Here is a 55,026-nt window from a genome sequence, read left to right on the forward strand (position 1 = left end):
CGCGTTGAAATAGACAATTTATAGATCCAGACTGAGTCTCTATGAAACACGTAATGGCGTAATGGTGCACCACAGGCTGCATCGCTTCACTCAGGTGGACACCGGACGGTTCAGCATGTAGATTCTTTAATGGCATTTCGCCACAACCAAGGACTGTATGATGGCAAACTACACCGATGAGTCTGTATTGAGGAAAGTAGATGGCACCGAGGCACGGTGGACCACTAAGTATTCCCCTAACGACAAAGTTCCAGTTTCAGGCATCTATCGTTGCGTAAACTGCAAGCGTGAAGTCACATGCAACGAAGGGGATGGTTTTCCGCCTCAAAACCACGATCAACATACTCCGGGCAAACCCATTTTATGGAAGCTCAACATCCGGACCAATACGACCGGAGAGCTGTGAAAGCTTGATGTAGCAACACCGAGTTAAATGTGAGGCCTTTCAGTAGGCCCTCACATCCAATCAAGTAAATGAGTTATGAGTTTTTCCGACTTCACGTAGAAAAGCTTTAGATCTTCTACATCTCAGGTCACTTGAAAGGCGGACATCAATGCGTCAGCCATACGTCCTGCCTCAACGGCACTCCCAGCCCCATACAGGTCGTAACTGATAGACCCTGAAGCGTGCCCCAAGATGGACTCAGCGGTCCCCACAGGCACCTCAGCGGCCTTCAAGGCACCGGCCAGAGAGTGACGCAATGAGTGGAAGGTCTGGGTCCGATCAGCGTTCAAGCTTAGGACATCTCGTAGCGCACCATTAAGCACGTTTGAGAACTGACCAGCGCCCAATTTGAACAGCCGGGAGTCGGAGCTATCGACAAACTCCCGGAAGGCCTGAAGGTCGAAGCCATAGGCTCCGTCAGTTAGCGGTATGACACGCAGAGCATTCTTGGTCTTGGCTGTCTTGCCATCGTTCCTATTGATGTCGATGACCCACACGCCCCCAACCTGCTTAACGTCAGCCTTGGTCAACTGCCTCAGTTCCTCAATACGGGTCCCAGTGATCACCCCAAGGGACAATGCCCAGCGCTGCCATGCGTCCACTGGTAGCGAATTGACGTGAGCCATCAGGGCCTTTACTTGATCCTGAGAGAACGCCTCACGCGAGCTGTCAGCATCCTTGGATAGCTTCAGTCCCTTATCGAAGCCCTTGGTGAGGTCGCCGTTATTCACAGCCCAATCCATCACCGTTGATAGCCGGGTCATTAGCTTATTCACAGTGGAACCTTTGCGGTCCTCAAGGAGCTTGTCCCGAAGGTTCTTCATGTCCTCCCGAGTGTGACCCCGCATGTCCAAGTCGCCCAGGATCACGCTGATAGCCTCACACGATGACTTCACGTCACGCATGGTGCTGGCCTCAATGCTGTCTTTGCGTTCCTCCATGTACAGCGCAGAAAGGGACTTGAAGGTCAAAGCTGGGGAAGCGTTTACAGATATAGGCAGGGAGAGGGCCAAAGGCGTGCCACAAGGTTCACCATTGAGGTCCTTCACGATCTCGACCAGCTTCCCTGAACGCCCCCGCATACGTTCCTGTGAGGCCTCAAGGATCTCAAGTGCCTTACTCACTGCCCGTTGCTGATTGATGCTCAGGGGCAGCTTTGCGGATGCCTTACGCAACGCCAAGTGATGCTCATCGTTGATCATCTCGTAAGCGACCAGTGAGCTGTCACCGTGTGCCATCGTCAGGTTGTACTCAGCGAACTCAATCAAGCGCTCACGGAGTTCGTCCCATGACGCCTCGGGGTTGTCCAAGTGGTAAGCCTTGAGGGTCGAGAGGATGTCGTCGGAGATGGTCATTGCGGTGGCCTTGTCGGTAGTCCTGAGTGACAGCGTGAAGAAGCCCTTAACGGTTCCTTGAGGGCGAAGGCGAAGGTAATAGCGACCAGACCGGCGATAGTGGTACGGCTTGGCGAGCGCAGTTTGTAACAGGTTTGTCCCACTTGGGGAGCGGTGGTTGACGGTCATCGGCTGAAACCCCTGTATCCATTGGGTTTAGCCTCATAGGGTCGAGTTCTACAGCAACTATAAAGTCAGCCGCGACCTGATCGAGTTGCGCAACCTGGCCCAGGTTGCCGAATTGATGATCCGCTCAGCCATGGCGCGCAAGGAAAGCCGCGGCCTGCATTACACCCTCGACTACCCGCAAATGCTGCCCGAAGCCCGCGACACTATTCTGGTGCCAGCCACCTACGGCGACTGAACTTCAGGCGTACCCGCAGGCGCCGGTGCACATCGGCGACCTGCGAGTCCATCGGTACGCAAACAGAACGCACCCACCACTCGCCCCGCGCCCGGTAGCGCAGCACCACGATCAGCGGCAAGGCCAGGCTGTCCGGGCGCAACTGCACGCTGTGCCAGCCGCGCTCGGCACTGAACAACTGCCAGCCATCTTCATCGCGGCGCAGGCCACTAATCGACGAACGGTGAGTCAGCAGGATATGACGCGGCAATACCCAGGCGGCATGGGCCAGGCATAACAGAGTGCCAAGGCTTGCGAAGGGCAAATCGATAAACAACAAGGCACCCAGCGCGAACAACTGGGCAAGCAGGTACGCCGCCAGCAACAGCCGAGAGGCCTGCCAGCGGCATTCGAAGCGATTACTTGGGCTGGACACGATCCAGAATCTTGCGAACCATGCGCTGCAGCTCCGGATCGTCAGATTCGGCGCGCTCCATGAACCAGCCGAACATGTCCTGATCTTCGCACGTCAGCAGCCGCTCATAGAGGTCGCGATCCACCTTATCGAGTGTCGAGTACACCTCTCTGGTGAACGGCACCAGCAACACATCCAGCTCCAGCATGCCACGGCGGCTGTGCCAGTAGAGGCGGTTGATTTCTACTTCTTCTACCATGGACTGCTCCTCAAATAGCGCGCAAGTATACAGGGCCGACGGCAGCGGGACACTCGGCTTTGGTCGCCCCATACGGAAACTATCCATTTGCCGGGCGCCCCTCTATGATGCACCCATGACTTTTTGACCTGCGAAGACCCATGGCCGACTCTGCATTTTTCTGCCCCCTGACACACGAAGGCGTCCTCGCCGTCCGCGGCTCTGACGCTGCCAAGTTCCTGCAAGGGCAACTGACCTGCAACCTCAATTACCTGAGCGACACCCAGGCCAGCCTCGGCGCGCGTTGTACGCAAAAAGGCCGCATGCAGTCGAGTTTTCGCATCCTGCTGCAAGGTGATGGCGTATTGCTGGCGATGGCCACCGAGCTGCTCGAACCGCAACTGGCGGACCTGAAGAAATACGCGGTGTTCTCCAAATCCAAACTCACCGACGAAAGCGCCGCCTGGGCACGCTTTGGCCTGTCGAATGCGGATCAAACCCTGGCCACCTTCGGCCTTGAGCTGCCGGCCGACACTGACAGCGTGGTGCGCACCGACACATTGATTGCCATTCGTGTCTCTGCGAACCGCGCCGAACTCTGGGTGCCTGTCCATCACGCCGAAACAGTAGGCCAACAATTGGCCAGCCAACTGCAACAAGCTGACTTGAATGCCTGGCTGCTGGGCCAGATCCGCGCCGGAATCGGGCAGGTCATGCCACAGACCCGCGAGCTGTTCATCCCGCAGATGCTCAACCTGCAAGCCGTTGGCGGCGTCAGCTTCAAAAAAGGCTGCTACACCGGCCAGGAAATCGTCGCGCGCATGCAGTACCTGGGCAAACTCAAGCGCCGCCTGTATCGCCTGAGCCTGAATGCGGCGCAGTTGCCCGAGCCAGGCACCCCGCTGTTCTCGCCCAACCATAACAGCGCGATCGGCGAAGTCGTGATCGCGGCAAAAGCTGACCAATCAATTGAACTTCTGGCCGTGCTGCAAGCCGAAGCTGCCGACAGCGGCGATGTGCACGTAGGCAGCCTGGAAGGCCCGGGCCTTAACCTGCTCGACTTGCCGTACCAACTGGATCGCGATAAAGAGATCCAGCGTTAATCGCCGTACCTTTTTGCAACACCCTAGAGAGCATGAATGAACAAGCTGGCGGAAAAAGTCCAACAGGCTTTGGTGACGGCCATCGACAACGATGACCTGGTTCTGCCGACATTACCGGAAGTGGCCTTGAACATTCGTCAGGCCGCCGAAGACCCGGATATCAGCATCAGCCACTTGAGCAAAGTGATCGGTCGCGATACCGCCCTGTCGGCGCGCCTGATCAAAGTGGTCAACAGCCCGCTGCTGCGCGCCACCCAGGAAGTCACCGACCTGCACACCGCCATCACGCGGCTGGGCACCAACTACAGCAGCAACCTGGCCATCGGCCTGGTCATGGAACAGATCTTCCACGCCCGCTCCGAAGTCGTCGAACTTAAAATGCGCGAAGTGTGGCGCCGCAGCCTGGAAGTGGCGGGCGTGAGTTATGCGCTGTGCCGCAACCATAGCCAACTCAAGCCAGACCAGGCGGCCCTCGGTGGGCTGGTGCATCAGATTGGCGTGTTGCCGATCCTCACCTACGCCGAAGACCATTACGAGCTGCTGGCCGACCCGGTCAGCCTCAACCATGTGATCGACAGCATCCACCCGTTACTGGGCGACAAACTCTTGGGTGTGTGGGATTTCCCGGAAATGCTGGCCAGGCTGCCGGGGCAGTACCTGGACCTGGAGCGCGACTCGCCACGCCTGGATTACATCGACGTGGTGCAAATCGCCGCACTATATTGCCACCGCGGCACCGCGCATCCATTGGCCAACGTAGACGTTACCAGCCTGCCGGCGCTCAAGAAACTGCGCATCGACGCCTACAGCGAGACGCTGCGTGCGGAGCTGGATGAAGCGCGCTCGATGTTCTATTGACTACCCCGCGATAAAACTCACCCGCACCTTCAACCCCGCCAATTCACCATCGTGCAGGCTGATCTGGGCCAAGTGCGCGCGGCAGATCTCGCCGACAATCGCCAGCCCCAGGCCTGAACCCATGCCCTGCTGGCTGCGGCGGTAGAAACGTTCGAAGACCCGGTCCCGCTCATCCAGCGGGATGCCTGGGCCGTCATCTTCAACTTCCAGGATCGCCGGCGCGGTCACCCGCAGAATCACGTTGCCGCCCGATGGGGTGTGGGCCAGAGCGTTATCCACCAGATTGCTCAACAGCTCATTCAACAAGGTCGGCTCACCGCGCAGCCACACCGGCTCGTCCGCTTCCAACGCCAGGGCCACGCCCCGCGCGTGGGCCAGCGGCGCCATGGCCATGCCGAGTTCCCGCGCCAGCTGGCTGAGGTCAAGCAATTGCGCACCGCCCTCGGCAATCGCCCGGGCGCCGTTTTCGATGCGTGCCAGCGACAGTAATTGGTTGGCCAAGTGGGTCAGCCGGTCAGTGCCTTGGGCCGCGGTTTCCAAGGTGCTGCGCCAGGTCGCCGGGTCGCTGCTGCGCAAGCCCAGCTCAAGCCGGGCCTTGAGCGCCGCCAGCGGAGTGCGCAGTTCGTGGGCGGCGTCGGCAATAAACTGCGCCTGGCGCTCGAACTGGCCGCGCAGGCGCTCGGTGAAGTGATTGAGCGAGCGCACCAACGGGCCGAACTCGTGTTGCACCTCCACCAGCGGCAGCGGGCGCAAATCGTCGGGCTGGCGCTCTTCCACGGCGGTGCGCAGGCGCTCCAGCGGGCGCAGCGCCGCACTCACGGCAAACCACACCAGCAACAACGCACCGACCGCCAGCATGCCCAGGCGCAGCAAAGTGTCGGCCATCAGGCTGCGGGCCATGCTTTCGCGTGCTTCGTCGGTTTCGGCCACGCGAATTTCCGCCATGCCGTTCATGTTCGGCTCCGACACCGCCTTGAGCAGGCTGACCACCCGCACATGCTGGCCCTGATACATGGCGTTGTAGAAGCGCGCCAACGCCGGGTAATCATCGGTGCGCGGCGTACCCGGCGGCGGACCAGGGAGGTTTTCGTAGCCGGAGATCAGCTTGCGATCGATGTCATTGACCTGATAGTAAATCCGCCCGGCACTGTCGTAGGCGAACGTGTCCAGCGCCACATACGGCACATTGGCGCTCAGGGTGCCATCCACCTGGGTCAACCCGGCGGCGATGGTGCGCGCCGAGGCGAGCAAGGTGCGGTCATAGGCGGTGTCGGCGGCTTCGCGGCCATTCCAGTAAGCACTCATGCCGCTGGCGAGCATCAGCACCACCAGCAACAGCGCCAGGTTCCACAATAGCCGCCAGCGCAGGCTGCTGGGCTTATGCATCGCGGGCTTCCAGCAGGTAGCCAAGGCCACGGAAGGTCACGATGGCGATGGGCTGGCCGTCGAGCTTCTTGCGCAGGCGGTGCACGTAGATTTCAATCGCGTCGGGGCTGGCTTCCTCGTCCAGGCCGAACACCTGGGAGGCCAGTTGCTCCTTGCTCATCACGCGGCCGGGCCGCGCGATCAGCGCTTCAAGCACCGCCTGCTCGCGGGACGTCAGTGTCATCAGCTCGCCACCCACGGTGAAACGCCGGGTATCCAGGTCGTAGACCAGCACGCCACACGCCTGTTGACGCTCGCCGCCCAGCACACTGCGGCGCAGCAACGCCTTGACCCGCGCTTCCAGCTCGGTCAACTCAAAAGGCTTGGCCAGGTAGTCGTCAGCGCCCAGGTTCAGGCCATGCACACGGTCTTTAACATCACTGCGCGCCGTCAACATCAACACGGGCAGATTTTTCCCACGCGCCCGCAGACGCGCCAGCACCTCAAAACCGTCCATGCGCGGCAGCCCTACATCGAGGATCACCACCGCATATTCCTCGCTGCTCAGGGCCAGGTCCGCGGCCACGCCGTCGTGCAACACGTCGACGGTCAAACCCGTGCTCTTGAGCGCTTGGGCAACACTTTCGGCGAGTTGCAGATGGTCTTCAACCAAGAGGACGCGCATGGATTTTCACCTCGTTCGGGCATGGTCGACGCCACGCTTTGGCGGGCAGTTTACAGGCGCCGCCTGCCCTGTGAAGCCCGAAAACATTGAAAGACAACTGAAAGGTTAGTGAAAGCTTCGCCCTTTAGCATCCAGCCACGGTGGGTAATGCCCGCCGAGCTACCTGATCCGTAGCGCTCGAAAAACGCCTCGAAGCGTTTTCGCCAAAATAAGAACAATAACGGAGTACATAACGATGCTGTCGACCCAGCCCCAGGCTTGCCCGCCTGTGCGTTTTTCCCGTCTTGCCAAGACCGCCCTTGCCAGTGCCACCGCCCTTGCCGGCTTTTCGCCGCTCAGCCAGGCTGCCTTCTTCGAAGACAGTAGCGCTACGCTGGAAACTCGCAACATGTACTTCAACCGCGACTTTCGCGACGGCACCAGCGCACAACAATCCAAGCGCGACGAATGGGCCCAGGGCTTCATGCTCAATCTGCAATCGGGCTACACCGACGGCACCGTCGGCTTTGGCGTGGACGCGCTGGGCATGCTTGGGGTCAAGCTCGACTCCAGCCCCGACCGCACAGGTTCTGGCTTGCTGCCCACCGATAACGGCCGCGCTGTCGACGACTACTCCAAACTCGGCCTGACCGGCAAAGTAAAGATCTCCGCCACCGAACTCAAGATCGGCGCGCTGATCCCCGAACTGCCGATCCTCAAGCCCAACGACGGCCGCATCCTGCCGCAGACCTTCAACGGTGGCCTGCTGACCTCCAAAGAATTCAAAAACCTGGTGTTTACCGGCGGCCGCCTGGATAAAGCCAAAGACCGCGATTCCACCGACTACGAAGAAATCGCCCTCAACAACAAGAACAGCCGTTTCGTCAGCGGCGCTACCGGCAAGCACTTCAACTTCGGCGGCGTGGACTACAAGTTCGCCGACAAGATCACCGGCAGCTACCACTTCGCCCAACTCGATGACGTGTACCGCCAGCACTTCCTCGGCCTGGTCGCCTCGCGCCCACTCGGCCCCGGCACCTTCGGCACCGACCTGCGCCTGGCCATCAGTGATGACACGGGCGCGGCCCATGGCGGCAAGATCGACAACACGTCCCTCAACGGCCTGTTCAGCTATGCCCTCAATGGCCATAAGCTCAGCGCCGGTTACCAGCACATGTCCGGCGACAGCGCCTTTCCCTATGTGGATGGCGCCGACCCGTACCTGGTCAACTTCGTACAGATCAACGATTTTGCCGGCGCCGAAGAACGCTCCTGGCAAGCGCGCTACGACTACGACTTCGCCAAACTGGGCATTCCCGGCCTGAGCTTCATGAGCCGTTACCTGTCGGGTGACAACATCAAGCTCAAGAACGGCGAGACCGGCAAGGAGTGGGAACGCAACAGCGAGATCCGCTACATCGTGCAAAGTGGCACGTTCAAGGATGTCGCGTTTCGCCTGCGTAACGCCACGTACCGCTCCAACTACTCGGCCCGTGATGCGGATGAAGTGCGCGTGCTGGTGAGTTACAGCCTGGCTCTTTGGTAGTCGTACCCCATAACAACAAAGACGGAGTTAAAAATGACCTATTCACTGCGTAAATTGGCCCTCGCCGCCGGCTGCATGCTGTTCGCCGGCCAACTGCTGGCCGCTGATGAGCCCAAGCGCCCGGAATGCATCGCCCCGGCCTCGCCCGGCGGTGGTTTTGACCTGACCTGCAAACTGGCGCAAAGCGCGCTGGTCAACGAGAAGCTGCTGAGCAAACCGATGCGCGTCACCTACATGCCCGGGGGCGTGGGCGCGGTGGCCTATAACGCGGTGGTAGCACAGCGCCCAGCGGACGGCGGCACATTGGTGGCCTGGTCCAGCGGTTCGCTGTTGAACCTGGCCCAGGGCAAGTTCGGCCGTTTTGATGAAAGCGCTGTGCGTTGGTTGGCAGCGGTCGGCACCAGCTACGGTGCCATCGCGGTTAAAAGCGATTCGCCCTACAAGACCCTCGACGATCTCGTCAAAGCCCTGAAGAAAGATCCGGGCAGCGTGGTGATCGGTTCCGGCGGCACCGTCGGCAGCCAGGACTGGATGCAAACCGCCCTGATTGCCAAGGCCGCCGGCATCAACCCGCGCGAGCTGCGTTATGTCGCCCTCGAAGGCGGCGGTGAAATCGCCACTGCCCTGCTCGGTGGCCACATCCAGGTGGGCAGTACCGACATCTCCGACTCCATGCCGCACATCCTCAGCGGTGACATGCGCCTGCTCGCCGTGTTCGCCGAAGAGCGCCTGGACGAGCCGGAAATGAAGAATATTCCGACCGCCAAAGAGCAAGGCTACGACATCGTCTGGCCAGTGGTCCGCGGTTTCTACCTCGGGCCAAAAGTCAGCGATGCCGACTACGCCTGGTGGAAAGAAGCGTTCGACAAACTGCTGGCCTCCGAAGAGTTCGCCAAGCTGCGTGACCAGCGTGAGCTGTTCCCGTTCGCCATGACCGGCCCGGAGCTGGACACCTACGTGAAGAAACAGGTGGCTGACTACAAAGTGCTGGCCAAAGAGTTCGGCCTGATCCAGTAATCGCCCCTCTTTTGCACGGCCGCGCCCGCTTTAACGGGCGGCGCGGCCCAGGAGTTCCACATGCTCTTACAACGCATTTTCGCCTCGGTGATGCTGCTGGTCTGCGCCGGCCTGGCACTGATGGCCTGGCCGTATCAGGCGGCGTTTTCCTACGAGCCGGTCGGCCCACGCGCCTACCCGCTGCTGATGCTTGGCCTGATGAGCCTGGGGCTGATCTACATGATCTTTCGCCCACAGCCAACCAAGCACACTGAAGAAGAACCGGCGCTGGACCGCGAAACCCTGATCAAGATCAGTATCTGCGTCGCGCTGCTGATCGTGTTCGCCGGCACTTTCGAGCCCTTGGGTTTCATCCTCAGCAGCATGCTGATCGGCATTCCGATGGCACGCCTGTATGGCGGCCGCTGGTTGCCCAGCGTGGTGATCGTCACCCTCATGGCTATCGGCCTGTACCTGCTGTTCGACAAGGCCATGGATGTACCGCTGCCCCTCGGCCTGCTTGAAGTTCTGGAGAACTGATATGGATACGTTCAGCTATTTGGGCCAGGGCTTCGGCGTTGCACTGACCCCTTACAACCTGGTGACCGCGCTGTGCGGCACCTTGATCGGCACCGTGGTCGGCCTGTTGCCAGGCCTGGGCCCGATCAACGGCGTGGCCTTGTTGATCCCCATCGCGTTCGCCTTGGGCCTGCCGCCGGAATCGGCGCTGATCCTGCTCGCGGCCGTGTACCTGGGCTGCGAATATGGCGGCCGTATCAGCTCGATCCTGCTCAACATCCCGGGCGAAGCGTCTACCGTAATGACCACCCTCGACGGCTACCCGATGGCCCGCAAGGGCCTGGCCGGTGTGGCATTGTCGCTGTCGGCATGGAGTTCGTTCATCGGCGCGTTTATCGCCACCTGCGGCATGGTGTTGTTTGCGCCGTTGCTGGCCAAATGGGCGATTGCCTTCGGCCCGGCGGAATATTTCGTACTGATGGTGTTCGCGATTGTCTGCCTGGGCGGCATGGCCGGTGACAAACCGCTGAAGACGTTTGTTGCGGCGCTGATCGGTCTTTTCCTGTCTGCCGTCGGCATCGATGCCAACAGCGGCGTGTACCGTTTTACCGGCGACAACATTCACCTCACCGACGGCATCCAGTTTGTGGTGTTGGTACTGGGCCTGTTCTCCATCAGCGAAATCCTGCTACTACTGGAAAAAACCCACCGTGGCCAGGAAGCGGTAAAAGCCACCGGGCGGATGATGTTCAACCTCAAGGAAGCCGGTGCGGTTTTTGTAGTTAACATCCGCTGCGGCCTGCTGGGTTTCATCATGGGCGTGCTGCCGGGTGCCGGTGCAACCCTCGCTTCGGCCGTTGCCTACATGACCGAAAAACGCCTGGCCGGTGCCAGCGGCAAATTCGGCCAGGGCGACATGCGCGGCCTTGCGGCGCCGGAAACTGCCATCGGTGCGTCCGCCTGCGGCGCCCTGGTGCCAATGCTCACCCTCGGCGTCCCAGGTTCGGGCACCACGGCGGTGATGATCGGCGCGCTGTCGCTGTACAACATCACACCCGGCCCACTGCTGTTCCAACAACAGCCGGACATTGTCTGGGGCCTGATCGCTTCGTTGTTTGTCGCCAACATCATGCTGGTGATCCTCAACATCCCGATGATCCGCATCTTCACGCGCATCCTCGCTGTGCCGAACTGGGCGCTGGTGCCGGTGATCGCCATCATCACCGCCATCGGTGTGTACGCGGTTCACGCCACCACCTTCGACCTGTTCCTGATGGTCGGTATCGGCATCTTCGGCTACATCCTGCGCAAGCTGGACTTCCCGCTGTCGCCGGTACTGTTGGGCTTTATCCTCGGCGGCCTGATGGAGCAGAACCTGCGCCGCGCGCTGTCGATCTCCAACGGCGCGCTGGAGATCCTCTGGTCCAGCCCGATCACCTTTGGCGTGTGGGTACTGACCGCACTGATGCTGATGTTCCCGCTGGTGCGCATCTACCGTAAACGTGCACAACAGCGTCGCGCCCTGGCCGATGTCTGAGGTCACCTTTAAACAATGGTGGGCAACACCGCTGGTCGGCCTGGCCGGCGGTTACCTGGCCAGCCTCGTCGGCTGGCCTTTGCCGTACATGGTCGGCTCGTTGCTGGCGATCATCCTGGTGCGCTGCCTCACGCCGTGGCAGTTGGCGGAGATTCCCGGCGGGCGCAAATGCGGCCAATGGGTGGTGGGCATCGGCATCGGGCTGCACTTCACGCCGGTGGTGATCGAGCAAGTGATGAGCCACTTCGGCCTGATTTTCTTCGGTGCGTTGATCACCAGCCTGTCGAGCGTGGTCGGCGTGTGGTTGATGCGCCGCAGCGGTGAAGACCGTGCCACGGCGTTCTTCTCCAGCATGCCGGGCGGTTCCGGTGAGATGGTCAACCTCGGCGCCCGCAATGGCGCAGTGCTCAGCCGTGTCGCAGCGGGGCAGAGTCTGCGGGTGCTGGTGGTGGTGCTGTGTGTGCCGGCGATCTTCAAGTATTTGCTCGAAGGCGGCACGCCGCAGTTTCACCCGGCCCCAGTCAGTTGGGGCTGGCTGGCGCTGCTGTTCCCGCTCGGCGCGCTGGTGGCTTGGGGCTGGCAGCGTTTGCGTCAGCCCAACCCGTGGCTGTTCGGGCCACTGTTGGTCAGCGCGACGGCCAGTGTTGTCTGGGACTTGCATTACGGCCTGCCGGACGGCGGCAGCCAGATCGGCCAATGGCTGATCGGCAGCGGCCTGGGCTGCCACTTCAACCGTCAGTTCTTCCGCCGTGCGCCGTCGTTCATAAGCCGTACCTTGATCGGCACCGCCTTGACCATGGCGCTTGCGACATTGGCAGCGGTGGGCTTGAGCGCGCTGACGCAGCTGGATTTGCGTTCACTCACCCTGGGCATGATGCCGGGCGGCATTGCCGAAATGAGCCTCACCGCAGAGACCTTGCAGCTGTCGGTGCCATTGGTGACGGCGATGCAGGTGATGCGTTTGTTGTTTGTGCTGTTTTTGGCGGAACCGTTGTTCAGGCACTGGAACCGCCAGCCGGAAAAAATCTGAGCCTTCACAAAATTCCAGTGTGGGAGCTGGCTTGCCTGCGATAGCGGTGGTTCAGTCAATAAATGTATTGGCTGACAGATCGTCATCGCAGGCAAGCCAGCTCCCACATTAGGTTGCGGTTAACCTTCAGGCTGGCGGCAATCGCCACTCAATCGGCGTCTCGCCATTCTGCTCAAGAAACTTGTTGGTACGGCTGAAGTGCCCACATCCCAAAAACCCGCGATACGCCGACAACGGCGACGGGTGTACCGACGTCAGCACCAGGTGCTTGGTCGCATCCACCAGCTTTTGCTTGCCCTGCGCATGAGCGCCCCACAACAGGAACACCAGGTGCGGCTGGTGCTCGCTGACCACTTCGATCACACGATCGGTAAAGAACTGCCAGCCCTTGCCCGCGTGGGCATTGGCATTCGCGCGTTCCACGGTCATGGTGGTGTTGAGCATCAGCACGCCCTGGTCGGCCCAGCTTTGCAGGCAGCCGTGGTTGGGAATGTCGATGTTCAGGTCGCGCTTGAGCTCTTTATAGATATTGACCAGTGACGGCGGCGTCGGCACGCCCGGTTGTACCGAGAAGCACAGGCCATGGGCCTGGCCGGGGCCGTGGTAGGGGTCCTGGCCGAGGATCACCACCTTGACCTTGTCCAACGGCGTAGAGTTGAGCGCGTTGAAGATCAGCGGGCCAGGCGGGTAGATCTCTTTGCCGGCGGCATGTTCCTGGCGCAGGAACTCGCGCAGTTCGGCCATGTAGGGCTTGTCGAACTCTTCCCGCAGGGCGTGTTTCCAGCTGGGTTCGAGTTTGATACGGTCGCCTTCGGTCATGGTTTGTTCATCGTGTAAAAAAAGAATGGGCGAACCCTAGGAAAGCCGACCCCGCTTGTCAATTGATCTGACACATCAACGGCACTTTCCCACGGAGCGATCATACTGATCGCTCACTGTCTCGATTGAGGTCACAATGAACCTGCACTTCGAAGAGCTGACCGGCAGCGACGGTGCCCGCCTCGGCATCGCCAGCCTGGACGCGGAAAAATCCCTCAACGCGCTGTCCCTGCCCATGATCCTGGCCCTGAGCGAACGCCTGGAAGCCTGGGCCAAAGACCCGAATATCGTGTGTGTGCTGCTGCGCGGCAATGGGCCCAAAGCCTTTTGCGCCGGTGGCGAAGTCCGCAGCCTCGCCCAAGCCTGCCGTGAGCAGCCCGGCGTCGTGCCCGCCCTGGCCGCACAGTTCTTCGCCGCTGAGTACCGCCTCGACTACCGCCTGCACACCTACCCCAAACCGCTGATCTGCTGGGGGCACGGTTATGTGCTCGGCGGTGGTATGGGCCTGTTGCAAAGCGCTTCGGTGCGCATCGTCACACCGAGCAGCCGCCTGGCCATGCCCGAGATCAGCATCGGCTTGTACCCGGATGTGGGGGCCAGTTGGTTCCTGTCGCGGTTGCCGGGCAAGCTGGGGTTATTTCTTGGCCTCACCGGCGCCCATATCAACGGCCGTGATGCGTTGGACCTGGGCCTGGCCGACCGTTTTATGCGCGATGACCAGCAGGAAGCGTTGATAGATGGCCTGCTGCAACTGAACTGGCAGGAACAAACCGCAATGCAGCTCAGCAGCCTGCTCAAGGCGCTCGCCCAGGAAGCCGTCGGCCAGCTACCCGAAGCACAATGGCTGCCGCGCCGTGCGCAGATCGACGAATGGCTGGATGTGGGGGATGTGCGCTGTGCCTGGCGCGCCCTGAGCCCGTTACGCGAGCATGCGGACCCGCTGTTCAGCCGCGCCGGCAAAAACCTGAGTGACGGTTGCCCGCTGACCGCGCACCTGGTGTGGGAGCAGATCCAGCGGGCGCGGCACCTGTCGTTGGCCGAGGTGTTCCAGATGGAATACACCCTGAGCCTCAATTGCTGCCGTTACCCGGAGTTTGCCGAAGGCGTGCGAGCGCGCTTGATCGACAAGGACCAGACGCCCCATTGGCACTGGCCGGATATCAATACGATCCCGGACGCGGTGGTGCAGGCGCATTTCAACAAGGTGTGGGAAGGCCGGCATCCGCTGGCGGACTTGTCCGATTACTGAAAAGTGTCGCCCACAAAAAACGGCGCTTCCTGCGCCGTTTGCATTCAAGGCTTGTCAGCGGTGACCGCCGCGGCCACCTCCATGATCGCCACCCCGACCGTGCCCGCCTCTGCCGCCGTGATCGCCCCAACCCTGGTTCGGATAAGGCCGGTAACCGCCCCTTGGGCCCGAAGGGTAGTAGCGCGGGGCCGGTTGGTAATAACGCGGCGCCGAGTAGTAACGCGGTGCTGGGGCGTAATAGCGCGGAGCCGGTGCGTAATAACGTGGCGCCGAATAGTACGTGCCACCGCCGTAGTAATACGCCGGCGCCGGCGCGGTGTAGACCTCGGATCGATAGTAGCTACCGCCTCCATCGTAGTAGGGCACACAAGCAGAAAGGGTAAGACCGAGTAAAGCGCTGAGCAGCAGTCGTCGATACATGGCGGCCTCCTGGACCGCGGAAGAGCACCTCCAGCGACGCGGGAGGGCGGCACCCGGCTTTCGCCGAATGACACAGTATCGGACATCGAAAACCAGATCTGGTGCGTTTTGGTAACAACTTGATACATGACCGTAGGCGGTCGATACGATCCGTTGCGCATCCCGGTAACTATCAAGTTACTTTATCGATTCAGTAAATTTTGCTGGCCCGGAACCTTGTCGATTGCGATGATGTCACTATGACATCGCACATGGCCAGGGAGGCTCTATCGTGCGCCCCTCGCCAATATCGCCGGATTAGAGTCATGAAAATTTCAACCAAGCTGCTGCTTTCATTCCTACTGTGCGCGCTGGTCACCCTCGGGGTTGGCCTGCTGGGTATCAAAAGCGTCGTGCGCCTTTCCAGCGCATTGGAACTCACGTTCTCCAACAACCTGGTTTCCGTCAGCAACACGGCAAGTACGCTCAATGGTCTGGTCGCCCACAACCGTGGTCTGTACCGTTTGCTGGACGCCAGCAAGGGCGACGTCTCCGCCCAGGACCGCGACCGCGTGACCCAGGACATCGCCAACGAACTCAAACGCAGCCAGAGCGCCTACGCCACCTACCGCGCCACGCCGCTGGCAGACGACGAACGGGCAGCCGGTGACAAGCTCGACCAGATCTGGCCCACCTACATCAGCAACTCCGAACGCATCGTCGCGATGATGAACGGCGGCCAGCTCGAGCAGGCGCGCGCTCAGCTCAACAGCACCAACAATGAGCTGTTCCGTCAGGCGCGCGAGCTGATCCGTGTGATTATCGATTCCAACAACCGCCAGATCGAGGAAGGCGCCGCCGCCGCCGCCGACCTGCGCAGCAGCGCGTTGACCTGGATGATCAGCGGCATCGTGCTGGCCTTCATCATCGCCCTCATCATTGGCGTGCTGATCACCCGCCTGATCACCCGCCCTATCGCCCAGGCCGTCGAGAGCGCCCAACGCATTGCCAAGGGTGACCTGACCCAAGCCATCATCACCGACCGTACTGACGAAGCCGGAAAATTGTTGATGGCATTGGCCGACATGCAGGGCGGGCTGAAAAGCACGCTGGTGGAAATCGCCAACGCCGCCGACCAGCTCGCCTCCGCCGCCGAAGAACTCAGTGCGGTCACCGACGAAAGCAGCCGTGGCCTCACGCGCCAGAATGACGAAATCCAGCAAGCCGCCACTGCCGTCAACCAGATGACGGCGGCGGTGGATGAAGTGGCCAGCAATGCGGTGTCGACCTCCGAAGCCTCGCGCCAGGCCACCACTGAAGCGGAGGAAGGCCGTGAGCAGGTGGCGCAGGCCGTGTCCGGTATGAGTTCGATGGTGGTCGAGATCAACGATTCGACACAATCGGTGGCCGACCTGGCCAGCCAGGTGCGCGAGATCGGCAAGGTGATCGACGTGATCCGCGGTATCGCCGACCAGACCAACCTGCTGGCCCTTAACGCTGCCATCGAAGCCGCACGCGCGGGTGAGCAAGGCCGTGGTTTTGCGGTGGTGGCCGATGAAGTCCGCGCGCTGGCCCATCGCACCCAGACCTCCACCGTCGATATCGAAAAAATGATCGGCGAAGTGCAGGTCGGCGCCGATGACGCCGTGGCCGCCATGAACAAAAGCCTCACCTGGGCCAACAACACCCAAACCCTGGCGCAAAACGCCGGCGAAGCCCTGGAACGCATCACCGCCAGCGTGGCGAAGATCAACGAACGCAACCTGGTGATCGCCTCCGCGTCGGAAGAGCAGGCGCAGGTAGCCCGCGAAGTGGACCGCAACCTCCTCAACATCCAGGACCTGTCGACCCAGACCGCTGCCGGTGCCAACCAGACCAACGCCTCCAGCCAGGACCTGTCGCGCCTGGCCACCTCGTTCAATGTGCTGGTCAGCAAGTTCCGGTTGTAACCGCCTCATTGCAGTGCGCCAACGCACCCGAGTGGCGCACGCACACCCCCCTTCCCCGCCGCGCCCGGCCGTAAACCGGGCCTCTGGCCCAGTTGGCACGACTCTCGCTTTGCCTCTCCCGTGCAGGATTCATCACAGGTTCGCGGCACCACAATTTGCAATGGCCGACTAGGGTTCCGGCTCGCTTGAAAAGCGAGTGGCTGGTCCGAGAGTTGGCGACCTCCAGTTGAGGTTACACGGCGGGATAAAAGCCCGGGAGACAAGCCACCGTTCGCGGTGCCGCGTTGCTCCTGCTCGCCCATGTTCAACTGGAGAAGCCCCATGCCCGCAATCCGTTTACCCGCCCTGCTCGCCGCCGCCTTCGCCGCCGTGCTGAGCGTTCAAACCCAAGCTGCTGCCAAAGACCACTTCAGTGTGTGCTGGACTATCTATGCCGGCTGGATGCCGTGGGAATACGCCGGCAGCCAAGGCATCCTCGACAAGTGGGCCAGCAAGTACGGCATCAAGATCGACATGGTGCAGCTCAATGACTATGTCGAATCCATCAACCAATACACCGCCGGCCAGTTCGACGGCTGCACCATGACCAACATGGACGCCCTGACCATTCCCGCCGCCGGTGGTGTGGACAGCACTGCGCTGGTGGTCAGCGACTTCTCCAACGGCAACGATGGCGTGGTGATCAAGGGCACCGGCAAGACCGTGGCCGACCTCAAGGGCATGAACGTCAACCTGGTGGAACTCTCGGTGTCCCACTACCTGCTGGCCCGCGCGCTGGAGTCGGCCGACCTCACCGAAAAAGACCTCAAAGTGGTCAACACCTCCGACGCCGACATCGCCGCCGCCTTCAACACCGACCAGGTGCAAGCCGTGACCACCTGGAACCCGATGCTCTCCGAGATCAAGGCCAAGCCGGGCGTCACCCAGGTGTTCGACTCCAGCAAAGTGCCCGGCGAAATCATGGACATGATGGTGGTCAACACCCAAACCCTCAAAGACAACCCGGCCCTGGGCAAAGCGCTGACCGGCGCGTGGTTTGAAGTGGTTGCGCTGATGAACGCCAAAAACGCCGCCAGCACCGCGGCGCTTGAACATATGGCCAAGGCTTCCGGCACCGACCTCAAGGGTTTCCAGGCGCAACTGGACACCACCAAGCTGTTCGCCACGCCCAAGGAAGCCCTGGCGTTCGCCACCAGCGCGCAATTGCCCGCCACCCTGCGCAAGGTCGCCGAGTTCTCGTTTGAGCACGGCCTGCTCGGCGAAGGCGCCAAGGACGCCAGCGCCGTGGGCATGAGCTTCGCCAAGGGCGTGACCAGCGGCGACACCGCCAACCTAAAGCTGCATTTCGACCCCAGCTACGTGCAGATGGCCGCCGACGGCACGCTGTAAGAGGACCCGGCCATGCGCCTGATCAACCGTCACCCGGAACGCTCCAGCCGCCTGCTGTTGGTGCTGCTGCCGTTCGCCCTGCTGCTGTTGGCCTACTTTGTAGGCTCGGCCGAGCGCCTGGCGGACAACCCCAACGACAAACTGCTGCCCAGCGCCGTGCAGATGGGCGACGCGGTGAAACGCCTGGCGTTCAGTGCCGACACGCGCACCGGTGAGTACGTGCTGTGGCAAGACAGCGCCTCCAGCCTGCGCCGCCTGGCGATTGGCTTGGGCATCAGCGCCCTCGCCGGCCTGTGCCTGGGTATCGCCGCCGGCACATTGCCGCTGTTTGGCGCGCCGTTATCGCCCCTGCTCACGGTGCTATCAATGGTGCCGCCACTGGCGATCCTGCCGATTCTGTTCATCGTGTTCGGGCTGGATGAATTGTCCAAGGTGATGCTGATCGTCATCGGCATCACCCCGGCGCTGGCGCGTGACCTGGAGCAACGCGCGCGGGAAATCCCCGTGGAGCTGCTGGTGAAAGCGCAGACCCTCGGCGCGTCCACCTGGACCTTGATGCTGCGCGTGGTACTGCCGCAACTGCTGCCGCGCCTGCTGATCTCGCTGCGGCTGATGCTCGGTTCGGCGTGGCTGTTCCTGATCGCCGCCGAAGCCATCGCCTCCACCGACGGCCTCGGCTACCGGATCTTTCTGGTGCGCCGCTACCTGGCGATGGACGTGATCCTGCCCTACGTGGTGTGGATCACCCTGCTCGCCTGGCTGATGGACTGGGGCCTCAAAACCCTCACGCGGCGTGTGTTCCCCTGGTACGAAGGAGCGCGCGCATGAGTTTTATCAGCGTCAACAATGTGTGGCAGCGCTATGGCGACCAGGTGGTGCTTGAAGGGCTCAACCTGCACGTCAATGAGGGTGAATTTTGCACCCTGGTCGGCACCTCCGGTTGCGGTAAATCGACCTTCCTGCGCTTGTTGCTGGGCCAGGAAACCGCGAGCAAAGGCCAGATCCTGCTGGACGGCCAACCCCTTGCCGGCGAGCCGGATGCCAGCCGTGGCGTGGTGTTCCAGCGTTACTCGGTGTTCCCGCACCTGACTGTGCTGGACAACGTTGCGCTGGGCCTGGAACTGCCGCGCTCACGCTTGCTGGGTCGACTGTTCGGCAAAGCCAAACAAGACGCACGGGAACAGGCCGCCGCCCTGCTGCAAAAAGTCGGCCTCGGCCACGCACTGGACAAATACCCGGCGCAGCTCTCCGGCGGCATGCAGCAACGCCTGGCCATCGCCCAAGCACTGATCATGAAACCCCGCGTGTTGCTGCTGGACGAACCCTTCGGCGCCCTCGACCCGGGCATTCGCAAAGACATGCACCAGCTGTTGCTGGCGCTGTGGCGCGAAAGCCGGCTGACGGTGTTCATGGTCACCCACGACCTCAGCGAAGGCTTCAGCCTCGGCACGCGCTTGCTGGTGTTCGACAAAGTCCGCGTCGACCCCCACGCACCCGGCGCCTATGGCGCGCGCATCACCTACGACATCCCTTTGAACAGCGAGCGCCGCAAAGCGCTGGCCGCCGAACTTGGAGCGACTTGCAAATGACCGATTCCATTGAACTGTTCCCACCCTTCGCCGAAGAAATGCTGCCCGGCGGCGGCCACCGCTCCTTTGTGCTCAAGCGCGGCCAGCTGCTGCGCCTCACGGATATTCGCGGCGGTGCCAACGTCAGCCTGACCCTGCTCAATGCCAACGAAAAAACCGAGCGCCTGAACCTGCCCGACAGCCTCAAATGCCAACACACCGCCAAACTCACCCGCGGCCACTGCCTGTACTCGGACATGGGCCGCGTGCTGGCCGCGATCACCGCCGACACCTGCGGCTGGAGTGACAGCATCGGCGGCGTGCTGTGCGCCGCCGAGGTCGCTGAAAAGTACGGCCAGGGCCGCTATCAGGAGCTGCGCAACGGCTTCTTGCGCAACGGCACCGACAACCTGCTGGTGGAATTGGGCAAGTGGGGGCTGGGGCTTTCCGACCTGTTGATGACCCTCAACCTGTTCAGCCGAGTCAGCGTTGACGAAGGCGGCGGCCTGCATTTTGTGCCGGGCAATTCCAGGGCGGGTGACTACATCGAACTCTACGCGCCGATGGACACGCTGGTGGTGCTGACCGCACTGCAACACCCGATGGACCCCAACCCGAACTACGCGCCGCAACCGCTGAAACTCAGTTGGATGAACGCCGATTCCAGCGTCGCCGAACACTGCCGCACGTCGCGCCCGGAAAACGAGCGCGGCTTTATCAACACCGACCGCCTGTTCGCCTGAGGAGCTGCCATGTCTACTGCACTGAACCAACCCGAGGCGGCCGTGTACCGCGCCACCATTCCCGCCGGCGAGCCATGGCTGATGGAAGTCAGCGCCGGGCAGACCCTGCGCATCCTCGACCTGGAGGGCAACCAGGCCGTCGACACGCTGTTCTACAGCCGCAAAAACCCCAGGGAACGCTACGACGTGCAGCGCACCCTGCGTCGGCAAAACCGCGTGTACCTGAGCACCGGCAGCGTGCTGTATTCCAACCTCGGCCAGCCAATGCTGACCATCGTCGACGACACCTGCGGGCGCCACGACACCCTCGGCGGCGCCTGTGCCCAAGAGAGCAACACCGTGCGCTACGCCCTGGAAAAACGCTACATGCACAGCTGCCGCGACAACTACCTGCGCGCCTGCGCCCACGACGGCCGGCTGGGTAAAGGCGACATCGGACCGAACATCAATTTCTTCATGAACGTGCCGGTGACCGCCGACGGCGGGCTGACCTTTGAAGACGGCATTTCCGCGCCCGGCAAGTACGTCGACCTGCGCGCAGAGATGGACGTGATCGTGCTGATCTCCAACTGCCCGCAACTGAACAATCCATGCAATGGCTACAACCCGACGCCTGCGGAGTTACTGGTATGGAACTGAAAATAAAACACCTGCGCCGTTGGCTCTTCGCCCTGTGCCAAGCCCGAGCCGGGCAATGCATCCGAAAACACTGACGTTCAAATGTGGGAGCGGGCTTGCTCGCGAATGCGGTGGGTCAGCCAATGCATCTGTAACTGACACTACGCCTTCGCGAGCAAGCCCGCTCCCACACTTGGATCTTCATTGCTTTCAGAATTAGGACTGTGGACGACCGCAGTGCTCCCTCACTTTGCGGGACGGCCCGCAGGGTTTTGCCATGTTCGAAAAACTCTTGATCGCCAACCGTGGCGCCATCGCCTGCCGCATCCTGCGCACCTTGCGCGAGCTGCACGTCAAAGGCATCGCCGTATACGCCGAAGCCGACGCAGCCAGCCTGCATATCCAGCAAGCCGATGAAGCCTACAGCCTCGGCGAAGGCGCAGCGGCGGCGACCTACCTGGCAGTCGAAAAAATCCTCGCCACCGCCAAGGCCTGTGGCGCCAAGGCGATTCATCCTGGTTACGGTTTTCTCTCAGAAAACGCCGCCTTTGCCCAAGCCTGTGAAAATGCAGGGATTGCCTTCGTCGGTCCAACACCCGAACAGCTGCGCGTATTCGGCCTCAAGCACACCGCGCGGGCCTTGGCCAAACACCATCAAATTCCATTATTGGAAGGCACCGAGCTGCTCGACAGCCTCGATACAGCGTTGCTGGCGGCCGAAACCGTGGGCTATCCGGTCATGCTCAAAAGCACCGCAGGCGGCGGTGGCATCGGCATGCGTGTGTGCCGCAATGCGACAGAGCTGAGTGAGTCCTTTGAAGCGGTCAAACGCCTGGGGCAAAACAACTTCAGCGATGCCGGTGTGTTTATCGAGAAATACATCGAGCACGCCCGCCACCTGGAAGTGCAGGTGTTCGGCGACGGTTTGGGCGACGTCATCGCCCTCGGCGTGCGCGACTGTTCCGTGCAACGACGCAACCAGAAAGTGCTCGAAGAAACACCTGCGCCGAACCTGCCCGACGGCATGGCCGAGGCCTTGTGCGCCGCCGCCATCAGCCTGGCCAAGGCGGTCAATTACCGCAGCGCCGGCACCGTGGAATTCATCTTTGACAGCGCTGACGGCCGCTTCTACTTCCTCGAAGTGAACACGCGCCTGCAGGTAGAACACGGCGTCACCGAACAAGTCTGGGGCGTGGACCTGGTGCGCTGGATGGTGCAATTGGCGGCCGGTGAATTACCCGCGTTGACTGAATTGAAACTGCACCCTCAGGGCCACGCGATTCAGGCGCGGCTGTATGCGGAAGACCCCGGCAAGGACTTCCAGCCGTGCCCGGGCCTGTTGACCCGAGTGGACTTCCCGACGGCTGAAGGTTTGCGAATCGACACCTGGGTGCAAGCCGGTTGCGAGATCCCGCCGTACTTCGACCCGATGATCGCCAAACTCATCACGTGGGCGCCGACCCGCGAACAGGCGCGTCTGGATCTGCATCAGGCCTTGAGCGACAGCCTGCTCTACGGCGTGGAAACCAACCGCGATTACCTGCGCCAGATCCTGCTGGCCACGCCGTTTGCCGACGGCCGCCCGTGGACACGTTGCCTGGAAGGCCTGGTCTACAGCGCCAGCACCTTCGAAGTGCTCAGCGCCGGCACCCAAACCAGTGTCCAGGACTATCCTGGCCGCCTCGGCTACTGGGCCGTCGGCGTGCCGCCGTCCGGGCCGATGGACAGCCGCGCGCTGCGCCTGGGCAATCGCCTGCTGGGCAATGACGACGGCGCGGCGGCGCTGGAAATCACCATGAATGGCCCGCTGTTGCGCTTCAATTGCGCGGCGGTTGTCGCTGTCACGGGTGCAGACATTGTGCTGTTGCTGAATGACCAGTCGGTGCCGATGAACACCTCGTTGCGGGTTGAAGCAGGCTCGACGTTGAGCCTTGGCAGTATTGCTGGAGCCGGTGCGCGCAGCTACCTGTGCCTGCGCGGTGGGTTGCAAGTGCCGGATTACCTGGGCAGCAAAAGCACCTTCACCCTTGGCCAGTTCGGCGGGCACGCCGGGCGCGCGTTACGCACGGGCGATGTGTTGCATTTGCTGCCACTGACAGACGCCGACGCCGGCCAGCAATTGATCGCTGAACCCCTGCCAGCGGTGCGCACGCTACGGGTGATTTATGGCCCGCACGGCGCGCCGGAATACTTCAAGCCTGAGTACATCGACACCTTCTTCGCCACCCAATGGGAAGTGCACTTCAACTCCAGCCGCACCGGCGTGCGGTTGATCGGGCCCAAGCCTTTATGGGCGCGCACGGACGGTGGCGAAGCGGGGCTGCATCCGTCGAATATTCATGACAACCCCTATGCCATCGGCGCAGTGGATTTCACCGGGGACATGCCCGTGATCCTGGGGCCGGACGGGCCGAGCCTGGGTGGGTTTGTATGCCCGGTGACGGTGATCGAGGCGGACCTTTGGCAGTTGGGGCAACTCAAGGCCGGGGACAAACTGCGGTTCGAACCCGTGAACCTCAAAACCGCCCGCGACCTCGCCCTGAAATGGGATCAATGTGGGAGCTGGCTTGCCTGCGATACAGCCAACGCGGTACCTCAGGCAGACCGCAGTGCCGCCATCGCGGGCAAGCCCGGCTCCCACATTGACCGTGGCCCACTTAAGATCGAGTCGCCTGTGGTACTGGAGGCCGGTGAAGGCGACACCCATCTCATCGCCCGCCTCGCCGGCGACACTCACCTGCTGCTGGAAATCGGCGCCCCCGAGCTGGACCTGGTGCTGCGCTTTCGTGCCCACGCACTCATGCAAGCCCTGGAAACTCTCGCCCTGCCGGGCGTTATCGACCTGACCCCAGGCATCCGTTCGCTGCAAATCCACTACCAGCCCGAACAACTGCCGCTGGCCGATTTGCTGGTGCTGATCACCACACAATGGGCTGCCGTGTGCGCCACCCCCAACCTGCAAGTGCCCTCGCGCATCGTGCACTTGCCGCTGTCGTGGGACGACCCGGCGTGCCAGCTGGCGATCGAAAAATACATGACCACCGTGCGCAAGGACGCACCGTGGTGCCCGAGCAATCTTGAGTTCATTCGCCGCATCAACGACCTGGCCAACCTCGACGAAGTCCGCCACACGGTGTTCGATGCCAGCTACCTGGTGATGGGCCTGGGTGACGTCTACCTCGGCGCCCCGGTGGCCACGCCGCTGGACCCGCGCCACCGTTTGGTGACCACCAAATACAACCCGGCCCGCACCTGGACTGCCGAAAATTCGGTGGGCATTGGCGGCGCTTATTTATGCGTGTACGGCATGGAAGGCCCAGGCGGTTATCAGTTTGTGGGGCGCACCTTGCAGATGTGGAACCGTTACCGGGAAGTCGCGGCGTTTGATGGCAAGCCGTGGTTGTTGCGGTTCTTTGACCAGATCCGTTTTTACCCGGTGACGGCGGATGAGCTGGTGCAGATCCGGCGCGATTTTCCGCTGGGCCGATTTGAATTGAGCATCGAGCACAGCCAGTTGAACCTCGCGGAGTATCAGGATTTCCTCGCGCGCGAAGCCGCAAGCATTGGCGCGTTTCGTGAGCATCAGCAGCACGCCTTCAATGCCGAGCGTGAGCGCTGGATCGCCAGCGGCCAGGCGCATTTCGACAGTGAAGAACTCGCAGCACCACCAGCTGCAGACACGCCGTTGCAGGCCAACCAAATCAGTGTCGACAGCCCTATCGCCGGCAACCTCTGGCAAGTCCAGGTGGCGACGGGTGAGCAGGTGTCGGCCGATGATGTGCTGGTGATTCTGGAGTCGATGAAAATGGAAATCCCGGTGGTGGCGCCGTTCGCCGGCACTGTGCGCGAGATCCCCGTGCAACCCGGCAGCGGCATCGGCGCGGGGCAACGGGTGGTGGTGCTCGAACGTGACTGACTCTTCTATTTCTACAGGCGGACAAGCCATGAACCTGCAACTGGACAACCTGCGCAATGCCTACCTGAGCGGCGACACCACACCCCGTGACGTGCTGCGGCAACTGCGCGAAAAAGCCGCGCACTTGAACCCCGACTATCACCTGTTTATCCACCTGCTGACCGAGTCAGAACTGGAGCCGTACCTGGCCGCACTGGACACTCGCGAACCGGCTGACTTGCCGTTGTTCGGCGTACCCTTTGCGATCAAGGACAACATCGATTTAGCCGGCATTCCCACCACCGCCGCGTGCCCGGCGTTCGCCTATGTGCCGCAACGCAGCGCGAGCATTGTCGAGCAGTTGATCGCCCTGGGCGCGGTACCCGTGGGCAAGACCAACCTCGACCAGTTCGCCACCGGCCTCAATGGCAGCCGCTCGCCGTATGGCGCGTGCCCCAACAGCGTGTTGCCCGAGTACCCGTCGGGCGGCTCCAGCGCCGGGTCGTCGCTGGCCGTCGCGTTGGGTGTCGCCAGTTTTGCCCTGGGCACCGACACGGCCGGTTCCGGGCGAGTGCCGGCGGCGCTGAATAACCTGGTGGGGCTCAAGGCGAGCAAAGGCTTGATCTCCACAGCGGGCGTGGTGCCGGCGTGCCGCACGCTGGATTGCGTCACCACCTTTACCCGCACTGCGCGCGAGGCCAGCCAGTTACTGGCGTTGACCGCCAGGCTCGATCCGTTGGATGCGTACAGCCGAGCAAACCCGGCGTGGAATGATGCGTCGGCGTTTGGCGTACCCCGCGCATTTCGCTTTGGCGTGCCGCGCGAGCAGGACCTGGAGTACTTCGGCTGCGAGCAAGGCCCGCAGCTGTTTGCGCAGGCCATCGACCGCTTGACGGCACTGGGTGGCGAGCCGGTGACGCTGGACCTGTCGCCGTTCCTTGAAGCCGCGCGCCTGCTCTACGAAGGGCCGTGGGTGGCCGAACGCTACAGCGTGGCCGGCGAACTGATGGAGCAGAACCCCGAGGCCGTGCTGCCGGTGATTCGTGCGGTGCTGGCCAAGGCGCCTGCGGTGAACGGCGTGGAGACCTTTCGCGCCCAGTACCGCCTGCAAGCCTTGAAAGCGCAGTGCGATGGTTTGCTCGAAGGCCTCGACTGCGTACTGACGCCCACCATCGGCCGCCCGGTGACGCTGGAAGAACTGCGCGCCGAACCGGTGCTGCGCAATGCCGAACTGGGCTACTACACCAACTTCATGAACCTGCTGGATTACGCCGCCGTCGCCGTGCCCAGCGGCTTTATGCGCAACGGTTTGCCCTGGGGTGTGACGCTGTTTGGCCGGGCATTTACCGACCAATACCTGCTGGGCGTGGCGGACGCGTTGCAGCGCCAGCACGATACGTCGCTGCCTGTGCCGGTCGGCAGCGCCGGTCATGACCTGACGCGGCTGGTGGTGTGCGGCGCGCACCTGCAAGGGCTGGCGCTTAACGGCCAATTAGTGCGGCGAGGTGCGCGCCTGCTGGAGCGCACCCACAGCTCGGCCGACTATCAACTGTTCGCGCTGGCCGGTGGGCCGCCCTATCGCCCCGGCATGCTGCGGGTGAGCGAGGGCGGTGTGGCCATCGAGGTGGAAGTGTGGGAGCTGCCGAGCCGCGAACTCGGCTCCTTCCTCACCGGCATCCCTGCGCCGTTGGGTTTGGGCAAGGTGCAACTGGCCGATGGCCGCTGGGAAACCGGCTTCATCTGCGAGCCCTACGGCTTGACCGGCGCCGTGGACATCAGCCACTTCGGCGGCTGGCGCGGCTACCTGCGCAGCTTGCAATAGCGGGGCGGCGCTGTATCGTGCAGGGAACTGCGCGATACAGCCCGAACCGACATGACCACACCCACCCTTTGCCCTGCCTGCGGTGCCCGCAACGACTGCACTTTGGCCGACCCACGCACCGCCGACCAAGCCTGTTGGTGCTACAGCGTCACCATCGACCCGGCGGTGCTCGAAGCGCTGCCTGATGAACTGCGTAACAAAGCTTGCCTATGCCCACGTTGTGCGCAGGTAGATGCGCAATTGCGTGGGGCCGAGCAGCCGTAATGCGCGTTGATCGTTTCCTCAGCAACCTGCCGCGTTTCAATCGTAAGCAAGTGCGTGTGCTGCTGGTTGAGCGACGGGTGACGGTCGATGGCGTGGCCGTCACCGACCCGCATCATGACGTGCGAGAGTTCAGCCGCGTTTGTGTCGATAGTGAGGTACTGCAAGCCGGCAAACCGGCGCGTTATTTCATGCTGCACAAACCCCAAGGCTGCGTGAGCGCGACCGCCGATCCGGTGCATCCCACCGTGCTTGATTGGCTGGATGAACCGCACAAGCATGAGCTGCACATCGCCGGCCGTCTGGATTTCAACACCACCGGGCTGATGCTGATCACCAACGACGGCCAATGGTCGCGGCGCCTGACCCAACCCCAGACCAAACTGCCCAAGGTTTACCTCGTGCATACCGAGCAGGACATTGGTGCGGAGTACGCGGCAACCTTTAAAGAGGGCCTGTATTTCGCCTTTGAAGACCTCACCACCCAACCCGCCGACCTTGAGCTACTTGGCCCAAGGACCGCTCGCCTGAGCATCATCGAAGGCCGCTATCACCAGGTGAAGCGCATGTTCGGGCATTTTGATAACAAAGTGATTGGCTTGCACCGTGAGCGGATGGGGCCTTTGGTGCTGGATGCCACCCTTGCGCCGGGCGAATATCGGGAACTGACCGACGAAGAAATCCGACAGGTCTGACGACCGTTCAGCCGGTGATGGCAAAAAACCAGCGTGTCGCCTTGCGAGCTGGCGCCTGTGCTGCTTGAATCAAGACGTCAGCCAAATGATGACTGGCGAGTCGCCCCATAACCTCCAAGAAACACCTTGCCCCGCCCGCGCTTGATCCACGGGCCTTTCCGGCAAACAGCCCGCCACAACAACACCCGTCGGCCAGCCGCTATCGGACCGACATGGGCCCTCATCTTCCAGGCGTATGCCTACCTGTCATAAAGCTCGTGCAGAGTGATCTGCGCGCCCTACCCGCTTGCCAGGAGTCTTACGACATGAGGCCAGAAATCGCTGTGTTGGATATACAGGGTCAGTATCGGGTTTACACGGAGTTCTATCGCGCGGACGTTGCTGCAAAGACCATCATCCTGGTCAACGGCTCCATGGCCACCACGGCATCCTTCGCTCAAACCGTGAAAAGCCTGTACCCGCAATTCAATGTGGTTTTGTACGACCAGCCCTACGCTGGCCGCTCCAAAATCCATAACCGTCATGAGCACATGCTGACCAAGGAAGTCGAAGGCCAGATCCTGCTGGAACTCATCGAGCACTTCGGCGCCGAACACGTGCTGTCGTTCTCCTGGGGTGGCGCCGCTGCCCTGGTCGCCCTCGCCCACCGGCCACGCCGGGTGGAAAAGGCGGTGATCAGCTCGTTCTCGCCGGTGATCAACACGCCCATGCGCGACTACCTCGAACGCGGTGTCGACTACCTCGGCAACCTCGACCGCCACGGCGTGGGCCACCTGGTCAACAGCACCATCGGCAAACACCTGCCATCACTGTTCAAGCGCTTCAACTACAAGCATGTGAGCGGCCTGGCCGAGCATGAATACGGGCAGATGCACTTCCACATCAACCACGTGCTCAACAGCGACCGGCTGTGCTACCTCAAAGCCGCCAGGCAGATCGACATTCCAGTGCTGTTTTTGAATGGCGAATGGGATGAATACACCAGCGCCGAGGATGCCAAGCTGTTTGGCCAGCACGTGGCCAACAGCAGCTTCAGCACCATCCAGGCGACCGGCCATTTTCTGGACATGGAACACAAGGCGGCCTGCCGGGACAGCCGGGATGCGGTGGTGGGCTTTTTGAAACCAGAACGCCAGGTGAGTCGGTTGCGTTATCACCAGGGCCAGACGCAGCATGCGTTTGCGATTTGAAAGGCGGCTTATGTGGGAGCCGGGCTTGCCCGCGATGCAGGCGATGTGGTGTGTCAGTCACACTCAGGTGATGCAATCGCAGCCTAGGTACCTACACAACTGTTGAAGGCAATTTCTTCTGTGGCGAGCAGGCTTGTCCTGCGTTGGGCTGCGAAGCAGCCCCCGGTAAAGGCACTGCAATTTTCCTGAAAGAACTCAGCGTCTGGGTTTGGGGCCGCTTCGCAGCCCAACGCAGGACAAGCCTGCTCGCCACAACAGCCCACCTGCCGTAGACTTCGTGTTAACCGATTGTGTAGATACCTAGGGCAATCGCAGGCAAGCCAGTTCCCACACAAGCTTGATGAACCCAACTCACACATTTTTCGAAGAAAAACTTCAAATCCCGGCGAACATCTGGTACAAAGTCAGCCGCTCTGAGCGGGTATAGTTTAATGGTAGAACAGTAGCTTCCCAAGCTTCCGACGAGGGTTCGATTCCCTCTACCCGCTCCACTCAGATTTTGGTCTTGCGTCAGGTTGGTTCTGGCGGGAGATGCATAAAAAAACCGGCCCTTGGTGGCCGGTTTTTTTATGTTCTAAATTTGGCTTCATGGGTGAGCGACCTGCTCCGATGCAGAATATCTGGCTCCCCTTCCCCTTGGTATGTGCGGCCTGGGAAGGCAAGCCTGTTACAGGGCGTGAAAAACCTACGCGGCGCGGTCCACGCGGTCTTGCGCCGCTTCTACCAGCATCAGCCCCAGCTCGATCATTTGCTGAATGGCCAAGGCCAGGTAGCGATGCTGAGAAGGCAGGCTTTCGGCGAACTCGTTGGTCATGGCACCCGCGCCGGCAATGGTTTCGTAGGCGTTGGCGAGCAAGGCTTCGGTGTTGGCTTCGGGGCGGACGCTGAACAGGGTCGCGGTTGGGTTACAGGCGTCAGTACACATCTGTTGATCCTCGGTAAGGACCACCTTCCAGAGCTACTAAACAATGGGTGGCGGCTGTATGCAGGTTAGTAGACCGGCGGATCAACGAAACCGGCGCACCCGAAAGTGCCCTGCGTACAGCCACCATTGAGAACAGACATCGAGATGTCTGACTGATGGGACAGCCATACGCCGTTGATCAAATCGGGCTACTAAACCCGACCGCTGATGGGCAGCGGCAGACGAACCTTAAAGCGCTCGTCCAAGGCGTACAACTCAGACGATTCTGCGTGTTGTGTAGGCAATAACACAACATTCAGGACCGCCGTACCGTTCTCCTTCAGACCGTAAATTCCGGCAATAGGAAAACCCTGAAGAACGTTTGAAACCGGCACGCCCTCGCATCACTCTCCCCAGCCTTCGACACAGACATGTCTCTTGCCAACCCGTATCCAATTAGATACAGTGAAACTCTGTGAGGCCCCGTGCGTTATTCAATCCAGCAAACCCAAGCTTTCACTCACTGGTGCTCGGCAATCCGCGATCTGCGCGCAAAAATCACCATTGCTCGACGTATTGAGCGAGCCAGTGTGGGCAATCTGGGTGATTTCAAGGTGCTGGGCGGCGGTATTTCAGAGATGCGGATAGACGTGGGTGCGGGTTATCGCGTTTATTTCACCCTGCGCGGCAGGGAGGTCGTCATCTTGCTGGCAGGTGGCGACAAGTCTTCACAAGAGGCCGATATACGGCGAGCAAAAAAATTAGCAAAGGAGGTTTGATCATGGCTCAAACACTGACGACATTTGATATGGCCGAGCTGCTCGACAGTGATGAGGCCATCAGCGAATACCTCTCTCAAGTGCTGGCAGACGGTGACAACGAGGAATTCCTCCGAGCATTAGGCTATGTAGCCAAAGCCCGTGGCATGACAAAGATTGCTACTGATGCGGGTGTAGGACGCGAGAGCTTGTACAAGGCATTTGCCCCAGGCGCCAAACCGCGTTTTGAAACGGTTCTGAAGGTGCTTCACTCACTTGGCATTGATCTGTTGGCCCGGCCTGGACATTCCAGCAATCACTCGATTGCCTGAGGCGCACACCCTCGCTGCACCACCCACGCCAAGGGCAACGTCACCAACAACATGCCCGCCAGCACCATCACCGCCACCGGCACACCCAGTGCATCGCCGACACCACCAAACAGCACCGGCGCCAGCGCGCCGCCGCCGATTGTGCCGGTGTAGAACACTGCAAACGCCTGCTCGCGTTTACCCGCCGCCGCCAGGTCCGGCACGGCGCCGTACAGCACTGAAGAAGTGCCATTGAGCATTAAGCCAAGGAGCGGCAGCGTCACCATCAGTCCATTCAGCGGCAGGTACACGGCGGCAATGATCAGCAGCGCCGTGCTGGTTTCCGTCAGCCATACGGTTTTCATCATGCCGATGCGGGCACCGAGGTAGCCGCAGAGCAATTTGCCGAACGCGCCACCGATAAACAACATCGTCAACGCCAGGCCGATACCGGCAGTCCCCGCGCCCTTGGCTTGCAGCAGAAATGGCAGGAAGGTGAGAAAGCCCATGCGCACGGCGCTGTCGAGTGTGCCGGTGAGTATCAGCGCGCGCAGCCCAGTGATGGAGCCGGTTCCGCTGAGGGATTTGGCTTTTTTTGCAGAAGCGGTTTCGGCCGTTTGCGCAGGCACCAGCCACCACAACAACCCCGCCGCAGCCAGGCCGAGCAAACCCAACAGGGTGGCACTGGCGCGCCAGCTGATAACGGTGAGCAGCAAGCCGACCAAACCCGGAATCAGGGTTTTGCCGATATCGCCGGAAAAGTTGTAGTGGGACAAGGCTTGCTTGACCCCGCCGCCGTCCTCGTAAGCGTCGGTAATCATCGAGGACGCCAGCGGATGTTGGGTGCTGGCGCCCAAACCACCGAGCAGCAGCGCCAATAGCAACAGGGTCAGCCCAGTGGCTTGCCCCACCAATAAGTACGCAACGCCCGCCAGCGCAGTGCCGCCTACCAACATCGGCAGACGGCCCCAGCGCCGCGCAGCGCGGCTGGCCATCAGCTGGAACACGGCCATCATCCCGGAATAGGCACCGCGCAATAATCCGATCTGGGCGTAGGAGAGCGCGAACTGCGCCTGCCAGATCGGCAGCAGCACGTAGATCACATCCGTAAGGCCATCGTGAACGGCATGGGCGCCGCAGCCCGCGATCAACGAGCGGCGGCGGTTAGAGGTTTCGCGGGCAGGCACAGCGATGGCGTCGTTCATGAGGCTTGGATCAACTCAGGTTTAAGAGGCTTCCAGCCCGTCAGGGCGATCAGCAACGTCAGCAGTTGAAAACCGATAATCAGCGCTACACACCCCGCCCAGCCCCAGCGCTCCCACATCAATGCGGGCACGATGGCACCACAACTGCCGCCCAGGTAATAACACGTGAGGTAAACGCCCACGGCACCCGCCTTGTTACCCTGCGCAGTGGCGCTGATGAACGCATTGGCGGCGGCCTGGGCGAGAAAGACCCCGGTCGAACTGAGCGCCAGGCCCACCACGATGCACCACAGCGACGGGGCCAGGGTCAGCGCCGAGCCACTGATGCCCAGCGCGGCAGCCACAGCCAGCAGCTCGGCGTGGGGCCGGGCTTTGCTGAGGCGGCCGGCGATCGGGATCACGATCAAGGCCAGCAGAAACACCATGTACAGCGTGCCCAAGGCCGCAGGCCCGAGGTTAAAAGGCGGTAGGCCAAGGTACAGGCCCGCGTAGGTTAAGGCCGCGACCTGGGAAAACAACACACAAAACCCGACGGCGTAGGCAGCCACCAATGGCTTGCGAAAAACGCCTGACGAAGCAGCCTTGACCGGTGCGACTCGCGGCGGGTTATCGGGCAGCAAAAACTGAATGAACCCACCGACCATCACGCTCAACACGGCCAACAATTCAAAGGCCTCGCGCCAGCCGACATATTCGGTCATCACGCCGGTGACGAAGCGCCCGGCGAACCCGCCCAGTACGGTGCCCGCCACATAGAGGCTGGTGACTTCGGTCACCGTGGCGCCGCGCCAGCGGTCGCCGATGTAAGCCACGCTGGTGGCAAATACCACCGGGATCAACATACCTTCCACAAAACGCCACACCAGCACTTGGGCAAAGCTACCGGCGTAGGCAGTCATCAGCGCGGGCACGGCCAGTAACAGCGCGGCCACGGCGATGACCGTACGCTGCTCGAAACGCCCGGTCAGCCGGCCGACAAATGGCGCGGTAATCGCCACGGCCAGGGTGGTGACCGTGATACTCCAGCCCGCCGCCTTGGCGCTGATATGAAACTGCGCGGCGAAGGTGGTCAGGATGCTCTGGGTGGCATACAGGTTCAGAAACGCCGCGCAGCCACACAGGAACAGGGCAAGACGGGCACAATGCAGGCGCGGTTTCATGAAACCTCTCGTTTTATTTTGTGAGGTCTTTATAGAATGGCCAGCGGGTCTTAAACCAATACCGAATTCGAACCGATCAATACCCAAGGATCAGGATGCTCGACCTACGCAAGCTGCGTTACTTTCTGACGGTCGCCGAAGAACTGCACTTCGGCCGCGCAGCCCTTCGCCTGCACCTGGCCCAGCCGCCGTTGACCCGGCAGATCTCGGCGCTGGAAACGGAGTTGGGCTTCAAGTTGTTTGATCGCACCAGCCGCACGGTGTCCCTCACCGCCCAGGGCCGTTCGTTCCTGCCCTATGCGCGTGGGGTGTTGGAACAGGTGGAACTGGCACAGGTCATCGCCGGTAAATTGGCCGCCGGGACCGCCGGGCAACTGACCTTGGGTTACGTCAGTTCGATCGCGCTGTCGGACCTGTTCAGCCAGGCGATCCAGGCCTTCGCCCAGGGTTTTCCCGATGTGCAACTGACCTTGGTGGAATGCGCGTCCGGCAGCTTGGGCGCGCAAGTGGCGGATGGGCGCCTGGATGTCGGCCTGAGCCGCCTGTTGCCGCAAAGCCAGGCCGTGCAAGCGTTGTCGCTGGGGGAGGAACGTTTGTGGGCGGCGGTTTCCAGTGAGAGCCCGTTAGCCCGCCAAACGCAGGTGAGCCTGGCACAGCTCGGTGCTTACCCGCTGATTCTGTTTCCGCCCGATTATGGGTCGGGCTTGAACCAGTCGATCGAGCAGTTGTACCGACACCACGGCGTGCCCCTGCGTGCCGGGCCGACCGGGCGGCAGATCACCTCGATCATTGCGTTGGTGGCCGCCGGGCAAGGCGTGGCATTGGTGCCCGAATGTACCCGGAGCTTGATGAACAAGGGCGTCACCTATAAACCCATGGTCGAGGTGGATGCCTGTGCGCAGCTGTTGGTGCTGACGCCTGCGGCCAGAAAAAACCTGCTGGCTGACGCATTTCTGGCCGTTCTCGCCCAAGTCTTAAACAACGAGTAACACTTCGAAAACCCTCGCAATACCTCTCTCCACCGCCGTTTCCACGGGCTCATACACTTCATTCAGCACTTCCCGAAACGCCGGTCATCGATCGTCGGTAGGTAGAGTGTTGATAATTTATTTTCAGTGGTTATAGTCACCACCAACACACACCACAAGGAGGTGCTGTGGATAGCCGATATTTGATAGGTCACATTGTTGCGGACGGCTGGTACCTGGTGCGCACCCGAGGCAGTCACCACCACTTCAAACACCCGACCAAACCGGGGTTGGTGACGATTCCTCATCCAAAGAAGGACCTGTTGGACAAGACCGCCAAGAGCATTTTAAAACAGGCACTGCTGAGCTGAGCGTCCCTGGAGGGCAATAGACATGCTTTACCCCATCGCAATTTCAACCGGTGACCAGGAAAACGCCTGGGGCGTGGAAGTGCCGGATATTCCTGGCTGCTACTCCGCCGGCGACGACCTGGACGACGCCATGGCCATGGCCCGCGAAGCGATCGAAGGGCACTTCGAAATCCTTGCGGAGGATGGCGCGCCGATTCCCCCTGCACAAAAAGTCACCCTGCACGCGGCCAACCCCGAATACGCCGGTTGCACCTGGGCTGTGATCGACATTGATGTGACCAAGTACCTGGGCAAGGCGCAGAAGCTCAACATTACCCTGCCGGGTTACCTGCTCAATCGCATCGATGACTATGTACTCAGCCACCCGGAAGAAAAAAGCCGGTCTGGGTTCCTGGCGTCGGCGGCGCTCAAGGTGCTGCAACAGGACCGGTGACGCCAGCTCAGTAAAGTCTGAGTGCAACGGTGCCCGCCAGTCGAGATGATGCCGATTCATCAGCACTGACATCGGGATGACTGCAATGCTTGAACCTGGACAACGCACACCAAAACCCATCCTGCGCCAAGTGGTGGGCTGGGTGGTGGTGCTGCCACTGGTGGTCTCGTTTGTGAGGCTGCCATTTCCGCTCGGGCTGCTGCTGGCGCTCGGAGCACTTGCAGCATCAGCCTATGGCGCAAAGCTCGCCTGGCAATCCGCCAGCCGCCCGGTAGCAGCGTTCACGTTGATTGGCACCCTGCTTAATGCTGTTTCGCTATTTTTGCTGAGTACGCCGTCTGTGCTAATGGCGCTCTACACTGTTTTTCGGTATGTCTTGTATCCGCTTTTTTCCAATTGGCTGTACGGGAATTTTTAGACCCAACAGGAATTCGACCGCAAGAAACGCAGTTTCCGGGCAAGCGGATAAAACTACAGTAGCGTCGTACCTTTAATCCAAGCCTGTCGAGGAATCCGCTCATGTCTTACCACTACAAGCTCATGCCCTCTCCCGTCGGCCAGCTCACCCTGGTGGCGCGCAACGGCAAACTCAGCGCCATCCTGTGGGAAACAGAACGCGCCAATCGCGTGCGCCTGGGCGAGTTGCATCAAGCCGACGACAGCCCGGTATTGCTGGAAACCGAGCGCCAGCTACGGGAATACTTCAACGGCACCCGCAACCAGTTCGATCTGGAACTGGACTTCGACGGCACTGACTTCCAGAAACAAGTCTGGCAGGCACTGCTGACCATTCCCTTCGGCGAAACCCGCAGCTACAGCCAGATTGCCCGGCAGATCGGCAACCCCAAGGCCGTGCGCGCAGTTGGCGCAGCCAATGGCCGCAACCCCATCTCGATCATCGCACCCTGCCACCGGGTAATTGGTGCTTCGGGCGGGCTGACCGGGTTTGCCGGTGGGCTTGAGGCCAAGCAGTATTTGCTCGCGCTTGAGGGCGCCGGCCAGGCAGAGCTGGCTTTCTGAGGGCGGGAGCCGTGGACGTACAACGCTGTTTTCTCGCTCAAATGTAAAAAGAAATTTCCAAGCACACCTGCGGTCCATAATTTCATCACCCACCGGTCAAGGAACAACGGTCATGAAATTTTCTGCAGTCTCCCAATCTCTGTCCCGCTGGGCAGGCAGTGCCCGCACGTTCTACGCGGCTGTCGCACTGATTTTCCTGTGGAGCCTCAGCGGGCCATATTTCCACTACAACGACACTTGGCAACTGATCATCAACACCTCAACCACCATCATCACGTTCCTGATGGTGTTCCTGATCCAGAACACGCAAAACCGCGACAACGACATCCTGCATATCAATATCGACGAGTTGCTGCGCGTCTCCAAGGATGCGCAAAACGCCGTGCTGAGCCTTGATGGCCTGGACCGTAAAGAACTGGAAAAATTGCGCCGGGAATACCGCAGCATCGGCGCGGCAGGGAGTGTCAGCCTTAACAGCAGTTGCGGCGAAGTGGTTGACGATGCGGTGACCAACAAGACCGATCTGAACCAGGCATAAAAAAACGGCGGTTGGAGAAATCCAACCGCCGTTTTCTATCTCAGGTGACGGACTCAACCGTCGCCTTGATGACCTTTGCCGTAAGTCGACGCCAAGGCACGCGCCTTTTGCAGGCGTTCCTCCAGCTTGGGCAGCGTCTCATCCACCAGCGCTTTGATTTCCGGCACGTCCGACGCCGCGCCTTCCTGTTTGAACAGGGCAATGGCGTCTTCGTTTTCCTTGACCTGTTGCGCGGTGTAAGCGGCGTCAAACGAGTCGCCGTCCTTGAGTTCCGGCATCAGGGTTTCGGCTTTATCAACGATCTTCTCGCGCGGCGCTACCGGCAGGTCGAGCTTCTTGGCGATGGCCGCCAGGTGCTGGTTGGCCTGGGTGCGCTCGTTGATCACCTCGATGGTGTAGTCCTTGATTTCCTGGGACGAGGTTCTGGCGTGGGCCATGCGACTGGTTTCGATATCGGCCATCCCTTTGGCCGAAGCCTGCTCGATGAATTCAGCAGGCGACTGGGCGAAAGCATTGCTGGCGCCGAGGCCCAGCAGCATCGCGAAACTGGCGGTGCGTAACCGGATAGCCATGCGGCTCATGATGGGTTCCTCCAGGTCAAAAATAGGTGCGGGAAAAGACGCCCCGCCCTGAATTCGAATTTTCAGGGCGGCAAAGGTTTAGAAAAAACTTGCCAGTGCGACGAACGGTCGTCGCTGTATCAGGCCGGTTTGCTGCCAAACAGGCCCGGCAACGCGTGCGCCAGGGCATTGATGGCGAAGCCGATAAACATCACGCCGCAGAGTTTGGTGATGAGGATTTCATGGCGCTGATACACCGTGCGCACACGTTGAGCGCCGACCACGCCGATCAGAATGGCATAGGCCAGCAGGCCACCGATAAAGCTCAGGAAGATCAACGACGGCAGCATCGCCCACGTCAGCAACTCGGCACGGCTGGATAACAACGCGGTAAAAGTTGCCACGGCCACCGGGTAAGCCTTGGGGTTGGTGAGGCCGAACAGGATGCCGTGCCAGAATGGATGCCGCGCCGCGCCCTGAGGGGCGTCGCTGCTGCGCCGCTGGGTACGGATCGCACGCCAGCCGAGCCAGAACAGGTACAAACCGCTGAGCACGCCCAGCGCATCAAAGGCTGTGCTGCCCACTTCCCGCGCGCCCACGATGGCAATCAACGCCGTGCTGCACCACACCACGTCGCCGAGTAAATGCCCGCACAAAAAACCCGCCCCGGCACGACGGCCACGGGCAGCGCCGATACCGAATACGGCGAGCACGCCCGGACCTGGCGTAATGCCGTAGATAAAACCCGAAGCAAGCACGGCGAACAGCAGGGATAGGGTCATGGGCGCGACTCTGATAGACGGTAATGAGGTGGAGGGATTCTGCACGTTCCGCCGCTACGGGTAAAACGTCATTCCGGCATAAGGCTTGGCGCGACAGGCCTGCAAACGCGAGGCCAGATCGCCCACGTGGGCTTCGAGCTTGTGGCCATCGGGGTCGAGAAAGTAGAACGACGCACCTTCACTGCGGTTATCGCGCCATTCCTGCACCTGCGCAGCACGCAGGCGCGCCACCAGCGCCGCGAAATCACCGGTATCGGCGGTAAACGCGTAGTGCGTGTATTCAGCCGCAGGCGCGGGCGAGCGTGATGGGTCGAGGGACAAGCACAGCCATAAACCGGGCAGCGACAGATAGGCGCCGCCGTCCCAGCTCGCATCGAGCTTAAGCTGCAACAATTCATGGTAGAAACTGATGCTGCGGTTCAGGTCGGTGACGGCAAGGGTCAGGTGGTTAAGGCCGGAGAGCATGGAATGTCCTTTTATCTATTCACCCAGTGACGAACGGGGCAAACCGTTTTTGCGATGACGATGTAGTATGTTGCACTACACATCACTACATCGAGGCTCTTATGTCTGTTATGTCTCTACGCATACCGGAAGACGTCGCCGACACGCTTGCCAGTCTCGCCAAGGCGACAGGGCGCAGCAAATCCTTTCTAGCCGTAGATGCATTACGCGAATACCTGACGCGTGAGGCCTGGCAAATAGAGGAAATTCAAAAAGCATTGAAAGAAGCTGATGCGGACGACTTTGCGACAGCGGCCGAAGTAAAAGCAGTCGCCGATAAATGGCGTAACAATGCAGGTTGAGTGGCTGAGGGCTGCCCTCAGGAATCTTGACGATGAAGCGGCCTACATTGCCGAAGAAAACCCGAAAGCTGCCCATGAGTTCGTGCAGGCGATCTTGACCGGACTTGAACATGTCGCTGAATTTCCGGCAATGGGCAAAGAAGGCAGAGTGCCCGGCACGCGCGAATGGGTAGTGCCCCGATGGCCCTATATCGTTCCCTACCGTATTCGAGATGGCCGGTTACAGGTGATGCGAATTTTTCATACACGCCGCCAGCCACCCGCTTCCTGGTAGCCACGGTTCAGACGGACAACACACCCTGCACCTGCCCAATCAACCACTGCAACCCCGAATCCCCGCACCTCCGCGCATGCCACGACAGCTCAAACGCAAACGAAGGAATATGAAACGGCGGCGGCACAGCCAGCAGGTGCTGCTGATCGATGTTGAGCAAGCCTCTGGATGACACCGTCAAAATCAGGTCTGTGCCCTGGATCAACTGCGGCGCCACGCCCCAGTGCGGCAGGCTGATCGCCACATGCCGGCGCTCACGAATCGCCGTCAACGCCCGTTCGATCTCCGGGGTGCCGCTGCCGCGCATTTCCAGCAACACATGCGGACGCGACAGGTAAGTGGGCAGGTCGAGCACACCGTTTGGCGGCAGGCTGTCACGGTCAATCAGGCAGGTGTAATGCTCCTCGAATAACGGCGTAGTGCGCAGTTCGGCGGGCATGTCGGGGAACACCCCGGCGGCCAGGTCGAGGTCGCCATTGAGCACGCCGTCGACCATGCCTTCGCGGCTGGCCTGGACGATTTGCAGGTCGATGCCAGGCGCTTCACGGCGCAGCGTGCAAACCAGATCCGGCAGAAAAATCGCCGCGCTGTAGTCCGACATTGCCACGCGAAACCTGCGCTTGGCCGACGCCGGTTCAAACCGGTTGGGCGCCAGCAGCGCCTGCACCTGGGCCAGGGCTTCGGCCAGTGGCGCAGCCAATTCCAGCGCGCGGGCGGTCGGCACCAAAGCGCCGCCCTGGCGCACCAGCAACGGGTCACCGAGCAGATCACGCAAACGCGCCAGCGCATGGCTGACCGCCGGCTGGCTCAGGTGCAAACGCTCGGCGGCGCGGGTGACGTGTTGCTCGCTGAGCAAGGCGTCGAGGATCACCAACAGGTTGAGGTCGATGCGGCGCAGATCATTCATCAGCTGCATGCTCGGCATAAGAACTTGGAATTTAAATTTGCGCGACGAATAGCCTAGAGTCCAGCAAAACCTCTGGGAGAACTGAGATGACGACGTTGCATTGGGTAGGTCTGTTGGCACTGGCGGTGTTCGCTGGCGCGGTGGTGCCGTTTCAGAGTGCGATCAACGCCAGCCTCGGGCGCGGGCTGGGGCACCCGTTGTGGGCCACGCTGGCGTCACTGCTGGTGAGCATCATCGTGCTGCTGCCAGTGATTGTGGCGCTGCGTTTACCGCTGCCGAGCCTGGCGTTTATCACCAAGGCGCCGCTGTGGATGTGGGCCGGTGGCGCGTTTGGGGTGTGCTTCATTTCGCTGGCGTTGATGTTGCTGCCCAAGCTCGGCGCGTCGGGGTTTATTGCGCTGGCCATGGCCGGGCAGATTCTCGCTTCGCTGTTGCTCGATCACTTTGGCTTGTTTGGCCTGGTGGAGCGCCAACTGACAACGCCCCGCGTGTTGGGGGCGTTGTTGTTGATTGGCGGGGTGGTGTTGATTCAGTTCAGCGCCACCCCGGCGCGCGCCCTGGCGACGGCAGGCTGATCAGCCCTTGTCGAGCGTGCGCAGTTTTTGTGGCAAGCCCCACAGCAGCAGCGCCGCCGCCAACAGCGCACACACGCCGATCACATACAGCGCCGGCGTGGTGCTGCCGGTAAGGTCCTTGATGCGCCCCACCATCACCGGGCTGACGATACCGCCGAACTGCCCGAGGGTGTTGATCACCGCAATGCCACCGGCCGCCCCCGCACCGGCGCCGGCCAGCAACTTGGGCGGCAGCGTCCAGAAGGTCGGGATCGAGGCAATAATGCCCGCGCCCAGCAGGCCCAGGGCGATGATCAGGAAGGTGGTGTGGTCGGCAAAGATCCCGGCACAGAAGAAACCGATGGCGCCCAGCACCACCAAGCCGCAGACAAACTTGCGGCGCTCGCCGGTGGCGTCCGACAGTCGCCCGATCACCACCATGCTGATCGCCCCGCACACATAGGGAATGGCGGTGAGCAGGCCGATCATCACCGGGCTCTGGGTGCCGGCACTGCGGATCAACTGTGGCGCCCAGAAGTTGAGGCCGTAAGACGCCACCTGGATCAGAAAGTAGATAAACCCAAGCATCAAAAACCCTGGAATGCGGATCGCCGAGAGCAACGAGCCACCGTGCGCGTTCGGCTCATGCCTGGCGATGCGGCTCGACAGCAGGGTTTTCTCGGCAGGCGTCAGCCAATGCGCGTCTTCAATGCGGTCCTTGAGCAAGGTCAGCACCAGAAAACCCAGGCCGATGCAGGGCAAGCCGCCGAGCAGGAACAGCCAGTGCCAGCCGCGCATTTGCAGTACGCCGTCGAGGTGCTCCAGCACCAGGCCGGAAAATGGCGCGCCGACCAAACCGGCGAATGCCGAGGCCAGGAACAGCATCGAGGTGATGCGCCCACGAAAGTGCTGCGGGAACCACAGCGTCAGGTAATACAGCACGCCAGGCGCAAACCCCGCCTCCATGGCGCCGATGATGAAGCGCAGGCCATAGAACTGCCATTCAGCGGTGACAAACACCATGGCCGCCGTGGCCAGGCCCCACGACATCATGATGCGCGCGATCCAGCGGCGGGCACCGACCTTGTAGAGCATCATGTTGCTCGGCACTTCGAACAGCACATAACCCACCACAAACAACCCGGCGCCCAGGCCATAGGCGGTGTCGCTCAGGCTCAGGTCGGTTTGCAGCTGGAACTTGGCGAAGCTGATGTTGATACGGTCAAAAAACGCGAACAGGTAGCACACCATGATCAGCGGCATCAGGCGCCAGGCGACCTTGCTGACCAGGGCTTTTTCGGCATCGATTTCAGCGGCCGGGCGCACGCCGGCCTCTAACGTATTAGTGCTCATGGTTTCTCTCCAGCGGGCTGCTCACAGGCGCCCGATTGTTTTTGTTGTCTGGTCGCGCGTTACAGCGTGGCGATGTAAGCCGGTGGCGGGTGCAGGTCGCCATTGCGCCCGGCCTTGGCTACTTGGCCGGGCAGTTCATGCCCAAGCAAGGCCGGCAGGCGGCGGGACATTTGCAACAGGTGCGGCAGGTCGATGCCGGTGTGAATGCCGACCTCCTCGCACAGGTTGACCAAATCTTCGGTGCAGATATTGCCTGACGCGCCCGGCGCAAACGGGCAACCGCCGAGGCCACCCAAGGCCGCGTCAAACCGCCGGGCTCCGGCCTCGTAAGCGGCCAGCACATTGCACAAACCCAGGCCACGCGTGTTGTGAAAATGCAGGGTCAAATCGCTGGCCGGCACCTGTTGCAGCACGCGCTTGACCAAACGTTCGACCTGACGTGGATTGGCCATGCCGGTGGTGTCGGCCAGCGTGATGCCCGCAATGCCCAGCTCGCGATAGGCCTCGACCATTTGCAGCACGCGGTCTTCATCGATCTTGCCTTCGAACGGGCAGCCGAAAGTAGTGGCGATGCTGCCGTTAAGGCGCACCGGGTGGTCGGCGGCAAAGCTGACGATATCGCCAAAGGCTGCCAACGAAGCCTCACAGCGCATGCGCATGTTCGCCAGGTTGTGGGTCTGGCTGGCCGACATCACCAGGTTCAGCTCATCGGCGCGCGACTCGATGGCGCGCTGGGCGCCCTTGAGGTTGGGGATCAGCGCGACATAAATCACACCGGCCCGGCGCTCAATCCCCTGGAACACCTGCTCGCCATCACGCAACGCGGGAATGGCCTTGGGCGACACGAACGAGCCCGCCTCGATTCGCGAAAAACCGGCATGCGCCAACTCGTTGATCAGCCTGATCTTGTCGGCGGTTTCAACCCACGTCGGTTCGATCTGCAAGCCATCGCGCGGCGACACTTCCTGCACGATCAGCGCGTCGGAATAATCAGTAATCATTGCACCACTCCCGCGGTTTTCAGGCGTTGGATATCGGCGCCGGTGAGGCCCAGGCTGCCAAGGATGTCATCGGTATGCTGGCCCAGGGTCGGGCCCTGCCAGTTCACACCACCGGGGGTTTCAGAGAGTTTGGGCACAATACCGGGCATCTTCACCGACACGCCGCCGGGCAACTGGGCATTGAGCAGCATGTCACGGGCCTGGTAGTGCGGGTCGCTGACGATATCGGCCACCGAGTAAATGCGCCCGGCCGGTACTTCAGCGGCTTCGAGCGCGCTGAGCACCTGGTCGATAGGCAGGCTGCTGGTCCAGTGGGTGATGGCCGCGTCGAGCAGGCCACTTTTGGCGGCGCGGCCGTCGTTGTGAGCGTACTCCGGCGCTTCGGCCAGGTCGGCACGGCCGATGGTGTGCATCAGGCGCTTGTAGATCGGGTCACTGTTGCCGGCGATCACTACGTAGGCGCCATCGGCGGTCAGGTAGGTGTTGGACGGCGCGATACCCGGCAAGGCGCCGCCACTGCGCTCACGCACATGGCCGAGCATGTCGTATTCGGGCACCAGGCTTTCCATCAGGTTGAACACACTTTCGGCCAGTGACACATCGACCACTTGCCCCACGCCCTGCCCGGTCTTGACCCGCAACAACGACATCAGCGCGCCGATCACCGCGTGCAGCGAGGCGAGCGAGTCACCCAGGCTGACACCGACCCGCGCCGGCGGCGAGTCGGGGTTGCCGGTGGTGTAGCGAATACCGCCCATGGCCTCACCGATGGCACCAAACCCTGGGCGATCGCGGTAAGGCCCGGTCTGGCCGTAGCCGGAGATGCGCACCATGGTCAGCTTGGGGTTCAGCGCATGCAACACGTCCCAACCCAGGCCGAGTTTCTCCAGGCCGCCGGGGCGCAGGTTTTCGATCAGCACGTCGGCGTCGCCGAGCAATTGCTTGATCAGCCCCAGGCCCTCCGGGGACTTGAGGTCCAGCGCGAGCGACTTTTTGTTACGTGATTGCAAGTACCACCACAGCGACGTGCCTTCGTGCAGCTTTCGCCATTTGCGAAGCGGGTCGCCCTGACCCATGGCTTCGATCTTGATCACCTCGGCGCCAAACTCGGCCAGCATCCGCGCGGCGAACGGCGCGGCTATCAACGTGCCGATTTCAATCACCTTGATACCGCTCAACGGCGCTGTCATGGGGTGGTCCTCTTATTCTTGGAATGTGCAGCCAAGGCTAGAGGACAGGCGGGCGATAAATCCAACCGTCAGTTGGCAAGGAGCGTTCGCGAAATGCGAACGGCTATCAGGTGTTGATGTCAGTCAGATCGCTATCGCGGGCAAGCCCGGCTCCCACAAGGGACCGCATTCCTACTGTGGGAGCCGGGCTTGCCCGCGATGAGGCCCACAGGGTTTGCTTACTTCAGTGGCGTGCGCAGGTAGTCAAACAACAACCGGCTCACCGGCGACAACTGCGCTTCATCACGCACCACCACAATCAAGCTGCGATCCGACCACGTGTCGGTCAGCGGCACCGCATGCAACCCCAGCGCGCGACCAAACAGTTCATAAGCCTTTTGCGGCAGGATGCCGATGCCCATATTGGCCTGGACCATCCGGCACATCGCATCAAACCCCGGCACATGGATACGCAGGCGCAGCATCTTGCCGGCCTCGCGCGCTGCGGCATGGGTGCGCATATTGATTGAGCTGGCGGCGTGCAGGCCCACGTAATCGCTGCTCAGGGTTTCCTCGAACGCCAGGGTGTGGCGGGTGGCCAAGGGATGCTCCGCCGGCATCAGCACCACCAGCTTGTCGTGGCGATACAGCACGCTGGGCAAGCCTTTGGTGTCGGTATCGCTGGAGCAGATGCCCAGGTCCGCCACCCCGTCCAGCACGCCCTGGACCACGCCGTTGCTGGGGCGCTCTTCCAGATCCGTCTTGACCTCGGGGTGCCGCTGGGAAAAGTCGCGCAGGTCTTCCGGAAGGAACTGAATAATCGCCGACAGATTCGCCAACATGCGCACATAACCACGCACACCGTGGCTGTGCTCGCCCAGTTCAAGGCCCATTTTCTCGACGTTGAACAGCATCTGCCGCGCATGGTGCAGCAGGGTTTCGCCGGCGGCGGTCAAGTCCATGCCCTTGGCACGCCGCACGAACAGGCTCACGCCCAGCACCTGCTCCAGCTCCATCAGGCGCTTGCTGGCCGCCGACACGGCAATGGCCTCACGGGCCGCAGCACGGGTCAGCGTGCCTTCTTCAAACACCGCAACGAACAGTTGCAGGGTGATCAGGTCAAGGCGACGCACCAGGCTTTTGTGCAGCATCAGCGTGTCTCGCTGGCCAGGCGCTTGATCTCGGCCTGCTCCACCACGGCCTGCGGCGCGCCATGACGCGCCGCCGTCAACATCGCCTGGCCAACGGTCTCGGTGCTCACCACCCAGCTCGGCTTGACCCGGCGAAAAAACGACAGCAGCGGCCCGAGCACGGTATAGAAGGATTGATACAGCGGCGTCTTTGAACGCACGCCATGCAATGGCTGAATCACCCCAGGCCGAAACAGGTACACCGCTTTGAACGGCAGGCGCAGCAAGGCGTTTTCGGTCTTGCCCTTGACCCGCGCCCACATCGACTTGCCCGCCTCGGAGCTGTCGGTGCCGGCGCCGGACACATAGATAAAGGTCATCTGCGGATTGAGCCGCGCCAAGGTGCTGGCCGCGACCAGGGTGAGGTCATAGGTGAGGTGGGTGTACTTGGCTTCATTCATGCCCGCCGACGACACGCCGAGGCAGAAGAAGCACGCATCAAAGCCTTGCAGCAGGTTTTCCAGCGGTTGGAAGTCCAGCATGTCACTGTGCAACACCTGGTGCAGCTTGCCGTGCTCCTGGGTCAGCGGCGTGCGGCCGACGGCGACCACTTCCTGCACGTCAGCGGCCAGCAGGCACTCACGCAGCACGCCTTGGCCGACCATGCCGGTGGCGCCGAATAATAGAACTCTCATCAGGGGACCTCAGCGGCAAGCCGCAAGCTTCATGCTCAAGTTAAATACCGTTCAACCTGTAGCTTAACGCTTGCGGCGTGCGGCTGCCGCCTTTAGAACGCGCTGCGAAATATCTCCTCAATTTGTCGCTGATCCGCCCGGCGGGGGTTGGTCAGACCACAGGCATCCTTCAACGCATTGGTGGCCAGCAACGGAATATCCTGCAACTTGGCGCCCAATTCGCGCAAACCGGCCGGGATCTCAACGTCATGGGCCAAGGCGCGAATAGCGACGATGGCCGCCTGGGCGCCCTCTTCCGGGGTAATGCCCTTGATATCGGCGCCCAAGGCGCGTGCCACGTCGCTCAAGCGTTTGGCGCACACGCTGGCGTTGAAGCTTTGCACATGGGGCAGCAACACCGCGTTGCACACGCCGTGGGGCAGGTCGTAGAGGCCGCCAAGCTGGTGGGCCATGGCATGCACAAACCCCAGCGAGGCATTGTTGAAGGCCATGCCGGCGAGGAACTGCGCATACGCCATGTTTTCCCGCGCGGCTTTGTCGCTGCCATCACGCACGGCCAGGCGCAGGTTGGCGCTGATCAGCTCCATGGCCTTGATCGCACAGGCATCGGTGATGGGCGTGGCGGCCGTCGACACATAGGCTTCGATCGCATGGGTCAGCGCGTCCATGCCGGTGGCCGCCGTCAGCCCCTTGGGCATGCCGACCATCAGCGTCGGGTCGTTGACCGACAGCAGCGGCGTGACATTGCGGTCGACGATGGCCATTTTCACATGGCGGGTTTCATCGGTGATGATGCAGAAACGGGTCATCTCGCTGGCCGTGCCGGCGGTAGTGTTGATCGCCACCAGCGGCAATTGCGGTTTGCTCGATTGGTCGACACCTTCGTAGTCGCCGATATGCCCGCCATTGGTGGCGCACAACGCGATGCCCTTGGCGCAGTCATGGGGCGAGCCGCCGCCCAGGGACACGACAAAATCACAGGCCGTGGCCTCCAGCATCGCCAGGCCTTTCTCAACGTTTTCCACATTGGGGTTGGGTTTGGCGCCGTCGTAGATCACCGAGTCGATGTCCTGCATCGCCAGCTTCTCGGCGATCATGCGGGCCACGCCGGCCTTGGCCAGCCCGGCGTCGGTGACGATCAGCGCCTTGCGAAAACCGTAGTTGCGGATGGCTACCATGGCTTCGTCGAGGCAGTCGGTGCCCATGATGTTGACGGCGGGAATAAAAAAGGTGCTGATCATGGTCAATCCTCGGAGGCGGTATGCCGACAGAATCAACCGATAACGCGTGGCGCATCTTGATCAGGATCAACGCACGCTCGTGATAAAGTCACCACCCAGCCGATTTCGAGTAGACCCGCCGCAATGAAGGATTTCCAGGATATTGACGCCCACCTTGAAGACTGGAGCGCCCTGCGCAGCGCCATCGACTTCAATGGGATTCTGATCGGCAATGGCGCCAGCCGCGCGATTTGGGAAGACTTTGCCTACGACTCGCTGTTCGAAAACGCCCGCACCGTCGAAGAAAAGCCCCTGAGCCCCTCCGAACTCAGCGTGTTCGATGCCCTGCAAACCCGCAGCTTCGAGCAAGCGCTGGGCGCGTTGAAGACCACCAGCCGGGTCAACAAGGCGTTGGCGGTCAGCTCGGCGGCGCCGCGCAATCGTTACTACGCGATCAAGGAAGCGCTGATCAACACCATCCACGCCGTGCACATTCCGTGGCGCCTGGTGCAGCCGTCGACCCTGGCGACCGTCAACACTGAGTTGACGCACTACGCGACGGTGTTCACCAGCAATTACGACCTGCTCAACTACTGGGCGATTTTGCACACGCCGGGCATCGATGACCTGTTCCGCAGCGCCGACGCCAGCTTCGACCTGCGCAACACCCGTACCGAGGCCACACGCATTCTCTACCTGCACGGCGGCCTGCACCTGGTGCGCAACCTCGACGGCACCGCACGCAAACTGCCGACCACCGACAGCACCTTGCTGAGCAGCTTTGCGATCAACAATACGATCAAGACGCTGGACGATGTGCCGCTGTTTGTCAGCGAAGGCAAGGTGGAGGAGAAGCTCAAGACCATTCGCAGCTCGGATTACTTGTCGTTCTGCTACGAGCAATTGCTGAGCCATGATGGCGCGCTGTGCATCTTCGGCCATGACCTGGGGTCGCAGGATCAGCACCTGGTGGATGCGCTTCGCCAGGCCAAGCTGACGACGCTGGCAATTTCGGTGTCGGGCCGCAGTGACGGGTTTATCCGCCAGCAGAAGCGCCGGTATTCGCAGTTGTTTGACGGCAGTGGTGTGGAGCTGAAGTTCTTTGCGGCGCGTACGCATCCGTTGGGTAATGCCGCACTCTCGGTGCCCGTCGAACGCTGATCCACTGAACAAAGAAGATCAACTGTGGGAGCTGGCTTGACTGCGATAGCGGTGGGCCAGCAAGCACTGCCATAACTGACACACCGCTATCGCAGGCAAGCCAGCTCCCACATTGATCGCATTTCAAATTGCGATCGCGGTCACTCGTCGCTGCTGTGCACCACCACCAGCAACTGCGCCTGCACCTGCCCCACCGAGCGAATTCGGTGAGGTTTCTGTGCATTGAAGTGCAGCGCATCGCCCCGCTCCAGAATCACCCGCTCGTTCATGAAGTCCACTTCCACCTGGCCTTCGTGCACAAACAAAAACTCCTCGCCCAAATGCTCCTTGAAGGTCTTGTCGGTAAATTCTGCCGGCGGGTAAATGATGAACGGCAGCAGGCTGCGTTCGCTGACCTGATGGGCCAGCACCGCATAACCCGGCGCGGTGTCGGGGCGTTCGTGGCTGCGCACCAGGCTGTAGCTGTCGAGGCGGACGTTGTCTTCGCTGAACAGTTCTTCGACCTTCACGTTCAACGCCTTGGCCAGTTTCAGCGCGGCGGCAATCGAAGGGGTGTTGAGCCCACGCTCGACCTTGGACAGATAACTCTTGGTCATCCCGGATTTTTCGGCCAGGGACTCCAGGGTTACGCCAAGTTTTTTTCTTAATAATTTCAAACGGATAGACATGTGCTGCGGTTAATCCCTGCAGAAAAGGCAGAATCATGCTTGCTAATGACACAAGGTGTCATATAGCATCTTTAGTGTCATTTGCTCTAACCCAAAGGACACCGATATGGCCAAGACATTAGCACTTCCCAAAGACCAACTGGTCAAGCAAGCACTGATCCAGATGCAAAACAGCCTGGCGGATAATACGTGGACCGACCGGCAAAAGCTGGCGCTCACGTGCCGTATCCTGTTCGAACACGGCCACGACTCCGGCCTGGCCGGGCAGATCACCGCACGTGGGCCCACGCCGGGCACCTATTACACTCAGCAACTGGGCCTGGGTTTCGATGAAATCACGGCCAGTAATCTGTTGCTGGTCAACGAAGACCTGGAAGTACTCGAAGGGCATGGCATCCCCAACCCGGCCAACCGTTTTCACACCTGGGTGTACCGTGGGCGGCCGGATGTGAACTGCATCATCCATACGCACCCCACGCATATTGCCGCGTTGTCGATGCTTGAAGTGCCGCTGCAGGTGTCGCATATGGACCTGTGCCCGCTGTACGAAGATTGCGCCTTCCTGGAAGCCTGGCCGGGCGTGCCGGTGGGCAATGAAGAAGGCGAAATCATCACCACGGCCCTGGGCGACAAGCGCGCAATCCTGCTCTCGCACCACGGTCAGCTGTCCACCGGCGCGAGCATCGAGGAAGCCTGCGTGATCGCGCAGTTGATCGAGCGGGCAGCCAAGTTGCAGTTGCTGGCGATGTCGGCGGGCACCATCAAGCCGATCCTGCCGGAGTTGGGTCGCGAGGCCCACGACTGGATCTCCAAGCCCAAGCGCCATGGCGCCGCGTTCAACTACTACGCCCGGCAGAACCTGCGCAAACACGCCGATTGCCTGAACTGATTGCCCTTTTTCACGCGGAGACTTCCCATGCCCAACCCCACTATTCACGGCATCATCGGCTACACCATTACCCCGTTCAGCGCCGACGGCCAGCGCATTGACCTCGACGCCCTCGGCCGCTCCATCGACCGCCTGATCGACAGCGGCGTACACGCCATCGCGCCCTTGGGCAGCACCGGCGAAGGTGCGTATTTGAGCGATGCGGAGTGGGATGAAGTCAGCGCCTACAGCCTGGCGAAAATCGCCAGGCGCGTACCCACTGTTGTCAGCGTGTCTGACTTGACCACCGCCAAGGCCGTGCGTCGCGCCCGTTATGCCGAAGCCAATGGCGCCGATGTGGTGATGGTGCTGCCGGCCTCGTACTGGAAACTCAGCGAAGCGGAAATCCTTGCCCACTACGCCGCGATTGGCGACAGCATCGGCGTGCCGATCATGCTCTACAACAACCCGGCGACCAGTGGCACGGACATGTCGGTGGACTTGATCCTGCGCATCGTCAAACAGGTGGCGAACGTGACCATGGTCAAGGAAAGCACCGGCGATATTCAACGCATGCACCAGTTGCGCCGCCACAGCGACGTGCCATTCTACAACGGCTGCAACCCACTGGCGCTGGAAGCCTTCGCCGCGGGTGCCAAGGGCTGGTGCACGGCGGCGCCGAACCTGATCCCGCAGCTGAACCTGGAGTTGTATGACGCGGTGCTGGCCAATGACCTGAATAAAGCGCGGGAGCTGTTCTATCGCCAGTTGCCGTTGCTGGAGTTCATCCTCAAGGGCGGGTTGCCGGCGACGATCAAGGCCGGGTTGCGGATGACCGGGCTGGAGGTGGGCGATCCGCGCTTGCCGGTGTTCCCGCTGGGTGAGGCAGGGATCGAACAGCTGAAAGCATTACTGCGCTAAAACCGCGGTCCTCTGTGGGAGCTGGCTTGCCTGCGATAACGATGGTGCTGCCACCACCGCTATCGCAGGCAAGCCAGCTCCCACATTTTACATAGAGACAAATGACAATATTTCTCGATATCATTCGCAACTTATCTACGTCGTGCTTCCTCAAGAAGGATATCCATGTCTCGTCCCAAGCCCGACCCGTTGTCCGCCGATGCCTTTCGCGGGTTTTATGCAGATATCCTGCATTTCCTGCGCAAACGCACGGACAACGCCAGCGACGCGGCGGACATGACCCAGGATGTCTTCACCCAATGGCTCAACTACCGCGACCGCGCCAAGGTCGAGCAGCCACGGGCGTTTCTGTTTCAGATGGCGCGCAACCTGCTGCGCGATCACTGGCGTAAGCAGAAGGTACGCCAGAGCGCCCATTCCGAGCCGGCCGAGGGTGACACGGAGCCGGTCACCAACGCGCAAAACGACCCCATGGCCGCCGCGCAGCGCCTGCAACGCCTGGAACAGTTGAAAGAAGTCCTCGCCGAACTCTCGCCCCGCAGGCGAGAAGCCCTTATGCTGCACCGCTTCGAAGGCTTGAGCCAGGCGCAGATCGCCGAGCGCATGGGTATTTCGACCAGCATGGTAGAAAAGCACATCGCTTTTGCCCTGCTGCATTGCAAGCAACGCCTTCAACCAGAACCCGGCACGGAGCAGCCAGAATGAACCGCCTGAGCGACATCGACGCCCTGGACATCGAGGCGAGCGACTCCATCGATGCCCAAGCCGCCAGCTGGTTTGCCCGCAACCGCAATGGCGCAGCACGGGCCGAGCGCAAAGCCTTTGCCGCCTGGCAGGCAACGCCCGCCCACGCCCGCGCCTATGCCGAATTCGAACAACTGTGGGACGACCTCGCCCAGTTGCAGCAACCGAACAAACCCGTACCGCTGCCCCAACGCAAACCCTCGATCGTGCGACCGGCCCTGGCCGTGGCCGCCGCGCTGGTGTGCGCCGTGCTGACGACAAATATCGGCGCGCCCCGCGAGATGTTCCACAGCCAGATTGCCGGGCACGCCAAAGGCATGCGCACCCTCACCTTGCCCGACGGCAGCACACTGTATGTGAACGCCAACACCCATCTGCGCGTGGATTTCAGCGCGTATCAACGCATCCTGCATCTGGACAAGGGCCAGGTCTTTATCGAAGTTGCCGCCGACAAAGAGCGCCCGCTCTACGTGCAAGCCGGCGAGGCGAACGTGAGGGTGGTCGGCACCGGGTTTGACGTGCGACGCAGCCAGCAACAACTGGTGGTCAGCGTCGCCCACGGCCAGGTCGCCTTCGAGCCGGACGCCAAAAGCCCGGTGGCCTTGCTCGGCGCCCAGCAGCGTGCCGCGTACAGCTACGCCAAGGGCACCGTGCAGCAGCAGACACTCACCACCGAAGAAGTCGCCGACTGGCGCAGCGGCCACCTGTCGTTTCGCAATCGAGAGTTGGCCAGCCTGATCGATGAACTGAGCCTCTACCGGCCTCAAGCGCCCTTGCAGGTGAACAAAGCCGTGGCGCAACTGAAGGTCTCGGGCAATCTGGATGTGAATGACCCGGATGCCCTGCTCAACGCCCTGCCCGCCCTGCTGCCGGTTAAAACCGTGGCCTCGGCCGATGGCATCGTCCGCATCGAACCACTCAAGTAAGGCCTGCATAAATTACACTTGAGAATATTTTGCATTCGCATGTGTGGTTTTTTGCAGCTGCCCCGTCTTCCTCCCGACTGTGTTGGATACGCACACTTTTTTGGCTATTTAGCCGCCCGGGGGATTTCATGTTTCGCGCGCCTTGCCACGCTTCGCACCTGTTGCTTCGACCGACCCTGATTGCCACCTGCATGGCCTTGAGCCTCAGCGCCCAGGCCGAGTCGCTCAGGCTGCAACTGCCCGCCCAATCGCTGGCCACGTCCCTGAGCTTTGTCGCGCAGCAGGCGAAAATCCAGCTGTTGTTCGATGAGACACTGCTCAAGCACGTGCAGGCGCCGGCGCTCAACGGTGAATTCAGCCCGGAAGTGGCGATTCGCACGTTGCTGAAAAACGGCGAGTTCACCCTGATCAAAGTCGGCACCACCTACGTGGTGCGCCCCGACGAGGGCAAGACCACCCACAGCGGCGCCATCCAGCTCGATGCCCTCAGCGTGATCGGCACTGGTAACGAAGTCGACTCCAGCACCGTCAACCGCTCGACCATGACCCAGGCCGACATTGACCGCTACCAGTCCAACAACATTCCCAGCCTGTTGCAGACCTTGCCCGGTGTAAGCCAGGGCGGCTCGCTCAAGCCCGGCGGCCAGACCATCAATATCCGTGGTTTCGGCGACGCCGAAGACGTGCCGATGACCGTCGACGGCGCCACCAAAACCGGCTTTGAGCGCTACCAGCAAGGCACCGTGTTTATCGAGCCCGAGCTGATCAAGAGCATCGAGGTCGAGAAAGGCCCCAACTCGCCGTTCACCGGCAACGGCGGTTTTGGCGGTACGGTCAACATGACCACCAAGGACGCCCCGGACCTTTTGCAAGACGGTCGCAACAGCGGCGCGATGCTCAAATACGGCTACTCCAGCAACGACCACGAACAGATCTACAGCAGTGCCGTGTACGGCCGCACCGACGACGGCCGTTTCGACGCGCTGGCCTACCTGACCCAGCGCGATGGCGGCGACATGAAGGTGGCCGGCAAACTGCCCAACGACAACAACGAATACCCGGTCAACCCTCAGCGCCTGCCCAACAGCGCCCAGGATGTGGACGGCAAACTGTTCAAGGTCAACGCCCACTTCACCGAGGAGCACAGCGTTGGTCTGTCTTACTCACGCTCCCACAGCAACCGCTGGACGCCGTTCTCCGCTGCCAGCTACCCGACGCCGCCGACCCAGGCCAACATCGACCGCTACGGTTACGAAAACGCGCTGAAGCGTTTTCTAGCCCAGCGTGACACCACCGACACCACCTGGTCAGGCAAGTACGAATACACGCCGGTGAATAACCCGCTGATCGACCTGACCGTCAAATATTCCCAGTCCAACACCGACCAGACCGACGAACGCGACGCCACTGCGTTTTTCCAACTGGCCTCCGGCGGGCGCAAGATGGACACCGCCTACACCGACAAGAACCTCGACATCCGCAACGTCAGCCTGTTTGACACCGGCCCCTTGCAGCATGCGCTGACCGTCGGCGGGCAGATCCGCAAGCACATCCGCGAAACCGAGATGTGGATGCCCGGCACCACCTACAACACCGCGCGTTACAACTACGGGCACTTCCAGCCGGGCTTCATGCCCCACGGCAAGGTCGACACCAACAGTTTCTTTGTCCAGGACGCAGTCACCGTGGGCGACGTAACCATCACCCCGTCGCTGCGCTACGACCATGTGCGCAACCGTGGCGAAGGCAATGACGCGCCGTACTACAACAACCCGGACCCGTCCTACGGCCACGACTACAGCGACCGCACCTACACCGGCTGGTCGCCGCGCCTGGCGCTGTTCTGGAACGTCACGCCGAACCTGGGGCTGTTCGCCAACTGGAGCAAGACCTGGCGTGCGCCGGTGATCGACGAGCAATATGAAGTGCAAGGCCTGGGCAGCCGCACCGCCACCAGTGTCGACCTCGACCCGGAGCGCATCACCTCGATCACCCTGGGTGGCGTCACCAGCTTCGACAACCTGATCGCCCGGAACGATAACCTGCAAGTACGCGCCACCCTGTTCCACAACAAAGTCGAAGACGAAATCTTCAAGGCCACCGGCGTGGGTTGCCAGAACCAGGCCGTCAACGGCGGCACCATTGCCAACGCGTGCCCGCCTGGGGCGATGTCCAACTACCGCAACATCGGCGGCCTGACCATCAAGGGCTTTGAGCTCGAATCCTTCTACAACTCCACCTACCTGTTCGGCTCGGTGTCGTTCGCCTACGCCAAAGGTGAACACGAAGGCGCCTACACCAACCCATGGGGCCCGGATGTGCCGGCCCGCGATATTCCACCGACCAAATGGGTGCTGGTACTGGGCACCAATATCCCGGCCTGGGACGCCCAGGTGGGCTGGATGGGCCAGTTCATTGGCGCGACCGATCGCTTGCCGAGTGACAAATATTCCGGCGGCCCGGGCAGCAGTTTGGGCGACCTGTTCTACGACCAGTACGGCAACAAGGCCTACAACACCCAAGGCCTGTTCGCCAAATGGAAGCCGCAACAGGCGTACCTCAAGGGCAC

At 61.3% G+C, this 55,026-nt stretch carries 58 protein-coding genes, 1 tRNA gene, 1 pseudogene and 1 riboswitch (1 of these 61 cut by a window edge); of the genes and pseudogenes, 39 read left to right on the forward strand and 21 right to left on the reverse strand.

The features are described from left to right. Window positions 1-160: 160 nt before the first annotated feature. Window positions 161-406 (forward strand): protein L, encoded by a 246-nt coding sequence (locus ASE80_RS29690; RefSeq protein ID WP_082463546.1) that lies wholly within the window; start codon window positions 161-163, stop codon window positions 404-406. A gap of 122 nt (window positions 407-528) precedes the next feature. Here ASE80_RS29690 and ASE80_RS01675 read toward each other — a convergent pair whose 3' ends face one another. Further along, window positions 529-1,968: a tyrosine-type recombinase/integrase gene (locus tag ASE80_RS01675; RefSeq protein ID WP_056857377.1), complete on the reverse strand. Its 1,440-nt coding sequence runs from the start codon at window positions 1,966-1,968 to the stop codon at window positions 529-531. 43 nt (window positions 1,969-2,011) lie between these two features. On the opposite strand from ASE80_RS01675, the pseudogene ASE80_RS29695 reads away from it, so the two are divergent. Further along, window positions 2,012-2,203: pseudogene (locus ASE80_RS29695) on the forward strand (L-aspartate oxidase); the annotation flags it as partial. Here ASE80_RS29695 and ASE80_RS01680 read toward each other — a convergent pair. Beyond that, window positions 2,172-2,618 (reverse strand): hypothetical protein, encoded by a 447-nt coding sequence (locus ASE80_RS01680; protein ID WP_056857378.1) that lies wholly within the window; start codon window positions 2,616-2,618, stop codon window positions 2,172-2,174. The pseudogene ASE80_RS29695 and the gene ASE80_RS01680 sit on opposite strands and share 32 nt — an antisense overlap. Next, window positions 2,602-2,856, reverse strand: a complete 255-nt coding sequence (locus ASE80_RS01685) for an FAD assembly factor SdhE (RefSeq protein ID WP_056857379.1) — start codon at window positions 2,854-2,856, stop codon at window positions 2,602-2,604. The genes ASE80_RS01680 and ASE80_RS01685 overlap by 17 nt, the downstream gene beginning before the upstream one ends. A gap of 140 nt (window positions 2,857-2,996) precedes the next feature. On the opposite strand from ASE80_RS01685, the gene ygfZ reads away from it, so the two are divergent. Together ygfZ and ASE80_RS01695 are read left to right on the forward strand one after the other, a co-directional pair. After that, window positions 2,997-3,938 (forward strand): CAF17-like 4Fe-4S cluster assembly/insertion protein YgfZ, encoded by a 942-nt coding sequence (gene ygfZ / locus ASE80_RS01690; protein ID WP_056857380.1) that lies wholly within the window; start codon window positions 2,997-2,999, stop codon window positions 3,936-3,938. Window positions 3,939-3,974: 36 nt separating this feature from the next. Beyond that, a complete protein-coding gene (locus ASE80_RS01695; RefSeq protein WP_056857381.1) occupies window positions 3,975-4,796 on the forward strand; it encodes an HDOD domain-containing protein in 822 nt (273 codons plus the stop codon). On the opposite strand, the gene ASE80_RS01700 is transcribed toward ASE80_RS01695, so the two are convergent. Both ASE80_RS01700 and ASE80_RS01705 read right to left on the reverse strand, forming a co-directional pair. Then, the gene (locus ASE80_RS01700) at window positions 4,797-6,182 is read right to left on the reverse strand and encodes a sensor histidine kinase (protein WP_017137323.1); all 1,386 of its coding nucleotides are present in this window, start codon (window positions 6,180-6,182) and stop codon (window positions 4,797-4,799) included. Then, window positions 6,175-6,846 carry a response regulator gene (locus ASE80_RS01705; RefSeq protein ID WP_017137322.1) on the reverse strand — a complete coding sequence of 224 codons (672 nt, stop codon included), beginning with the start codon at window positions 6,844-6,846 and terminating at the stop codon, window positions 6,175-6,177. Before ASE80_RS01705 ends, ASE80_RS01700 begins: the two co-directional genes overlap by 8 nt. Before the next feature lie 235 nt (window positions 6,847-7,081). On the opposite strand from ASE80_RS01705, the gene ASE80_RS01710 reads away from it, so the two are divergent. From ASE80_RS01710 to ASE80_RS01730, 5 genes are read left to right on the forward strand one after another with little or no spacing between them, the layout of a single operon-like run. Then, a complete protein-coding gene (locus ASE80_RS01710) occupies window positions 7,082-8,371 on the forward strand; it encodes an OprD family porin (RefSeq protein ID WP_056857382.1) in 1,290 nt (429 codons plus the stop codon). A gap of 33 nt (window positions 8,372-8,404) precedes the next feature. Then, window positions 8,405-9,388 (forward strand): Bug family tripartite tricarboxylate transporter substrate binding protein, encoded by a 984-nt coding sequence (locus ASE80_RS01715; protein WP_017137320.1) that lies wholly within the window; start codon window positions 8,405-8,407, stop codon window positions 9,386-9,388. 60 nt (window positions 9,389-9,448) lie between these two features. After that, on the forward strand, window positions 9,449-9,907 hold the full coding sequence (locus ASE80_RS01720; protein ID WP_056857383.1) for a tripartite tricarboxylate transporter TctB family protein: 459 nt from the start codon (window positions 9,449-9,451) through the stop codon (window positions 9,905-9,907). Window position 9,908: 1 nt separating this feature from the next. Continuing rightward, the gene (locus tag ASE80_RS01725; protein ID WP_056857384.1) at window positions 9,909-11,423 is read left to right on the forward strand and encodes a tripartite tricarboxylate transporter permease; all 1,515 of its coding nucleotides are present in this window, start codon (window positions 9,909-9,911) and stop codon (window positions 11,421-11,423) included. Further along, window positions 11,416-12,453, forward strand: coding sequence for an AbrB family transcriptional regulator (locus ASE80_RS01730; protein ID WP_056857647.1), 1,038 nt, complete (start codon window positions 11,416-11,418; stop codon window positions 12,451-12,453). The genes ASE80_RS01725 and ASE80_RS01730 overlap by 8 nt, the downstream gene beginning before the upstream one ends. A 126-nt stretch (window positions 12,454-12,579) precedes the next feature. Here the strand turns inward: ASE80_RS01730 and ung are convergent, their stop codons facing one another. Beyond that, a complete protein-coding gene (gene ung / locus ASE80_RS01735; protein WP_056857385.1) occupies window positions 12,580-13,272 on the reverse strand; it encodes a uracil-DNA glycosylase in 693 nt (230 codons plus the stop codon). A gap of 136 nt (window positions 13,273-13,408) precedes the next feature. Here ung and ASE80_RS01740 point away from each other — a divergent pair, with 136 nt between their 5' ends. After that, entirely contained in the window at window positions 13,409-14,521 is a 1,113-nt protein-coding gene (locus tag ASE80_RS01740) for an enoyl-CoA hydratase/isomerase family protein (protein ID WP_056857386.1), read from the forward strand. A 54-nt stretch (window positions 14,522-14,575) separates the two neighbouring features. Here ASE80_RS01740 and ASE80_RS29700 read toward each other — a convergent pair whose 3' ends face one another. Further along, window positions 14,576-14,941, reverse strand: coding sequence for a hypothetical protein (locus ASE80_RS29700; RefSeq protein ID WP_017137314.1), 366 nt, complete (start codon window positions 14,939-14,941; stop codon window positions 14,576-14,578). Window positions 14,942-15,246: 305 nt separating this feature from the next. Between ASE80_RS29700 and ASE80_RS01745 the strand changes: the two genes are divergently transcribed. From ASE80_RS01745 to ASE80_RS01800, 12 genes are all read left to right on the forward strand, one after another. Then, window positions 15,247-16,869, forward strand: coding sequence for a methyl-accepting chemotaxis protein (locus ASE80_RS01745; RefSeq protein WP_056857387.1), 1,623 nt, complete (start codon window positions 15,247-15,249; stop codon window positions 16,867-16,869). A gap of 157 nt (window positions 16,870-17,026) precedes the next feature. Next, window positions 17,027-17,130, forward strand: a riboswitch (guanidine-I (ykkC/yxkD leader). A gap of 60 nt (window positions 17,131-17,190) precedes the next feature. Continuing rightward, window positions 17,191-18,258: a putative urea ABC transporter substrate-binding protein gene (locus ASE80_RS01750; protein ID WP_056857388.1), complete on the forward strand. Its 1,068-nt coding sequence runs from the start codon at window positions 17,191-17,193 to the stop codon at window positions 18,256-18,258. A 12-nt stretch (window positions 18,259-18,270) separates the two neighbouring features. After that, window positions 18,271-19,086 carry an ABC transporter permease gene (locus ASE80_RS01755; protein ID WP_056857389.1) on the forward strand — a complete coding sequence of 272 codons (816 nt, stop codon included), beginning with the start codon at window positions 18,271-18,273 and terminating at the stop codon, window positions 19,084-19,086. Continuing rightward, a complete protein-coding gene (locus ASE80_RS01760) occupies window positions 19,083-19,847 on the forward strand; it encodes an ABC transporter ATP-binding protein (protein WP_056857390.1) in 765 nt (254 codons plus the stop codon). Before ASE80_RS01755 ends, ASE80_RS01760 begins: the two co-directional genes overlap by 4 nt. Continuing rightward, window positions 19,844-20,569 carry an urea amidolyase associated protein UAAP1 gene (locus tag ASE80_RS01765; RefSeq protein WP_056857391.1) on the forward strand — a complete coding sequence of 242 codons (726 nt, stop codon included), beginning with the start codon at window positions 19,844-19,846 and terminating at the stop codon, window positions 20,567-20,569. Before ASE80_RS01760 ends, ASE80_RS01765 begins: the two co-directional genes overlap by 4 nt. A 9-nt stretch (window positions 20,570-20,578) precedes the next feature. Continuing rightward, complete coding sequence (locus ASE80_RS01770) at window positions 20,579-21,208, forward strand: urea amidolyase associated protein UAAP2 (protein WP_056857392.1); 630 nt, start codon at window positions 20,579-20,581, stop codon at window positions 21,206-21,208. A 256-nt stretch (window positions 21,209-21,464) separates the two neighbouring features. Further along, entirely contained in the window at window positions 21,465-25,103 is a 3,639-nt protein-coding gene (uca, locus tag ASE80_RS01775) for an urea carboxylase (RefSeq protein WP_056857393.1), read from the forward strand. 28 nt (window positions 25,104-25,131) lie between these two features. Next, window positions 25,132-26,904, forward strand: a complete 1,773-nt coding sequence (atzF, locus tag ASE80_RS01780) for an allophanate hydrolase (protein WP_056857394.1) — start codon at window positions 25,132-25,134, stop codon at window positions 26,902-26,904. 51 nt (window positions 26,905-26,955) lie between these two features. After that, window positions 26,956-27,168: a cysteine-rich CWC family protein gene (locus tag ASE80_RS01785; RefSeq protein ID WP_017137305.1), complete on the forward strand. Its 213-nt coding sequence runs from the start codon at window positions 26,956-26,958 to the stop codon at window positions 27,166-27,168. Continuing rightward, window positions 27,168-27,860: a pseudouridine synthase gene (locus tag ASE80_RS01790; protein WP_056857395.1), complete on the forward strand. Its 693-nt coding sequence runs from the start codon at window positions 27,168-27,170 to the stop codon at window positions 27,858-27,860. Before ASE80_RS01785 ends, ASE80_RS01790 begins: the two co-directional genes overlap by 1 nt. A 305-nt stretch (window positions 27,861-28,165) precedes the next feature. Further along, window positions 28,166-29,050: an alpha/beta fold hydrolase gene (locus ASE80_RS01795; RefSeq protein WP_056857396.1), complete on the forward strand. Its 885-nt coding sequence runs from the start codon at window positions 28,166-28,168 to the stop codon at window positions 29,048-29,050. A gap of 417 nt (window positions 29,051-29,467) precedes the next feature. Continuing rightward, window positions 29,468-29,541, forward strand: a tRNA-Gly gene (locus ASE80_RS01800). Between the two features lie 194 nt (window positions 29,542-29,735). Here ASE80_RS01800 and ASE80_RS01805 read toward each other — a convergent pair. Next, window positions 29,736-29,975, reverse strand: coding sequence for a DUF6124 family protein (locus tag ASE80_RS01805; protein ID WP_056857397.1), 240 nt, complete (start codon window positions 29,973-29,975; stop codon window positions 29,736-29,738). Window positions 29,976-30,439: 464 nt separating this feature from the next. Between ASE80_RS01805 and ASE80_RS01810 the strand changes: the two genes are divergently transcribed. Then, entirely contained in the window at window positions 30,440-30,733 is a 294-nt protein-coding gene (locus ASE80_RS01810; protein ID WP_056857398.1) for a type II toxin-antitoxin system RelE/ParE family toxin, read from the forward strand. A gap of 2 nt (window positions 30,734-30,735) precedes the next feature. Further along, window positions 30,736-31,044, forward strand: a complete 309-nt coding sequence (locus tag ASE80_RS01815) for an addiction module antidote protein (RefSeq protein WP_056857399.1) — start codon at window positions 30,736-30,738, stop codon at window positions 31,042-31,044. On the opposite strand, the gene ASE80_RS01820 is transcribed toward ASE80_RS01815, so the two are convergent. Continuing rightward, the gene (locus tag ASE80_RS01820) at window positions 31,029-32,228 is read right to left on the reverse strand and encodes an MFS transporter (protein WP_056857400.1); all 1,200 of its coding nucleotides are present in this window, start codon (window positions 32,226-32,228) and stop codon (window positions 31,029-31,031) included. The two genes, ASE80_RS01815 and ASE80_RS01820, sit on opposite strands and share 16 nt — an antisense overlap. Then, the gene (locus tag ASE80_RS01825; protein ID WP_056857401.1) at window positions 32,225-33,388 is read right to left on the reverse strand and encodes an MFS transporter; all 1,164 of its coding nucleotides are present in this window, start codon (window positions 33,386-33,388) and stop codon (window positions 32,225-32,227) included. Before ASE80_RS01825 ends, ASE80_RS01820 begins: the two co-directional genes overlap by 4 nt. A gap of 95 nt (window positions 33,389-33,483) precedes the next feature. On the opposite strand from ASE80_RS01825, the gene ASE80_RS01830 reads away from it, so the two are divergent. The 6 genes from ASE80_RS01830 to ASE80_RS01855 all read left to right on the forward strand — a co-directional run bounded on the left by ASE80_RS01830 (window position 33,484) and on the right by ASE80_RS01855 (window position 36,718). Next, on the forward strand, window positions 33,484-34,377 hold the full coding sequence (locus ASE80_RS01830) for a LysR family transcriptional regulator (protein ID WP_056857402.1): 894 nt from the start codon (window positions 33,484-33,486) through the stop codon (window positions 34,375-34,377). Between the two features lie 167 nt (window positions 34,378-34,544). Continuing rightward, the gene (locus ASE80_RS01835) at window positions 34,545-34,727 is read left to right on the forward strand and encodes a type II toxin-antitoxin system HicA family toxin (RefSeq protein WP_017736377.1); all 183 of its coding nucleotides are present in this window, start codon (window positions 34,545-34,547) and stop codon (window positions 34,725-34,727) included. Window positions 34,728-34,749: 22 nt separating this feature from the next. Then, complete coding sequence (locus tag ASE80_RS01840; protein ID WP_056857403.1) at window positions 34,750-35,160, forward strand: type II toxin-antitoxin system HicB family antitoxin; 411 nt, start codon at window positions 34,750-34,752, stop codon at window positions 35,158-35,160. 76 nt (window positions 35,161-35,236) lie between these two features. Next, entirely contained in the window at window positions 35,237-35,578 is a 342-nt protein-coding gene (locus ASE80_RS01845) for a hypothetical protein (protein WP_330219925.1), read from the forward strand. Window positions 35,579-35,679: 101 nt separating this feature from the next. Continuing rightward, a complete protein-coding gene (locus tag ASE80_RS01850; RefSeq protein WP_056857405.1) occupies window positions 35,680-36,180 on the forward strand; it encodes a methylated-DNA--[protein]-cysteine S-methyltransferase in 501 nt (166 codons plus the stop codon). 112 nt (window positions 36,181-36,292) lie between these two features. Then, window positions 36,293-36,718 carry a low affinity iron permease family protein gene (locus ASE80_RS01855; protein WP_056857406.1) on the forward strand — a complete coding sequence of 142 codons (426 nt, stop codon included), beginning with the start codon at window positions 36,293-36,295 and terminating at the stop codon, window positions 36,716-36,718. 53 nt (window positions 36,719-36,771) lie between these two features. On the opposite strand, the gene ASE80_RS01860 is transcribed toward ASE80_RS01855, so the two are convergent. The 3 genes from ASE80_RS01860 to fos form a co-directional block, all read right to left on the reverse strand. Further along, a complete protein-coding gene (locus ASE80_RS01860) occupies window positions 36,772-37,299 on the reverse strand; it encodes a DUF4142 domain-containing protein (protein ID WP_017137290.1) in 528 nt (175 codons plus the stop codon). A 119-nt stretch (window positions 37,300-37,418) separates the two neighbouring features. Further along, window positions 37,419-38,060 carry a LysE family translocator gene (locus ASE80_RS01865; RefSeq protein WP_056857407.1) on the reverse strand — a complete coding sequence of 214 codons (642 nt, stop codon included), beginning with the start codon at window positions 38,058-38,060 and terminating at the stop codon, window positions 37,419-37,421. Window positions 38,061-38,114: 54 nt separating this feature from the next. Further along, window positions 38,115-38,525, reverse strand: coding sequence for a fosfomycin resistance glutathione transferase (fos, locus tag ASE80_RS01870; RefSeq protein WP_056857408.1), 411 nt, complete (start codon window positions 38,523-38,525; stop codon window positions 38,115-38,117). A 101-nt stretch (window positions 38,526-38,626) separates the two neighbouring features. On the opposite strand from fos, the gene ASE80_RS01875 reads away from it, so the two are divergent. Continuing rightward, entirely contained in the window at window positions 38,627-38,866 is a 240-nt protein-coding gene (locus ASE80_RS01875) for a CopG family ribbon-helix-helix protein (RefSeq protein WP_056857409.1), read from the forward strand. Further along, window positions 38,856-39,140, forward strand: a complete 285-nt coding sequence (locus tag ASE80_RS01880; RefSeq protein WP_056857410.1) for a type II toxin-antitoxin system RelE/ParE family toxin — start codon at window positions 38,856-38,858, stop codon at window positions 39,138-39,140. The genes ASE80_RS01875 and ASE80_RS01880 overlap by 11 nt, the downstream gene beginning before the upstream one ends. 7 nt (window positions 39,141-39,147) lie before the next feature. On the opposite strand, the gene ASE80_RS01885 is transcribed toward ASE80_RS01880, so the two are convergent. Further along, entirely contained in the window at window positions 39,148-40,056 is a 909-nt protein-coding gene (locus tag ASE80_RS01885; protein WP_442962893.1) for a LysR family transcriptional regulator, read from the reverse strand. Between the two features lie 77 nt (window positions 40,057-40,133). Here ASE80_RS01885 and ASE80_RS01890 point away from each other — a divergent pair, with 77 nt between their 5' ends. Further along, window positions 40,134-40,622, forward strand: coding sequence for a DMT family transporter (locus tag ASE80_RS01890; RefSeq protein WP_056857412.1), 489 nt, complete (start codon window positions 40,134-40,136; stop codon window positions 40,620-40,622). Here the strand turns inward: ASE80_RS01890 and ASE80_RS01895 are convergent, their stop codons facing one another. From ASE80_RS01895 to yiaY, 6 genes are all read right to left on the reverse strand, one after another. Continuing rightward, complete coding sequence (locus tag ASE80_RS01895) at window positions 40,623-41,954, reverse strand: MFS transporter (RefSeq protein WP_056857413.1); 1,332 nt, start codon at window positions 41,952-41,954, stop codon at window positions 40,623-40,625. Between the two features lie 59 nt (window positions 41,955-42,013). After that, on the reverse strand, window positions 42,014-42,955 hold the full coding sequence (locus tag ASE80_RS01900; RefSeq protein WP_056857414.1) for a hydroxymethylglutaryl-CoA lyase: 942 nt from the start codon (window positions 42,953-42,955) through the stop codon (window positions 42,014-42,016). Beyond that, window positions 42,952-44,145: a CaiB/BaiF CoA transferase family protein gene (locus ASE80_RS01905; protein WP_056857415.1), complete on the reverse strand. Its 1,194-nt coding sequence runs from the start codon at window positions 44,143-44,145 to the stop codon at window positions 42,952-42,954. Before ASE80_RS01905 ends, ASE80_RS01900 begins: the two co-directional genes overlap by 4 nt. 218 nt (window positions 44,146-44,363) lie before the next feature. Further along, entirely contained in the window at window positions 44,364-45,275 is a 912-nt protein-coding gene (locus ASE80_RS01910) for a LysR substrate-binding domain-containing protein (protein ID WP_056857416.1), read from the reverse strand. Continuing rightward, entirely contained in the window at window positions 45,275-45,949 is a 675-nt protein-coding gene (locus ASE80_RS01915) for an NAD(P)H-binding protein (RefSeq protein ID WP_056857417.1), read from the reverse strand. Before ASE80_RS01915 ends, ASE80_RS01910 begins: the two co-directional genes overlap by 1 nt. Window positions 45,950-46,041: 92 nt before the next feature. Next, complete coding sequence (gene yiaY / locus ASE80_RS01920; RefSeq protein ID WP_056857418.1) at window positions 46,042-47,190, reverse strand: L-threonine dehydrogenase; 1,149 nt, start codon at window positions 47,188-47,190, stop codon at window positions 46,042-46,044. Between the two features lie 123 nt (window positions 47,191-47,313). Here yiaY and ASE80_RS01925 point away from each other — a divergent pair, with 123 nt between their 5' ends. Further along, window positions 47,314-48,330, forward strand: coding sequence for a DUF4917 family protein (locus ASE80_RS01925; RefSeq protein WP_056857419.1), 1,017 nt, complete (start codon window positions 47,314-47,316; stop codon window positions 48,328-48,330). A gap of 140 nt (window positions 48,331-48,470) precedes the next feature. On the opposite strand, the gene ASE80_RS01930 is transcribed toward ASE80_RS01925, so the two are convergent. After that, a complete protein-coding gene (locus ASE80_RS01930) occupies window positions 48,471-48,998 on the reverse strand; it encodes a helix-turn-helix domain-containing protein (RefSeq protein WP_056857420.1) in 528 nt (175 codons plus the stop codon). Between the two features lie 106 nt (window positions 48,999-49,104). Between ASE80_RS01930 and ASE80_RS01935 the strand changes: the two genes are divergently transcribed. The 5 genes from ASE80_RS01935 to ASE80_RS01955 form a co-directional block, all read left to right on the forward strand. Further along, entirely contained in the window at window positions 49,105-49,887 is a 783-nt protein-coding gene (locus ASE80_RS01935) for an aldolase (RefSeq protein WP_056857421.1), read from the forward strand. A 27-nt stretch (window positions 49,888-49,914) separates the two neighbouring features. Then, a complete protein-coding gene (locus ASE80_RS01940) occupies window positions 49,915-50,787 on the forward strand; it encodes a dihydrodipicolinate synthase family protein (RefSeq protein WP_056857422.1) in 873 nt (290 codons plus the stop codon). A 165-nt stretch (window positions 50,788-50,952) separates the two neighbouring features. Then, window positions 50,953-51,492, forward strand: coding sequence for an RNA polymerase sigma factor (locus ASE80_RS01945; protein WP_056857423.1), 540 nt, complete (start codon window positions 50,953-50,955; stop codon window positions 51,490-51,492). Next, window positions 51,489-52,457 (forward strand): FecR family protein, encoded by a 969-nt coding sequence (locus ASE80_RS01950; RefSeq protein WP_056857424.1) that lies wholly within the window; start codon window positions 51,489-51,491, stop codon window positions 52,455-52,457. Before ASE80_RS01945 ends, ASE80_RS01950 begins: the two co-directional genes overlap by 4 nt. A 128-nt stretch (window positions 52,458-52,585) precedes the next feature. Next, a protein-coding gene (locus tag ASE80_RS01955) for a TonB-dependent receptor (RefSeq protein WP_056857425.1) crosses the window boundary here: on the forward strand, window positions 52,586-55,026 show its 5' portion. The gene runs 118 nt beyond the window's last position; 2,441 of the gene's 2,559 nt are visible here — the first part of the coding sequence; it begins with the start codon at window positions 52,586-52,588; its stop codon lies beyond the right edge, outside the window.

Source organism: Pseudomonas sp. Leaf15 (assembly GCF_001421425.1).
In the GTDB taxonomy this organism is placed as follows: domain Bacteria; phylum Pseudomonadota; class Gammaproteobacteria; order Pseudomonadales; family Pseudomonadaceae; genus Aquipseudomonas; species Aquipseudomonas salomonii.

What these genes read in the sequence shown, in the direction of transcription:
- ASE80_RS29690 (WP_082463546.1), top strand. Translation starts at nt 161, where the DNA reads ATGGCAAACTACACCGATGAGTCTGTATTGAGGAAAGTAGATGGCACC.
- ASE80_RS01675 (WP_056857377.1), bottom strand. Translation starts at nt 1,968, where the DNA reads ATGACCGTCAACCACCGCTCCCCAAGTGGGACAAACCTGTTACAAACT.
- ASE80_RS01685 (WP_056857379.1), bottom strand. Translation starts at nt 2,856, where the DNA reads ATGGTAGAAGAAGTAGAAATCAACCGCCTCTACTGGCACAGCCGCCGT.
- ygfZ (WP_056857380.1), top strand. Translation starts at nt 2,997, where the DNA reads ATGGCCGACTCTGCATTTTTCTGCCCCCTGACACACGAAGGCGTCCTC.
- ASE80_RS01695 (WP_056857381.1), top strand. Translation starts at nt 3,975, where the DNA reads ATGAACAAGCTGGCGGAAAAAGTCCAACAGGCTTTGGTGACGGCCATC.
- ASE80_RS01700 (WP_017137323.1), bottom strand. Translation starts at nt 6,182, where the DNA reads ATGCATAAGCCCAGCAGCCTGCGCTGGCGGCTATTGTGGAACCTGGCG.
- ASE80_RS01705 (WP_017137322.1), bottom strand. Translation starts at nt 6,846, where the DNA reads ATGCGCGTCCTCTTGGTTGAAGACCATCTGCAACTCGCCGAAAGTGTT.
- ASE80_RS01710 (WP_056857382.1), top strand. Translation starts at nt 7,082, where the DNA reads ATGCTGTCGACCCAGCCCCAGGCTTGCCCGCCTGTGCGTTTTTCCCGT.
- ASE80_RS01715 (WP_017137320.1), top strand. Translation starts at nt 8,405, where the DNA reads ATGACCTATTCACTGCGTAAATTGGCCCTCGCCGCCGGCTGCATGCTG.
- ASE80_RS01720 (WP_056857383.1), top strand. Translation starts at nt 9,449, where the DNA reads ATGCTCTTACAACGCATTTTCGCCTCGGTGATGCTGCTGGTCTGCGCC.
- ASE80_RS01725 (WP_056857384.1), top strand. Translation starts at nt 9,909, where the DNA reads ATGGATACGTTCAGCTATTTGGGCCAGGGCTTCGGCGTTGCACTGACC.
- ASE80_RS01730 (WP_056857647.1), top strand. Translation starts at nt 11,416, where the DNA reads ATGTCTGAGGTCACCTTTAAACAATGGTGGGCAACACCGCTGGTCGGC.
- ung (WP_056857385.1), bottom strand. Translation starts at nt 13,272, where the DNA reads ATGACCGAAGGCGACCGTATCAAACTCGAACCCAGCTGGAAACACGCC.
- ASE80_RS01740 (WP_056857386.1), top strand. Translation starts at nt 13,409, where the DNA reads ATGAACCTGCACTTCGAAGAGCTGACCGGCAGCGACGGTGCCCGCCTC.
- ASE80_RS29700 (WP_017137314.1), bottom strand. Translation starts at nt 14,941, where the DNA reads ATGTATCGACGACTGCTGCTCAGCGCTTTACTCGGTCTTACCCTTTCT.
- ASE80_RS01745 (WP_056857387.1), top strand. Translation starts at nt 15,247, where the DNA reads ATGAAAATTTCAACCAAGCTGCTGCTTTCATTCCTACTGTGCGCGCTG.
- ASE80_RS01750 (WP_056857388.1), top strand. Translation starts at nt 17,191, where the DNA reads ATGCCCGCAATCCGTTTACCCGCCCTGCTCGCCGCCGCCTTCGCCGCC.
- ASE80_RS01755 (WP_056857389.1), top strand. Translation starts at nt 18,271, where the DNA reads ATGCGCCTGATCAACCGTCACCCGGAACGCTCCAGCCGCCTGCTGTTG.
- ASE80_RS01760 (WP_056857390.1), top strand. Translation starts at nt 19,083, where the DNA reads ATGAGTTTTATCAGCGTCAACAATGTGTGGCAGCGCTATGGCGACCAG.
- ASE80_RS01765 (WP_056857391.1), top strand. Translation starts at nt 19,844, where the DNA reads ATGACCGATTCCATTGAACTGTTCCCACCCTTCGCCGAAGAAATGCTG.
- ASE80_RS01770 (WP_056857392.1), top strand. Translation starts at nt 20,579, where the DNA reads ATGTCTACTGCACTGAACCAACCCGAGGCGGCCGTGTACCGCGCCACC.
- uca (WP_056857393.1), top strand. Translation starts at nt 21,465, where the DNA reads ATGTTCGAAAAACTCTTGATCGCCAACCGTGGCGCCATCGCCTGCCGC.
- atzF (WP_056857394.1), top strand. Translation starts at nt 25,132, where the DNA reads ATGAACCTGCAACTGGACAACCTGCGCAATGCCTACCTGAGCGGCGAC.
- ASE80_RS01785 (WP_017137305.1), top strand. Translation starts at nt 26,956, where the DNA reads ATGACCACACCCACCCTTTGCCCTGCCTGCGGTGCCCGCAACGACTGC.
- ASE80_RS01790 (WP_056857395.1), top strand. Translation starts at nt 27,168, where the DNA reads ATGCGCGTTGATCGTTTCCTCAGCAACCTGCCGCGTTTCAATCGTAAG.
- ASE80_RS01795 (WP_056857396.1), top strand. Translation starts at nt 28,166, where the DNA reads ATGAGGCCAGAAATCGCTGTGTTGGATATACAGGGTCAGTATCGGGTT.
- ASE80_RS01805 (WP_056857397.1), bottom strand. Translation starts at nt 29,975, where the DNA reads ATGTGTACTGACGCCTGTAACCCAACCGCGACCCTGTTCAGCGTCCGC.
- ASE80_RS01815 (WP_056857399.1), top strand. Translation starts at nt 30,736, where the DNA reads ATGGCTCAAACACTGACGACATTTGATATGGCCGAGCTGCTCGACAGT.
- ASE80_RS01820 (WP_056857400.1), bottom strand. Translation starts at nt 32,228, where the DNA reads ATGAACGACGCCATCGCTGTGCCTGCCCGCGAAACCTCTAACCGCCGC.
- ASE80_RS01825 (WP_056857401.1), bottom strand. Translation starts at nt 33,388, where the DNA reads ATGAAACCGCGCCTGCATTGTGCCCGTCTTGCCCTGTTCCTGTGTGGC.
- ASE80_RS01830 (WP_056857402.1), top strand. Translation starts at nt 33,484, where the DNA reads ATGCTCGACCTACGCAAGCTGCGTTACTTTCTGACGGTCGCCGAAGAA.
- ASE80_RS01840 (WP_056857403.1), top strand. Translation starts at nt 34,750, where the DNA reads ATGCTTTACCCCATCGCAATTTCAACCGGTGACCAGGAAAACGCCTGG.
- ASE80_RS01845 (WP_330219925.1), top strand. Translation starts at nt 35,237, where the DNA reads ATGACTGCAATGCTTGAACCTGGACAACGCACACCAAAACCCATCCTG.
- ASE80_RS01850 (WP_056857405.1), top strand. Translation starts at nt 35,680, where the DNA reads ATGTCTTACCACTACAAGCTCATGCCCTCTCCCGTCGGCCAGCTCACC.
- ASE80_RS01855 (WP_056857406.1), top strand. Translation starts at nt 36,293, where the DNA reads ATGAAATTTTCTGCAGTCTCCCAATCTCTGTCCCGCTGGGCAGGCAGT.
- ASE80_RS01860 (WP_017137290.1), bottom strand. Translation starts at nt 37,299, where the DNA reads ATGAGCCGCATGGCTATCCGGTTACGCACCGCCAGTTTCGCGATGCTG.
- ASE80_RS01865 (WP_056857407.1), bottom strand. Translation starts at nt 38,060, where the DNA reads ATGACCCTATCCCTGCTGTTCGCCGTGCTTGCTTCGGGTTTTATCTAC.
- fos (WP_056857408.1), bottom strand. Translation starts at nt 38,525, where the DNA reads ATGCTCTCCGGCCTTAACCACCTGACCCTTGCCGTCACCGACCTGAAC.
- ASE80_RS01875 (WP_056857409.1), top strand. Translation starts at nt 38,627, where the DNA reads ATGTCTGTTATGTCTCTACGCATACCGGAAGACGTCGCCGACACGCTT.
- ASE80_RS01880 (WP_056857410.1), top strand. Translation starts at nt 38,856, where the DNA reads ATGCAGGTTGAGTGGCTGAGGGCTGCCCTCAGGAATCTTGACGATGAA.
- ASE80_RS01885 (WP_442962893.1), bottom strand. Translation starts at nt 40,056, where the DNA reads ATGCAGCTGATGAATGATCTGCGCCGCATCGACCTCAACCTGTTGGTG.
- ASE80_RS01890 (WP_056857412.1), top strand. Translation starts at nt 40,134, where the DNA reads ATGACGACGTTGCATTGGGTAGGTCTGTTGGCACTGGCGGTGTTCGCT.
- ASE80_RS01895 (WP_056857413.1), bottom strand. Translation starts at nt 41,954, where the DNA reads ATGAGCACTAATACGTTAGAGGCCGGCGTGCGCCCGGCCGCTGAAATC.
- ASE80_RS01900 (WP_056857414.1), bottom strand. Translation starts at nt 42,955, where the DNA reads ATGATTACTGATTATTCCGACGCGCTGATCGTGCAGGAAGTGTCGCCG.
- ASE80_RS01905 (WP_056857415.1), bottom strand. Translation starts at nt 44,145, where the DNA reads ATGACAGCGCCGTTGAGCGGTATCAAGGTGATTGAAATCGGCACGTTG.
- ASE80_RS01910 (WP_056857416.1), bottom strand. Translation starts at nt 45,275, where the DNA reads ATGCTGCACAAAAGCCTGGTGCGTCGCCTTGACCTGATCACCCTGCAA.
- ASE80_RS01915 (WP_056857417.1), bottom strand. Translation starts at nt 45,949, where the DNA reads ATGAGAGTTCTATTATTCGGCGCCACCGGCATGGTCGGCCAAGGCGTG.
- yiaY (WP_056857418.1), bottom strand. Translation starts at nt 47,190, where the DNA reads ATGATCAGCACCTTTTTTATTCCCGCCGTCAACATCATGGGCACCGAC.
- ASE80_RS01925 (WP_056857419.1), top strand. Translation starts at nt 47,314, where the DNA reads ATGAAGGATTTCCAGGATATTGACGCCCACCTTGAAGACTGGAGCGCC.
- ASE80_RS01930 (WP_056857420.1), bottom strand. Translation starts at nt 48,998, where the DNA reads ATGTCTATCCGTTTGAAATTATTAAGAAAAAAACTTGGCGTAACCCTG.
- ASE80_RS01935 (WP_056857421.1), top strand. Translation starts at nt 49,105, where the DNA reads ATGGCCAAGACATTAGCACTTCCCAAAGACCAACTGGTCAAGCAAGCA.
- ASE80_RS01940 (WP_056857422.1), top strand. Translation starts at nt 49,915, where the DNA reads ATGCCCAACCCCACTATTCACGGCATCATCGGCTACACCATTACCCCG.
- ASE80_RS01945 (WP_056857423.1), top strand. Translation starts at nt 50,953, where the DNA reads ATGTCTCGTCCCAAGCCCGACCCGTTGTCCGCCGATGCCTTTCGCGGG.
- ASE80_RS01950 (WP_056857424.1), top strand. Translation starts at nt 51,489, where the DNA reads ATGAACCGCCTGAGCGACATCGACGCCCTGGACATCGAGGCGAGCGAC.